Annotated in this window: 57 protein-coding genes and 1 pseudogene (1 of these 58 running past the window's edge); 34 read left to right on the top strand and 24 right to left on the bottom strand. The window is 67.1% G+C overall.

Annotation, left to right across the window (positions count from 1 at the left end):
- Positions 1-217: the 3' portion of a VOC family protein gene (locus DMB37_RS01355; protein ID WP_135231065.1), read on the top strand. The gene continues 170 nt to the left of window position 1, outside the view; only the last 217 of its 387 coding nucleotides appear in the window; its start codon lies off the left edge, out of view; the stop codon is at positions 215-217.
- On the opposite strand, the pseudogene DMB37_RS01350 reads toward DMB37_RS01355, so the two are convergent.
- Positions 205-1,013, bottom strand: a pseudogene (locus tag DMB37_RS01350) (HugZ family protein). The gene DMB37_RS01355 and the pseudogene DMB37_RS01350 sit on opposite strands and share 13 nt — an antisense overlap.
- A gap of 146 nt (positions 1,014-1,159) precedes the next feature.
- Here DMB37_RS01350 and DMB37_RS01345 point away from each other — a divergent pair.
- Positions 1,160-2,251 (top strand): hypothetical protein, encoded by a 1,092-nt coding sequence (locus DMB37_RS01345; protein ID WP_206055153.1) that lies wholly within the window; start codon positions 1,160-1,162, stop codon positions 2,249-2,251.
- 358 nt (positions 2,252-2,609) lie between these two features.
- Positions 2,610-2,819 (top strand): hypothetical protein, encoded by a 210-nt coding sequence (locus DMB37_RS40900; protein WP_206055424.1) that lies wholly within the window; start codon positions 2,610-2,612, stop codon positions 2,817-2,819.
- Positions 2,820-2,918: 99 nt separating this feature from the next.
- Here DMB37_RS40900 and DMB37_RS01335 read toward each other — a convergent pair whose 3' ends face one another.
- From DMB37_RS01335 to DMB37_RS01315, 5 genes are all read right to left on the bottom strand, one after another.
- Positions 2,919-4,178: an alpha/beta hydrolase gene (locus DMB37_RS01335; protein ID WP_135231064.1), complete on the bottom strand. Its 1,260-nt coding sequence runs from the start codon at positions 4,176-4,178 to the stop codon at positions 2,919-2,921.
- Positions 4,179-4,255: 77 nt separating this feature from the next.
- The gene (locus DMB37_RS01330) at positions 4,256-5,260 is read right to left on the bottom strand and encodes an SMP-30/gluconolactonase/LRE family protein (RefSeq protein ID WP_240772186.1); all 1,005 of its coding nucleotides are present in this window, start codon (positions 5,258-5,260) and stop codon (positions 4,256-4,258) included.
- A 419-nt stretch (positions 5,261-5,679) separates the two neighbouring features.
- Entirely contained in the window at positions 5,680-6,396 is a 717-nt protein-coding gene (locus tag DMB37_RS01325; RefSeq protein ID WP_135231063.1) for a metal-dependent hydrolase, read from the bottom strand.
- Between the two features lie 455 nt (positions 6,397-6,851).
- On the bottom strand, positions 6,852-8,000 hold the full coding sequence (locus DMB37_RS01320; RefSeq protein ID WP_135231062.1) for an epoxide hydrolase family protein: 1,149 nt from the start codon (positions 7,998-8,000) through the stop codon (positions 6,852-6,854).
- 12 nt (positions 8,001-8,012) lie between these two features.
- Complete coding sequence (locus tag DMB37_RS01315; protein ID WP_240772469.1) at positions 8,013-10,244, bottom strand: serine/threonine-protein kinase; 2,232 nt, start codon at positions 10,242-10,244, stop codon at positions 8,013-8,015.
- Positions 10,245-10,451: 207 nt separating this feature from the next.
- Between DMB37_RS01315 and DMB37_RS01310 the strand changes: the two genes are divergently transcribed.
- From DMB37_RS01310 to DMB37_RS01295, 4 genes are all read left to right on the top strand, one after another.
- The gene (locus tag DMB37_RS01310; RefSeq protein WP_135231060.1) at positions 10,452-10,916 is read left to right on the top strand and encodes an SRPBCC domain-containing protein; all 465 of its coding nucleotides are present in this window, start codon (positions 10,452-10,454) and stop codon (positions 10,914-10,916) included.
- A complete protein-coding gene (locus DMB37_RS01305) occupies positions 10,913-11,251 on the top strand; it encodes a metalloregulator ArsR/SmtB family transcription factor (protein ID WP_135237264.1) in 339 nt (112 codons plus the stop codon). Before DMB37_RS01310 ends, DMB37_RS01305 begins: the two co-directional genes overlap by 4 nt.
- Positions 11,252-11,266: 15 nt before the next feature.
- Positions 11,267-11,710 carry an SRPBCC domain-containing protein gene (locus DMB37_RS01300; protein WP_135231059.1) on the top strand — a complete coding sequence of 148 codons (444 nt, stop codon included), beginning with the start codon at positions 11,267-11,269 and terminating at the stop codon, positions 11,708-11,710.
- Between the two features lie 316 nt (positions 11,711-12,026).
- Complete coding sequence (locus tag DMB37_RS01295; protein WP_135231058.1) at positions 12,027-12,530, top strand: DinB family protein; 504 nt, start codon at positions 12,027-12,029, stop codon at positions 12,528-12,530.
- Positions 12,531-12,976: 446 nt separating this feature from the next.
- Here the strand turns inward: DMB37_RS01295 and DMB37_RS40340 are convergent, their stop codons facing one another.
- Positions 12,977-13,117, bottom strand: a complete 141-nt coding sequence (locus DMB37_RS40340; RefSeq protein ID WP_167768673.1) for a hypothetical protein — start codon at positions 13,115-13,117, stop codon at positions 12,977-12,979.
- Between the two features lie 214 nt (positions 13,118-13,331).
- On the opposite strand from DMB37_RS40340, the gene DMB37_RS01290 reads away from it, so the two are divergent.
- The gene (locus DMB37_RS01290) at positions 13,332-13,958 is read left to right on the top strand and encodes a YitT family protein (RefSeq protein WP_135231057.1); all 627 of its coding nucleotides are present in this window, start codon (positions 13,332-13,334) and stop codon (positions 13,956-13,958) included.
- Between the two features lie 181 nt (positions 13,959-14,139).
- On the opposite strand, the gene DMB37_RS01285 is transcribed toward DMB37_RS01290, so the two are convergent.
- Together DMB37_RS01285 and DMB37_RS01280 are read right to left on the bottom strand one after the other, a co-directional pair.
- Complete coding sequence (locus DMB37_RS01285; RefSeq protein WP_135231056.1) at positions 14,140-14,577, bottom strand: hypothetical protein; 438 nt, start codon at positions 14,575-14,577, stop codon at positions 14,140-14,142.
- Positions 14,574-15,227, bottom strand: a complete 654-nt coding sequence (locus DMB37_RS01280; protein ID WP_135231055.1) for a hypothetical protein — start codon at positions 15,225-15,227, stop codon at positions 14,574-14,576. The genes DMB37_RS01285 and DMB37_RS01280 overlap by 4 nt, the downstream gene beginning before the upstream one ends.
- Before the next feature lie 110 nt (positions 15,228-15,337).
- Between DMB37_RS01280 and DMB37_RS01275 the strand changes: the two genes are divergently transcribed.
- The 3 genes from DMB37_RS01275 (at position 15,338) to DMB37_RS01265 (ending at position 17,514) form a co-directional block, all read left to right on the top strand.
- Positions 15,338-16,225 carry an SGNH/GDSL hydrolase family protein gene (locus DMB37_RS01275; RefSeq protein ID WP_135231054.1) on the top strand — a complete coding sequence of 296 codons (888 nt, stop codon included), beginning with the start codon at positions 15,338-15,340 and terminating at the stop codon, positions 16,223-16,225.
- Positions 16,226-16,375: 150 nt separating this feature from the next.
- A complete protein-coding gene (locus tag DMB37_RS01270) occupies positions 16,376-16,762 on the top strand; it encodes a hypothetical protein (RefSeq protein WP_135231053.1) in 387 nt (128 codons plus the stop codon).
- A gap of 125 nt (positions 16,763-16,887) precedes the next feature.
- Complete coding sequence (locus tag DMB37_RS01265) at positions 16,888-17,514, top strand: histidine phosphatase family protein (protein ID WP_135231052.1); 627 nt, start codon at positions 16,888-16,890, stop codon at positions 17,512-17,514.
- Here the strand turns inward: DMB37_RS01265 and DMB37_RS01260 are convergent.
- Complete coding sequence (locus DMB37_RS01260; RefSeq protein WP_135231051.1) at positions 17,507-19,714, bottom strand: molybdopterin oxidoreductase family protein; 2,208 nt, start codon at positions 19,712-19,714, stop codon at positions 17,507-17,509. The genes DMB37_RS01265 and DMB37_RS01260 overlap by 8 nt on opposite strands.
- A gap of 903 nt (positions 19,715-20,617) precedes the next feature.
- Between DMB37_RS01260 and DMB37_RS01255 the strand changes: the two genes are divergently transcribed.
- Together DMB37_RS01255 and fabG are read left to right on the top strand one after the other, a co-directional pair.
- The gene (locus tag DMB37_RS01255) at positions 20,618-21,241 is read left to right on the top strand and encodes an HAD family hydrolase (RefSeq protein WP_167768672.1); all 624 of its coding nucleotides are present in this window, start codon (positions 20,618-20,620) and stop codon (positions 21,239-21,241) included.
- Between the two features lie 116 nt (positions 21,242-21,357).
- Positions 21,358-22,110: a 3-oxoacyl-ACP reductase FabG gene (gene fabG, locus DMB37_RS01250; protein ID WP_135231050.1), complete on the top strand. Its 753-nt coding sequence runs from the start codon at positions 21,358-21,360 to the stop codon at positions 22,108-22,110.
- Positions 22,111-22,205: 95 nt separating this feature from the next.
- Here fabG and DMB37_RS01245 read toward each other — a convergent pair whose 3' ends face one another.
- Complete coding sequence (locus tag DMB37_RS01245; RefSeq protein WP_135231049.1) at positions 22,206-22,925, bottom strand: SDR family NAD(P)-dependent oxidoreductase; 720 nt, start codon at positions 22,923-22,925, stop codon at positions 22,206-22,208.
- 100 nt (positions 22,926-23,025) lie between these two features.
- Between DMB37_RS01245 and DMB37_RS01240 the strand changes: the two genes are divergently transcribed.
- Positions 23,026-23,874: a helix-turn-helix transcriptional regulator gene (locus tag DMB37_RS01240; RefSeq protein WP_135231048.1), complete on the top strand. Its 849-nt coding sequence runs from the start codon at positions 23,026-23,028 to the stop codon at positions 23,872-23,874.
- Between the two features lie 94 nt (positions 23,875-23,968).
- Here DMB37_RS01240 and DMB37_RS01235 read toward each other — a convergent pair whose 3' ends face one another.
- Genes DMB37_RS01235 through DMB37_RS01225 form a run of 3 tightly spaced genes read right to left on the bottom strand, consistent with a single transcriptional unit; the run spans position 23,969 to position 27,330 of the window.
- A complete protein-coding gene (locus tag DMB37_RS01235) occupies positions 23,969-25,738 on the bottom strand; it encodes an oleate hydratase (protein WP_135231047.1) in 1,770 nt (589 codons plus the stop codon).
- A gap of 48 nt (positions 25,739-25,786) precedes the next feature.
- The gene (locus DMB37_RS01230) at positions 25,787-26,638 is read right to left on the bottom strand and encodes a 3-hydroxyacyl-CoA dehydrogenase (protein WP_135231046.1); all 852 of its coding nucleotides are present in this window, start codon (positions 26,636-26,638) and stop codon (positions 25,787-25,789) included.
- A gap of 47 nt (positions 26,639-26,685) precedes the next feature.
- Positions 26,686-27,330, bottom strand: coding sequence for a TetR/AcrR family transcriptional regulator (locus tag DMB37_RS01225; protein WP_240772185.1), 645 nt, complete (start codon positions 27,328-27,330; stop codon positions 26,686-26,688).
- A 619-nt stretch (positions 27,331-27,949) separates the two neighbouring features.
- Between DMB37_RS01225 and DMB37_RS01220 the strand changes: the two genes are divergently transcribed.
- Complete coding sequence (locus DMB37_RS01220; protein WP_135231045.1) at positions 27,950-28,831, top strand: hypothetical protein; 882 nt, start codon at positions 27,950-27,952, stop codon at positions 28,829-28,831.
- Positions 28,824-30,599: a GMC oxidoreductase gene (locus DMB37_RS01215; protein ID WP_135231044.1), complete on the top strand. Its 1,776-nt coding sequence runs from the start codon at positions 28,824-28,826 to the stop codon at positions 30,597-30,599. Before DMB37_RS01220 ends, DMB37_RS01215 begins: the two co-directional genes overlap by 8 nt.
- A gap of 113 nt (positions 30,600-30,712) precedes the next feature.
- Here the strand turns inward: DMB37_RS01215 and DMB37_RS01210 are convergent, their stop codons facing one another.
- Positions 30,713-32,995 (bottom strand): excinuclease ABC subunit UvrA, encoded by a 2,283-nt coding sequence (locus DMB37_RS01210; protein WP_135231043.1) that lies wholly within the window; start codon positions 32,993-32,995, stop codon positions 30,713-30,715.
- Positions 32,996-33,087: 92 nt separating this feature from the next.
- On the opposite strand from DMB37_RS01210, the gene DMB37_RS01205 reads away from it, so the two are divergent.
- From DMB37_RS01205 to DMB37_RS01185, 5 genes are all read left to right on the top strand, one after another.
- Complete coding sequence (locus DMB37_RS01205) at positions 33,088-33,684, top strand: bifunctional 2-polyprenyl-6-hydroxyphenol methylase/3-demethylubiquinol 3-O-methyltransferase UbiG (RefSeq protein ID WP_135231042.1); 597 nt, start codon at positions 33,088-33,090, stop codon at positions 33,682-33,684.
- A 28-nt stretch (positions 33,685-33,712) separates the two neighbouring features.
- Complete coding sequence (locus DMB37_RS01200) at positions 33,713-34,000, top strand: hypothetical protein (protein ID WP_135231041.1); 288 nt, start codon at positions 33,713-33,715, stop codon at positions 33,998-34,000.
- The gene (locus DMB37_RS01195) at positions 33,997-34,404 is read left to right on the top strand and encodes a hypothetical protein (protein ID WP_135231040.1); all 408 of its coding nucleotides are present in this window, start codon (positions 33,997-33,999) and stop codon (positions 34,402-34,404) included. The genes DMB37_RS01200 and DMB37_RS01195 overlap by 4 nt, the downstream gene beginning before the upstream one ends.
- Before the next feature lie 398 nt (positions 34,405-34,802).
- Positions 34,803-35,504, top strand: a complete 702-nt coding sequence (locus DMB37_RS01190) for an alpha/beta hydrolase (protein WP_135231039.1) — start codon at positions 34,803-34,805, stop codon at positions 35,502-35,504.
- 60 nt (positions 35,505-35,564) lie between these two features.
- Positions 35,565-35,780 carry a hypothetical protein gene (locus DMB37_RS01185; RefSeq protein WP_135231038.1) on the top strand — a complete coding sequence of 72 codons (216 nt, stop codon included), beginning with the start codon at positions 35,565-35,567 and terminating at the stop codon, positions 35,778-35,780.
- A 249-nt stretch (positions 35,781-36,029) separates the two neighbouring features.
- Here DMB37_RS01185 and DMB37_RS01180 read toward each other — a convergent pair whose 3' ends face one another.
- A complete protein-coding gene (locus DMB37_RS01180; protein WP_135231037.1) occupies positions 36,030-36,998 on the bottom strand; it encodes an NADP-dependent oxidoreductase in 969 nt (322 codons plus the stop codon).
- Between the two features lie 57 nt (positions 36,999-37,055).
- On the bottom strand, positions 37,056-37,796 hold the full coding sequence (locus tag DMB37_RS01175) for an SDR family oxidoreductase (RefSeq protein ID WP_135231036.1): 741 nt from the start codon (positions 37,794-37,796) through the stop codon (positions 37,056-37,058).
- A gap of 101 nt (positions 37,797-37,897) precedes the next feature.
- Here DMB37_RS01175 and DMB37_RS01170 point away from each other — a divergent pair, with 101 nt between their 5' ends.
- Positions 37,898-38,290, top strand: a complete 393-nt coding sequence (locus tag DMB37_RS01170; RefSeq protein WP_240772184.1) for a helix-turn-helix domain-containing protein — start codon at positions 37,898-37,900, stop codon at positions 38,288-38,290.
- 60 nt (positions 38,291-38,350) lie between these two features.
- On the opposite strand, the gene DMB37_RS01165 is transcribed toward DMB37_RS01170, so the two are convergent.
- A complete protein-coding gene (locus DMB37_RS01165; protein ID WP_135231035.1) occupies positions 38,351-39,235 on the bottom strand; it encodes an LLM class F420-dependent oxidoreductase in 885 nt (294 codons plus the stop codon).
- A 144-nt stretch (positions 39,236-39,379) separates the two neighbouring features.
- On the opposite strand from DMB37_RS01165, the gene DMB37_RS01160 reads away from it, so the two are divergent.
- The 3 genes from DMB37_RS01160 to DMB37_RS01150 all read left to right on the top strand — a co-directional run bounded on the left by DMB37_RS01160 (position 39,380) and on the right by DMB37_RS01150 (position 41,451).
- Positions 39,380-39,688: a nuclear transport factor 2 family protein gene (locus DMB37_RS01160; protein WP_135231034.1), complete on the top strand. Its 309-nt coding sequence runs from the start codon at positions 39,380-39,382 to the stop codon at positions 39,686-39,688.
- A gap of 114 nt (positions 39,689-39,802) precedes the next feature.
- The gene (locus DMB37_RS01155) at positions 39,803-40,945 is read left to right on the top strand and encodes an alkaline phosphatase family protein (RefSeq protein WP_206055152.1); all 1,143 of its coding nucleotides are present in this window, start codon (positions 39,803-39,805) and stop codon (positions 40,943-40,945) included.
- A gap of 182 nt (positions 40,946-41,127) precedes the next feature.
- Entirely contained in the window at positions 41,128-41,451 is a 324-nt protein-coding gene (locus DMB37_RS01150; protein ID WP_107656676.1) for a hypothetical protein, read from the top strand.
- 40 nt (positions 41,452-41,491) lie between these two features.
- Here DMB37_RS01150 and DMB37_RS01145 read toward each other — a convergent pair whose 3' ends face one another.
- The gene (locus tag DMB37_RS01145) at positions 41,492-41,914 is read right to left on the bottom strand and encodes an MmcQ/YjbR family DNA-binding protein (protein ID WP_135231032.1); all 423 of its coding nucleotides are present in this window, start codon (positions 41,912-41,914) and stop codon (positions 41,492-41,494) included.
- Between the two features lie 190 nt (positions 41,915-42,104).
- Here DMB37_RS01145 and DMB37_RS01140 point away from each other — a divergent pair, with 190 nt between their 5' ends.
- From DMB37_RS01140 to DMB37_RS01130, 3 genes are all read left to right on the top strand, one after another.
- Positions 42,105-43,337, top strand: coding sequence for a transcriptional regulator (locus DMB37_RS01140; RefSeq protein WP_135231031.1), 1,233 nt, complete (start codon positions 42,105-42,107; stop codon positions 43,335-43,337).
- A 99-nt stretch (positions 43,338-43,436) separates the two neighbouring features.
- Complete coding sequence (locus tag DMB37_RS01135) at positions 43,437-44,954, top strand: aldehyde dehydrogenase family protein (protein WP_135231030.1); 1,518 nt, start codon at positions 43,437-43,439, stop codon at positions 44,952-44,954.
- Positions 44,954-45,343 (top strand): DUF779 domain-containing protein, encoded by a 390-nt coding sequence (locus DMB37_RS01130; protein WP_107656672.1) that lies wholly within the window; start codon positions 44,954-44,956, stop codon positions 45,341-45,343. The genes DMB37_RS01135 and DMB37_RS01130 overlap by 1 nt, the downstream gene beginning before the upstream one ends.
- A gap of 160 nt (positions 45,344-45,503) precedes the next feature.
- Here the strand turns inward: DMB37_RS01130 and DMB37_RS01125 are convergent, their stop codons facing one another.
- On the bottom strand, positions 45,504-47,057 hold the full coding sequence (locus DMB37_RS01125; RefSeq protein WP_135231029.1) for a succinic semialdehyde dehydrogenase: 1,554 nt from the start codon (positions 47,055-47,057) through the stop codon (positions 45,504-45,506).
- 230 nt (positions 47,058-47,287) lie between these two features.
- Here DMB37_RS01125 and DMB37_RS01120 point away from each other — a divergent pair, with 230 nt between their 5' ends.
- From DMB37_RS01120 to DMB37_RS01105, 4 genes are read left to right on the top strand one after another with little or no spacing between them, the layout of a single operon-like run.
- A complete protein-coding gene (locus DMB37_RS01120; RefSeq protein WP_135231028.1) occupies positions 47,288-49,645 on the top strand; it encodes a nitrate- and nitrite sensing domain-containing protein in 2,358 nt (785 codons plus the stop codon).
- A gap of 2 nt (positions 49,646-49,647) precedes the next feature.
- Positions 49,648-50,073 carry a roadblock/LC7 domain-containing protein gene (locus DMB37_RS01115; protein ID WP_107656670.1) on the top strand — a complete coding sequence of 142 codons (426 nt, stop codon included), beginning with the start codon at positions 49,648-49,650 and terminating at the stop codon, positions 50,071-50,073.
- Positions 50,070-50,444, top strand: a complete 375-nt coding sequence (locus DMB37_RS01110) for a DUF742 domain-containing protein (protein WP_107656669.1) — start codon at positions 50,070-50,072, stop codon at positions 50,442-50,444. The genes DMB37_RS01115 and DMB37_RS01110 overlap by 4 nt, the downstream gene beginning before the upstream one ends.
- On the top strand, positions 50,425-51,024 hold the full coding sequence (locus tag DMB37_RS01105; protein ID WP_107656668.1) for an ATP/GTP-binding protein: 600 nt from the start codon (positions 50,425-50,427) through the stop codon (positions 51,022-51,024). The genes DMB37_RS01110 and DMB37_RS01105 overlap by 20 nt, the downstream gene beginning before the upstream one ends.
- A gap of 50 nt (positions 51,025-51,074) precedes the next feature.
- Here DMB37_RS01105 and DMB37_RS01100 read toward each other — a convergent pair whose 3' ends face one another.
- Both DMB37_RS01100 and DMB37_RS01095 read right to left on the bottom strand, forming a co-directional pair.
- Positions 51,075-51,572, bottom strand: a complete 498-nt coding sequence (locus DMB37_RS01100) for a hypothetical protein (RefSeq protein ID WP_135231027.1) — start codon at positions 51,570-51,572, stop codon at positions 51,075-51,077.
- A gap of 31 nt (positions 51,573-51,603) precedes the next feature.
- The gene (locus DMB37_RS01095) at positions 51,604-52,005 is read right to left on the bottom strand and encodes an NUDIX domain-containing protein (protein ID WP_135231026.1); all 402 of its coding nucleotides are present in this window, start codon (positions 52,003-52,005) and stop codon (positions 51,604-51,606) included.
- A gap of 189 nt (positions 52,006-52,194) precedes the next feature.
- Here DMB37_RS01095 and DMB37_RS01090 point away from each other — a divergent pair, with 189 nt between their 5' ends.
- The gene (locus tag DMB37_RS01090; RefSeq protein WP_135231025.1) at positions 52,195-52,560 is read left to right on the top strand and encodes a VOC family protein; all 366 of its coding nucleotides are present in this window, start codon (positions 52,195-52,197) and stop codon (positions 52,558-52,560) included.
- A gap of 72 nt (positions 52,561-52,632) precedes the next feature.
- Here DMB37_RS01090 and DMB37_RS01085 read toward each other — a convergent pair whose 3' ends face one another.
- Together DMB37_RS01085 and DMB37_RS01080 are read right to left on the bottom strand one after the other, a co-directional pair.
- On the bottom strand, positions 52,633-53,460 hold the full coding sequence (locus DMB37_RS01085) for an ABC transporter permease (RefSeq protein WP_240772182.1): 828 nt from the start codon (positions 53,458-53,460) through the stop codon (positions 52,633-52,635).
- On the bottom strand, positions 53,460-54,419 hold the full coding sequence (locus DMB37_RS01080) for an ATP-binding cassette domain-containing protein (protein WP_135231024.1): 960 nt from the start codon (positions 54,417-54,419) through the stop codon (positions 53,460-53,462). The genes DMB37_RS01085 and DMB37_RS01080 overlap by 1 nt, the downstream gene beginning before the upstream one ends.
- 102 nt (positions 54,420-54,521) lie before the next feature.
- Here DMB37_RS01080 and DMB37_RS01075 point away from each other — a divergent pair, with 102 nt between their 5' ends.
- Positions 54,522-55,295, top strand: coding sequence for a TetR/AcrR family transcriptional regulator (locus DMB37_RS01075; protein WP_135231023.1), 774 nt, complete (start codon positions 54,522-54,524; stop codon positions 55,293-55,295).
- Positions 55,296-55,439 lie beyond the last annotated feature (144 nt).

Here is a 55,439-nt window from a genome sequence, read left to right as displayed (position 1 = left end):
GTTCTCGTTCCCCGAACCCCCGGACCGCGCAAGCTGGCCGGAGGCCGCGGGACTGCGCCATCTGGCGTTCGCAGTCCGCAACGTCGCCGCGACGCTCGACGAGCTGGCCGCCAAAGGGGTCCGCACCGAGGAACTGCGCGTCGACGAGGTCACCGGACAACGGATGGCGTTCTTCTTCGACCCCGACGACCTGCCCCTGGAACTCTACGAAGTCTGATTCATCCCGCGCGACCGCTTCGCCAATTCCACGGTCGCCGCCCGCAATTCATCGATCGAATCGATCGGCGCCACATAACCGACCCGAGTCCGGGCCACGCCGCGCGGCGTCACCACCCGCAGGTCCAGCCCGTACCGGTCGGCCCGTTCACAGCTGGCCTCGGTCGCGTCCGGATACCCGCCAACGCCTGCGCCATCGCCAGCAACGCCGGCGCGTGATCATCGTTGAGGTGCGCGATAGCACCCGCCGCAACCGGCACGATCGGATCCGGCGTCGTCGCGGCATACTGCTCCGCGGTCGCGGAGTCCATCCGCCCGTACCCGCCGACCCACCGCACCCGTCGCACGCGCAGCACCCACACCGAGAAATCGCTGTAGTCGATGTAATACTTCGCTGCGGGCACCGCCGCCAGATGCGCCGCCCGCGCCGCGTCGGCCTCCGCACCCACCGGCCGCTCCACCACACCGGCCAGCGTGATCCTGGTCCCCGCCAGCGGATCCGCAGGCATATCGGGCGCAACGATCGCGAGACTCGCCCGCGGATCCCCCGCCAGGTTGCGCCCGTGCTCGGCCATCTTGGACACACACAGCACCGGCTGGCCGTCCAGCAGCCCGTACGTCACGAACGACGCCCACGGCGTGCCGTCCTCGCTCAGACTCGCCAGCGTCGCCATATTCGTCGAAGCGGCAACCGTTCTCGCCTCCTCGGCGGCGGACGGCCGGGCCGGATTCGCCACCGGCGCCGTCGGCTGCGGAATCGAGGGAGCGTCGCCGGGGTCACCGTGGTCGAGGGTCATGTCGTCCATCCTCTCCTGCCCGCCCGATCCGCAATACAACGGGTGCGGGGCTTTTTCCAGCGTGCCATGCCGGATCGGCTTGCGTAGTGCGGTCAATGGATTGGATTGACCGCGCGAATCACGCCCGGATAGACCAGACTTGCCGGGTGACCCGATACGCATTCGACGCCGACCACAACGTGATCGTCGCCATCTGGGCGACCGGCCGTGGTGACCTCGCCCAAGCTGTTGCCACCCTGCCGCAGACGGTAACCCATGATCAGGCAACAAATCTGGCGTCGAACCTGACCACGCTGTCGCGGTTCCACTGGCGCGCCTACACCCACCCGGCCAGCGCAGCGGGCGACCCCGACATCCCCAACAGCGAAGCCTGGCGCCGCGCCGAGGAACGCCGGAACTTCAAAGAGGTCGAAGTGGGGATCCGCACCCCCAACCTGCCCTCCGCGGAGGGGCTCGTCGTCTCCTACAGCGGCGTCGTCGAATCCGCGCACCGCGTCGGACGCACCCTCTACGAGATCGACGACCTCACCCTGCGCGACACCATCGTCGCCGAGGTGAGCGCCGAGCAAGCCGCCATCGAATCCGCCGAGCGCGGCGACCTGTCCGGCCGGGCCCGCCAAGCCGTCGAACTGTCCCGCCCTGACGTCTCTCCCGCTCAGGTGCAAGCCGCCGACGACCTGTTACGCGCCGACCCGCTCGGCTCCATCGAACTGTTCACCGAACTCGACCCCGCCTCCGCCTCCGTCGCCGCCGCGCACTGGCTGCTCGCCGCCGCCGAGGTCGCCGGGGAGATGGCCGGCGTGCCGTGCACCGACGTCGTGGTGGAAGCCGACGACATCGAGGCCCTCCAGGTCGAGACGCCCACCCTGGTGCTCGAACGGCTCGACGCGGGGGAGAGCCCCACCGAAGTCGTCGTCGACCTCATCGCCGAAGCGATGGCCGTGCACGAAGGGCGCGTGCCCGCGCCGTGGGCCGTCGTCGGACGCGTCGCCGAAATCGAGGAGCAGGCCCGCAAATTCGAGGTCGACGCCGACACCAGGGAAGCCATGCTCGCCGGCTTCCGCATCAGCCGCCTCGATCCGTCCCGCCCCGCTCTCGACCTCCTCGAAGACCTCCTCGACGGTATCCGCGGCTGCCTGCTCCTCTACGCAGCCCACACCGATGACCCGGACGTGGAAACCCTCTTCACCGCCGACGTCCGCCTAGAAGCGGACGCAGACCCCGAACACCTGCTCTGACGGCAGCTCCACGCCGAAGATGGCCGCCCGATGCCCAGTTCGACACCGGTAGTCCTTCGGCCCGCCCGAAAGACGGCCGACCGGTCCGCCGCTCGACATCGCGGACCCTCGGCCGCTACAGAGACCATTCCTCGAACGGCACACGCTGCACTAGACCATCTACCCGCCGTTCAACTTGCGATCGGCGCCACACCCCGTGCGCGCTCTGGACCGCACGCCGTTCGCACGGCCCGGCAGCACACCCATTCGCGATCCGCAGGCACATTCTGGTGGCGCGGTCGACCTCCGCATGCTCGGTGCGTAACAGGTTGGCCGTCAGCGCGATTGAGCCTATACAGGGCGACGAGGGGACTACGCGATGGACGAACGGCAACGGTGGGGCGGACGGCTGCGGTTGGTGCGTCCACTGCTCGGTACGGCGGCGGCACTGGCGTTGGTCGTCGGGGGCGCGACGGCATTCACCTACCACGCCGAACCCGGCCCCGCGCCGCAGTGGTCGGTGAACAACACCCCGTATACGGTGCCGCTGCCAACGAACCATCAGCCGGACAACGGCATCGACGGATGAGATCGCTGGACTGACACAGCCCTCTGTTCCGGCCGCGACAGCACAGCTTCCCCTGCTCCAGCTAGCCCCTTTAGCTGGAAGAGGCCGGCACCCTTCGGCCTACTCGGCGGCTTCGTCGAGGGCGACAGCGGTTTCGGGATCGGTGCTCAACCACCGCCGCAACCTCTCGTACACCGCATGATGGTTCAGCAGCGAGAAGTGATTGGCAGCGGGCACGTGCAAGCCATTGGCATCCTCGAAACCGATGCGACGAGCCCGGTTCCGCCCCGCGGCACTTGGAGTGAGGACCAGCCCGTCACCGATGATCCGCCCCAGCGGGTGGCGTGGACTGCGGGTGACACAGGCGGTGACGAAGTAGTGATCGGCACCCGCGAGCAGCGGCACCTCCCGGATCGCCCGGCGCGTCAGATCATCGGTATCCGCGTCACGCCAATCCTCGTCCACCAAAGACCCCTGCCGCAGATCACGGATACCCGCACTACGACGCCGCAGCAGATGGCCGAACGGACGAGTCTCGGGCACCCGGACCAACGCGGCAGACGCGTAATGCACGAACTGCTCGAGCGGAGCCCCCAGATGCGGCGACCCGAGACACACCAGATGCCGGACCTTACCCACCCACGCCTTCCCGGACTCGCCCGCATCGAAGCACGCGCCACGGGCAATCAACCCACCCATCGAATGCCCGACCAACGACAGCTGCTCGATCTCCACCGGCCAGTGCGCCACCAGCCGCTCCAGCAAGTCACTCAACTGGCGCGCATTCTCGGAAATGTGCAAGCCGCTGTTGTACCGGATCTGCACCGTGCTGTAGCCGAGATCCTGCTCGATCCCTTCGGCATAGCTCGTGCGCCCGCCGAGCCGCCACGCATGCTCGGTCTCCACCAGACCGTGCAGAAACACCACCACCCGCGAACTGGGCTGCGCGACATGATTCCCGATCTGCTCGGGCGACACCGGATCACCGTCCACGCGCAATGTCATCGGCCCGGCGAGGATGGGCCGAGCCTGCTCCAGATCGTCGCCGATCAAACCCTGTAGCGCACCGAGGAAGCCCGCGCCGAACACGGTCCGTGACGGCACCGCGGCCCCGGGTAGATCCACGGTCCGCTCGGCCAACCGACCGGCGGCAACGGCAGTTCCGCTGACAATCCGATACACCCCGTCGGTGATCGCGTCGTGCACGACCTCCACGGGTGCCGCGGCCGGACCGACCCCGAACCGCACGGCCGCGAAAACCCGCCCGGCGATCGCCCGGTGCACCGACGCGATGCCGTCCACCGCGCCACCGAGCTCGTCGCCCGCCAATCGAGCGAGGGCCCTGACCTCGGCCTTCCGCTGATGGGTCTGCTCACTCATGAGTTCAGTGTACAAGCGTTCACTGAAACCGTCTCGTCGACGGAAGTTCTTGGTGCATCCGCCTGTTCGTAAGGTGATCAGGCAGTGGGTACCCGGGTGACCCCTATCGCCGACTCCGTGAGACTGCCCAGATACAACGCACCGTCCCGCTCCACCACCCCGGTGACCATCGAGAAGTTGGTACCCTCGGTCTGCAAGTCGTGCACGACATTCCCGTCGAAGTCGACCGCCATTACCCAGACCGTCTTCGCAGGCTTCGGCTGCACCCACTCGGGCAGCAACCAAACGACCCGCCGCAGCAAGCCGGGCAGCGGAAGCAGCCGGTCCAGCAACGGGTTCCGCGCGGCAGGCAGCGTGATCCAGACGAGCCCGTCGCTACCGAGGCTCATATTGTCCGGAAACCCGGGAAGGTTCTCCACGAGAAAGTCCCTGGTGCCTGCCTTCGGCCCGGTGAGCCAGTAGCGCGACACCCGATAGCCACCGGTCTCCGCGACGACCACACACGAGCGATCGGGGGCAAGCACCACCCCATTGGCGAAATACAGGTTGTCGAGCAGGGTCTCGACCTTGCCGGACGGATCGCGACGGAACAGCCTGCCGGTCCCGGAGTGCTCGAGCATGTCACCCATGTACTCGGTCAGCGAGAAACGGCTCGTCGACGACGAGAAAAAGATGGTGCCGTCCGCGTCGCGAACCACGTTGCTGGCGAAGGGGAGTGGTGCGCCGTCGATCTCATCCACCAGCACCTGCGGCGTGCCGTCCGGGGTGAGCTCCAGCAGGCCGCGCTCGAAGTCGCAGATCAACAGCGTGCCATCGGGATCGGCGTGCAGGCCGAGCGGGCGACCGCCGGTGTTCGTGAGCTCACGCACGTCCCCGCTGGACGGGTCGACGCTGAGAATTGCCCCGCCATCGATGCCGACGATGAGTCGGCCGTCCGGCCCGAGCACGACGTCTTCGGGCCCGGGGCCTGGCAGTTCGAGGCGACTGAGCTCGGGAAGCGGTGGCGCACTGCGGGTTCGGCGCGCTCGCGGGGGAGCGGGCGGCGGTGTCCAGCGTTGCGGGTGCAGAGTCGAGGTGGGCACGTCTCAGCGTAACGCCGGTTACGAGCTCATCGTTGGAATGGCGGGGTAGGAGAGCAGGTCAGGCCGCGTCTCGGGGAATGGGTAAGGGGCGATCGGCACGAATGTGCAGTGCCGACAGTGCTTTTGGACGTGAAGTGGGCGGCCCGCACTGCAAACAGGCAAACAACATGTTGTTACGTAGATATGCGCATCTAACTATGTAATCTCAACCCAATTCACGTCACGTCCCGCCGTCCTCCCGTCCTAAAGACTGCATGGACAGCAGGGGTCTCGTATCAGGGGAGGGGGAGTCCTCCGCAGAATCCTTGATCAACGGCACATGGCCGTGGCGTTCGTGAGTAGGGGCCACCGTCATGCGCCGTTGATCGTGAAGAGGCGCCTGGACCGAGCTGCTGGAACCAGCCCGCCGGCACGGAGAGCTACGGCTGATGCGTAATCGAGTACCAGAGCACCGCGAGCGTCCCGAGCACGAACAACGGTGACAGCACCCAGGTCTCGACCTTGTTGCCGGTGCGGTCGATGATCGGCACCCGAGTACGGAGCTTGAACGGCCAGAACAGCCGGCAGCCGCGGTCGGTCAGGCAGTCGCCCAGCAGGTGCACCAGCGCGCCGAGGCCGACGGAGAACGGCAGCCACACCGGCTTGTCCGAGATCCAATGATCCATCGCGAAGGTTCCCGCGACCGCGAGCACCACGATGGTGCCCCACGCCTCGACCCCGTCGCCCGGCGGGCAGAGATGCAAGGCCCGCACCGCCAGCGCAAGGAGGAAGAACACGAGCCCGAGCGTGAACCATCGTCCGATCCAGTGCTCGCCGGCCCATGTCCCATAGGAGACCGCGGCGACGAAGGCGAAGGAGTGGGTGGCGTGCCGGTGTCCGCCGGAGATCCACGAGATCAACTTGCAGAGGTTGTAGGAGATGGGGCCGAGCACATGCGCGATCGTTCCGTTCGGGTGATCCGCGTCCGGCAACAGCGCGGCACCCGCCGTCAGAAACACACCGAGCAACAGGTCGACGGGGCCGAGATGCCCTGACACATCCTGGATTGTCGGGTAGGTCAAGATCGCGACCGGCAGCGCCGTTGCCGCCGCCGACCAGGCCAAAGCGCCACTGGTCGCGTGAGAATGTCCAAGCACCGGGTGAAGGTTAGTTCACCTCAGCATCGTTCAGCGAATGCCGGTTCAGTGATCTTGTGCGGGGGGCGAATTGGGGGATGGGCAACCCAGCAGAATTGGGATCGTTTGTGTCGCAGGCTCGGTCGGCTGATGAGGCAGACGTCGTCGGTGGCGGGGCGTACCGTGCGTGTGACGGCAATGGCGGGGGAGCGGACGGAAAGCGCAGGGCGAGTTGGGGTTCAACGGGGGAGCTGAGGCTCAGAGCAGCGAGCCTGGCTCGAGGCTGCGTGTCGGAGCCGGTGAGAGGAGTCCTTCGATGCCATCATCTAGCTAGTAGTAGGCAGTAAAAACATTGCGCTACTTAGACATGCGTATATATGAATATAAACGCTATCCCGTTGTCTCGACCCGCAAGACCCCCCTGTACAACAACAGCACAGACAGGGGAGGGGTGCAGCAGGTTCCCGCTGGAGGTGTCAGCGAACGAGCCGAAAGAACGCCCGAATATCCTCGACAAAAAGCTCCGGCTGCTCGAACGCCGCGAAATGCCCACCGCGCTCCGGCTCACTCCAGTACCGGATATCGGTGAAACGTTTTGCCGCCCAACGCCTGGACGGCCGCTGCAACTCCTTCGGAAACACCGAGCATCCGGTCGGCACGTCCACCGTGCTCGTCACTTCCCCGGAGATCCACTCGTCGACCTGCGCGATGCTCTCCCAATACAGCCGCGCGGCCGACGCGCCGGTGCCCGGAAGCCAGTACATCATCAGATTGTCGAGCAGCTCGTCCTTGGTGAGCGCGTTCTCCGGATGCCCGTCGCAGTCGGTCCACGCCCAGAACTTCTCGATGATCCAGGCACACAGTGCCGCAGGGGAGTCCACGAGTCCGTACCCGGCCGTCTGCGGCCGGGTGGCGTGCATCCGCGAGTACCCGGATTCCCATCGACCCGCTTCCTCGAGCGTGCGCAGCGCGTCCCGTTCCCGGTCGGTGAGGTCGTCGAAGGTGGCCGGATCGGGCGGTGCCAGCGGCGGCAGGAGGTGTATCCCGGCCACATGGTCGGGGTCGAGCTGGGCAAGCCGCGTCGACACGCTCGTGCCCCAATCGCTGCCCGCCGCACCATAACGCCGGTACCCGAGCAGTGCCATCAGCACGGCCCAGGCTGCCGCGATCCGATCGATGCCCCACCCGGGTTCGCTCGGCCGGTCGCTGAACCCGTAGCCGGGCAGCGAGGGGCACACCAGGTGGAAGGCGTCGGCCGGATCGCCGCCGTGTGCGGCCGGATCGGTGAGCGGACCGATCACCTTGCCGAACTCGACGATCGAGCCCGGCCAGCCGTGCGTGAGCAGCAACGGAAGCGCGCCCGGCTCCGGCGATCTGACGTGCAGGAAGTGGATCCCGAGCCCATCGATCTCGGTGCGCACGTTCGGCCACGAGTTCAAGCGCGCCTCGGTGGCCCGCCAGTCGTACTCGTTCGCCCAGTACGCGCACAAGTCCTGCACGTACGCCAGGGGCACCCCTTGCGACCAGTCCTGGACGGTCTCGCGCTCCGGCCACCTGGTGGCCCGCAGCCTGGCCTGTAGGACGGCGAGCTCCTGGTCGGGTACCTGAATACGGAAGGGCTGCAAGGTTCTGTCCTGTCACGGTCGGGCGTGCGGGTCGACGATGCGGTCGAGCGCGTGCAGATCGGAATCGAGGGTATAGAACACGCGCAGTGTGCCGACGAAGGCGAACAGCCCACCGACGCAGAGCCCCACGATCGAGGCGAGCACCGTCTGCTGCTGGGTCGGATGGAGGAACGCCACACCTGCGGCGACGCCGAATAGCGGAACCGAGGCGGCGATGCCGAGATAGATCCGGCTGCGCCGTGCCAGCCGACGCAACTGGCCTGATTCCGACGGTGAGCTGTGCCCCGCGGCGACCAATCCCGGGTAGTACCAGCGCAGTACGAAGAAGGTCACCGGGAAATAGGTATAGACGACCGCGACCGCGGCCGCGACGAAGTGAGAGGCGATCAAGTTGAACAGCAGCCCGGCGGACAGGTCCGCGATGTCGTGCAACTTGGCGAGGAACACCAGCAACGCGAGCGCCCACCCCGTGAACGAGACGGCGGCGATGCGATCGCTACAGGCAAGGGTGTCCGCTCGCGCCTTGGCCAGGGTTTGCTCGTCGTAGTGTTTGCCGTGCCGCAGCCCGTAGGGGACCAGGAAAACGAGCCGGCACCAGTACAGCAGGATCGCGACGCCCACCGGATAACCGACCGCCCCCGCGATCAACCCCAACCTGGTGAGTTGCGCCTGCCCATCGACGCCGAGCTCCATGTCGAGCAGTTTCGTGTTGTGCGCCGACAGATAGAGGACGCCGAGCAGCTGCCCGAGCGCGCTCGACAGGGTCACCACGGGCATCGGCCGCATGCGCAACCGTCCGCGCAGACTGCGCGACGGTGGGTCGACGAGATCGCGGGCGGTCCGGTCCAGGGTGAGTTCGAGGTGCTGGGCGAGATCGGCGCCGCTGGCGTAGCGATCATCGCGGTCGGGGGACAGGCAGGTCAGCAGTGCGTGGCGCAGGATCTGCGGGCAGTCCGGTGGCGCGGTGGCCGCCAGGCGCTCGTCGATCGGCTGACGACGCAGCTCGATCATCCTGGTGAGCGAGGTGTCGGATTCGGCGAGACCGAGCTCGTCGGTGAACGGCAGCCGCCCGGTGAGCAGTTCCCACAGCACCACCGCGAGGGCATACAGGTCGCTGCGGGTATCGAGGTCGGCGGCCGTGGTGGGGATGGTGGGATGGCAGGCCTCGAGCTGTTCGGGGGACATGTAGGCCAGTGAGCCGCCGAAGTAGGCGACCGGGCTCGCTCCTGGAATGTGGGTGCTGAAGCTGATATTGAAGTCGGCGAGCTTGGGGTGTCCGTCGGCGGTGAGCAGGACGTTGGCCGGTTTGATGTCGCGGTGCAGGACGCCTGCGCGATCGGCGTAGTCCAGGGCGGTGGCGAGCCGGCTGCCCAGCCAGGCCACGGTTTCGGACCAGCTCAGCTTGGCCAGGTCGGCGCGGGTGAGCGAGGGTTGCGGGGTCAGTACCCCGCCGGCGGTGACCGCGGCGTCGACCGCGTCGAGCAGCAGTTGGCCGGTGCGCTGCGCGGGCGGGGTACTGCGGGCCAGGCGCAGCACACCGAGCAGGGTGCCGCCGGGCACGTACTGCATGTACATCAGCTTGAGGTGTTGTTCCTCGATTTGGCGCTGGTCGAAGACGCGCACGATGTGCTCGTGGTCCAGTTGGGCGAGGGTCTGTGGTTCGCTGCCGCGGTCACGCGAAACCTTCACTGCGACAAGCCGTTGCATGGACCGCTGCCGTGCGAGGAACACGCGGGCGAACGCGCCTTGGCCGAGGGCGATCAGCAGGTCGAAGTCGTCGATGGTGGCGCCGGGGGCGATGGTGTCGAGGGCGTTGCTGGTCGTCGCGTCGGAGAGCAGCGTGGTGCGGAAGTTCTCGGCGGAGTGGCTGCCGAAGTCGAGCTGGGTGGCCAGCTGCGCCATCTGGGCGGCGAAGTCTTGCTCGTATTCGGTGAGGTCGAGTTCGTCGTCGCCGCGGCGGCTGCGTGCGGTGATCTCCTCGTAGATGAGGTCCGGTGGTAGGGGGGCAGCGTCGAGTTCGGGGAACTGTGCCCGGTACTCGGCGAGGCGTTTGCCGGTGCGGGTCTCGCGCCAGCGGTGCTGCAGGTCTACCTTGATCAGCTCGATGAGGGCCGAGCGTCGTAGCCCGCTCTCGGCTGGTAGATGCGCAGCGAGGTCCGGTGGTTCGTCGGCGTCCTCCCAGGCGCTGTCGAACTCGGCAACCAGTCGCGTCAACGCGGTTTGCGTTGCCGCCACTCGGTCCATCTCCATGTGGCCCACCCGATCAAATGGCTTCCCGAGCCCCCACCCGAGGATAAACGATCACCTGCGCCGGGGCCGCTGAATTATTCGTGACCGCAGGTTTTGGGGGCACGGATGGCGGCGGCCATCATGTGCAACAAAGTGTTGCGCTTAGCGAGACCGTCGATTAACGTCATGCGCAACAAAGTGTTGCGAATCGAAGGAGTCGACATGGAGTACGGACAGATCGAGCGGACGATGTACGTCGAGGCCACACCGGAGGTGGTCTACGAGGTCATCAGCAGCCCTACGCATCTCGCGGAGTGGTGGCCCGACGAGGTGGCCCTGGAGCCGGTTCCCGGGGCGGTCGGCGAACTCGTCTTTGGGGAGCGCGGTACTCCGGACGTGCAGATCGTCCCGATCACGGTCGTCGACGCGCAGCCGCACCGGCTGTTCTCCTTCCGCTGGACCCACCCGGCCGAGGAACCCGCGGGCGTCGGCAATTCCCTGTTCGTCACCTTCGAACTCGCGCCCGCCGGCGACGGCACCTCGGTGCGGATGACCGAAACGGGTTTCCGCGAGATGGGGTGGGAGATCGCCGCGCTCGAAAAGGAGTACAGCGAGCACATCAAGGGGTGGGACTGGTACCTGCCGAGGCTCGTCCAGTGCGCGGAGCGGCTGGTCGCGCGGCGATGAGCGGCGTGGTCGACGATGAGCTGTGGTCCGCGATAGGGGACCCGACCCGGCGCCGCATGCTCGATCTACTCCTCACCGACGGTGCGGGGACCGCCACCAGCCTCAGTGACCGACTACCGGTCACCAGGCAGGCCGTCGCCAGACATCTGGGCGTACTGGACCGGGTCGGGTTGGTACACGGCACACCCGAGGGCCGGGAACGGCGCTACCGGGTCGACGACGCACAACTGGCCCGTGCGGTCGCGCAACTCAATGCCGTCGGATCTACCTGGGACGCCCGGTTGCAGCGCATCAAGCGCATCGCCGAGGCCATTCAACGCAGCAAACAGCAGTAATCGAGAGGGATCGACATGGTGGATATTCTGCACAGGGTCGGGGTCGAGTCGGCGTCGGTGGACGACGTCTATGCGGCCTTGACCTCGATCGAGGGCCTGGCCGGCTGGTGGGCGAGTGACACGACGGGGGATACCAAACCCGGGGGAGTCATCCGGTTCCGGTTCACCGCAGGTGGATTCGACATGAAGGTCATCGACCTGCAGCCCGGCGAGCGGGTGCTCTGGGAGGTGGTCGACGGGCCCGAGGAGTGGATCGGCACCGAAGTGGTGTGGGATCTGAAGGAAGAGGAAGGGTTCACGATCATCCTTTTCCAGCATCGGGGCTGGAAGGAACCGGGTGAGTTCATGCACCACTGCAGCACCAAGTGGGCGATCTACCTGATGAGTTTGAAGCAGTTGGTCGAAACCGGAACGGGTGCGCCCGACCCGCATGACGTGCAGATCAGCAACTGGCACTAGGGGATAGCGGGGGACCCGTCCAGGTCGATGGGTCCCCGTACCTCTCGCTTCGATCGCTCCGGAAAGCTCGCCCGGAATAGATATCTACGGCATACTGACCAAGGCAGCAGACCTTCTGACAGGTCGGGGCCGCGGCGCCGATAGCGGCCCGCATCGCCCACGCTCGGTTCGCAATCCTCGCGGCGAGCGCCTTTCTTTCCCGGTTGTCCCGGACACCGGACTCTTCGTCTCTCTTTCGAGATCGATCGATGCTGCCTTGTGTGAATCAGCCCGCCGACACCGGGCTCAACCATGCCATGAAACGGAGCGAAAGCTTATGAGTACCTTCGGAATTACCGACGGCAGCGAGCGAGCGGTCGTCGAGAACCTGCTCGACCGCAACCGCGCAGCGCTCATCGAGACCGTACGCGGACTGTCCGAGGAGGATGCCCGGCGTCGACTCGTCGCGTCGTTGACGACGCCGATCTCGTTGATCAAGCACGCCGCGGCCGCGGAACGGATCTGGTTCCAACGGTTCTGGGCGGAGCTCGACGAATCCGAGTGCGACGGGTACTCGGGCCGTGACGAGGGCACCTTCGCGGTCGCCGACGGCGAAACGCTGGCGGACGTTATCGCCGAGTATGAGCGCGCTAGCCAACGGTCCCGGGAGATCGCGGCCCGGTTCGAGCTCGATGACACCAAGGACAATCCTCGGGAGGGGAAGGTCAGCATGCGCTGGACGCTGCTCCTGATGATCCAGGAGTTCGCCAGGCATGCTGGGCATGGCGACATACTGCGTGAGCAGATCGAGAAGGGTATACCGGAGCGCCCCAACTCCTGAACGTCGGAGCTCCGGGCTTATCCATAACAGCCGGGGAGCGGGCTAGGGTCGATCACATCTGAGGTAGATGTCGGTTAGTTGACATAATGTTGATTATCGGCACAGAAACGGTGCGGATAAACGGTGGCTGTGCCGTGGCAATGTCGTTGGTATGTGCGAGGTTTCGTTGTCGCTTGCGTCAGTCCGCCCGGACTCCTCCGGACTCCCGTTCGATGCGGCCGGGTGTTGCGCGGGTTGACTCGTGTCGATCTCCCCTTGGTCCAAGTTCTCGCCGATGTAAATATTCCTGTCTGTGCCCGTTTTGAGCGGAATGTATTGAGCGGGTTCCGGATTGGGTACTTGCGACCTCTCCCCTAGGTCCACCGCCCTACCGACGAATCGTCACTGTGACGTTTTGAACGTAGGGCGGTGGACCTATGAAATCTGTTGGAGGTCAGCTCTTCCGGTCAAATTCCGTTGCCGATACCGTAGTAGCCGCCGAGCAGGCGTCGACGCCGCTCGCTGTCCACGTCGGTGTCGGAAATGGTCGACCTGGTCGTCTCGGCATCCTTGTCCGGCTTGTCGCTGTTGTTGCGGAAGATGCTCATGACGTTCCTTCGCCTCGCTGACTTCGTTGTCTACCAGTGTGGTTCGGTCGCGCCTTGTGGCGCATCGGTCGCAGGGATCGTCCGCCTACGCCGCAGCGGGTACTTTTCGCGGTGGTGATCTCAGGGTTCGGGTCCACCTGGCATGCCACCTGTGGGGCCAGATGTTGTCGACTGGCTCTGTTTTCAGATACCAGTGGTCGGTCATGCTGATCCGGTGTTGATTCGCCGGTTGGTTGCGCTGTATGTCGGGTTGTGGTTGTACGGGTTCTCGATGGCTGTGATGGTGCGGGCCGGGCTCGGGTTGGATCCGTGGGATGTGTTCCATCAGGGTGTGGCGCACCATGTCCCGATCAGTTTCGGTGCGGTGACGGCGCTAACCGGAATTGTGGTGCTGCTGGCCTGGATTCCGTTGCGGCAGCGGCCCGGTCTGGGGACGGTGAGCAACGTGGTGGTCATCGCGGTGTCGGTCGATGTCGGGCTGTGGTTGCTGCCCGCTTGGGAGGCGCTGCCGGCGCAGGCGGGTGCGATGGGTGCCGCGGTGGTGCTGAATGCGATTGCGACGGTGTTGTATATCGGTGCCGGGATGGGTCCTGGCCCGCGTGATGGACTGATGACTGGACTGGTGCGCCGGACCGGTGTGTCGGTGTGGGTGGTGCGGACCGTCATCGAGGTGACGGTGCTGTCGACCGGCTGGCTGCTCGGCGGCAGTATCGGGGTCGGCACGCTCGTCTACGCGTTCGGTATCGGTCCGCTGATCCAGCTGATGATCCCGACAGCGAATCGGTACTTGCCCGGCTTTCACACGAAGCCGGCGGATGAGCCCGTCATCGTCCCCGCGTGAACTTCACGATCATGGGGACTTGGTTGTGCCGGCTCCTCGCGAAATGCTGTCACCATGTCCGCATGATCTTGTGCTGGGTTGTGCCTCGAGGTGATGGCCGACTCCCCCGTCGTCCCGGCTGCTGATGGGAACCCTGCCGTAAAACGTCACTGTGACGTTAGTCGGGGTGTGTGCGGGGTCCCTATAGTTCGGTAGATTCCGCGAGTTTCGCTGGTTCGGCGGGATTCGCCGGACGCCACCAGCGCCATGCGCGCCCCATCATCACCAAGACGATCACGATGACGGTATGCAGCGCCCACAACGCCAACCACGGTCGCAGGAATCCGATCTCGTTGTATTGGCCGCGCTCGCCGACGCAGTACAGCGAGTAGTTGGTGCTGCGTCCTTCGGAGTCGTGGAAGGTGTCGGAGACGACGATCGGTTCTGGGTACGGTGCGTCGCAGAACAGTGGTGTGGTCAGCTTCGCTTCGCCGGGCCAGATGGCGATCGGGAGCAGGCAGCCGAGGATGCCGGTGAAACAGAGGATCGCGGCCAGTGTCGCCAGGATTCCCGGGGACCGTCGCGGGGCGGCGTCGCAGAGATGCTCGTCGGTCCGGTCGGATCGGTACTCTTCGCTCATAGCTGCTGCATCCGTAGAAATGTTCCGGCACGGTCGAATTGGGCGACCATCGTGGTGCGCGGTGAGGTGACGTGGACGCTCATGAGAAGGTCGGCGTCGACGCGGCTGATCACGATCGACGAGACGTAGCCGTTCTCCACACCGGTCTGGGTGCGGGCGGTGTCGACGACTTCCTCGAGCCTGAGTAGTCCGGAAACGTCTCGGACGTCGAATGTTTCACTGTCCAGGTCGACGAAGGCCGATACGTGTACCGGTGTGGGGCCGTGCAGGGTCCCGTTGGCGAAGGTGTAGTCGTCCTGTTGATCGGGTCGGCCGGGCACGCGGATACGCACATGGATGGCGCTGTCCTGGATAGCGAAATTGCGGTTCTCCGCGAGGAGGCGGTTGACCTGTGGTGATCGGGCCTGCACGGTGAGGCTGTGTGACTCCGGTGCGGTGAGCAGGATGACGCTCGTGTGGATGTCGGTGGTGCCCAGGCGTTGCCGCAGGGTGTCCATGGCGGCGGCGGGCAGGGCGGAGACGAGTCCGCCGCCGCGGGCCTGGATGGTCTTTTCGAAGTCGGCGCGGTCGACCGCGCCGATGCAGCCGGTGGTGACGGTGATCAGGAGCGCTCCGAGTGCGGCCACGAGGCAGGAGCGACGGTGTGGCATGGGCTGGATCGTATAGTGCTGGGGTGTCGGGAGATCGGTGTCGGTGTGGATGCTAGGTTCACCAGCACTGGGCGCTCGTCCAGTTGGGTCGGGCTGGCTGGTGTGGAGGCATGGTGCGCAAGACGTCGCGAGTGGTGATCGCGTGTGCGGCAATGGGTGTGGTGTTGCCGGTGGGTGGTGCTCCGGTGGCGTCGGCGGCGCCTGGGTTCAGCGAGTATGTCGCGCTGGGTGATTCGTGGGCGGCGGATGCGTCGCTGACCCAGGCGACGGGCGAATTCGCGCCGCTGGGGTGTGCGCAGAGCCGGGGTAGCTATGCCAAGCAGGTGGCGGCCGCGTTGGCGGTCCCGGTGTTCCGGGATGCGACGTGTGGTGGGGCGATGACGGTGAACATGACCGCGCCGCAGCAGGTCCCGTTCGGGGTCAATCCCCCGCAGTTCGATCGGCTCAGCCCCTCGACCGATCTGGTGACCCTCGAAATCGGCGGCAACGATGCCAAATTGGCGGTGACGGTGCAGCAGTGCCTGACCGCCGACCCGGCCGTATCGCCGTGCCTGAACACATTCGTCACCGGCGGCGTCGACCAGATGTCGGTGAACATCGCCGCGGCGGAACGGAGGGTGACCGCGTCGATCGACGGGATCCGCCAGCGCGCACCCCGGGCACGCATCCTGCTGCTGGACTACTTCGAAGGAGTCAGCACCGGCCCCGGCTGCTTCCCCGCCGTGCCGATCTCCGACGCCGACGCGGATTGGTTGGGGCGCAAGCTCATCGAGTTGAACGCGATGCTGGCACGCGTGGCTCAGGCAACCGGGGTCGAGCTGGTCGACACCTACCGCACCAGCTCCGGTCACGACGGCTGTCAGCCGCCCGGTACCCGGTGGGTCGAAGGTCTGGTCCCGTGGTCGAGCAACCCGCCGGGCCCAGCGGTGCCGTTCCATCCCAACCAACTCGGTGCCGACCATCAGGCGCGCAGCGTGCTGGCGGTGCTGGGAAGGTAGTCCCGAAGTCGCTCGGCTGCGTATTCGCTGCGGTGCACAGGACACGCGTCGTACTCAAGTGGGCGACGGTCCGGGAGCAGTCGCGCAACGTTCGAGCAGTCGCTGATTGTCGCGAGGACAGCGGTGATCGGTGACCGTAAAGTTCGGCGCATGGCGTTCCAACTCGAATTGCGACCGACTCCACCGTTGCAGTTGACTCCGGAATGCCTGGTGCACACCGGGATCGCGCGTCTGTTCGTGACCGGCATGCTCGTGCAGGGTTCCGGCGCTCCACCCGAACAGTTCGGTTTCTTCATCCCCACCGCGACACCGTTGCCCGTGACCGCCACCGAACCGCAACTGCTGGCCGAGGCGCACCTGATGACCGGCATCGCTACATCTACCTCGGGCAACTTCCCGTTCGGTGTCGAGCACGTTCAGGCCGCGTATCTGCCGGACCCGCGTGGCGGCACCGATCGCTGGTTGTATCTGAGTGGGGCCGCACACGTCGGGCGCGAGATCCGCCTCGGGTACCGAGTTACCGTGGTGTCGATGTGACCGCTGATCACCTGTGTCGAGGTGTATAGCAGATGCCCGCTATGTAGACCTGCGCGCTTGCGAAGGCCGCACACCTCATGAATGATGCGCCGGTCTCATTGCGGCGCATGGAAGGAAACATCTTGATGCGGACCTTGTATGTCGTCGCGCATCCGGAGTCGACTCATCACGTCGACGGGCTTGTCGGCGGCTGGTACGACTCACCACTCACCCCGGCGGGGTTGCGTGCCGCGACGAAGATCGCGGAGGCACTGCGCGGTGCCATCCCCGAGCAGGACGCGATCGAGGTGTACTCCTCGGATCTGCAACGGGCCGCGCGGACAGCCGACATCATCGGCGAGCAGTTGCGTGTCCGCCCGGTCCTCGATGCCCGGTGGCGGGAGAAGTCCTACGGTGCCGCTGAAGGCAAACCGCAGGAATGGTTGCGGCAGCGGTTCGTCACCCCGCCTGCTGTCGGCGAGCGGCTGCGCCACGACGAGGGCATTGCAGGGTCGGAGACCATGTATGGGTTCGGTGCGCGTGTCTATGCGGCGATGGACGCGGTCCTGTTGAGCGACTGCGCACATCAGGTCGTTGTGACGCACGGCGGCGCGATCACCTTCGCGGTGGCGGCGTGGACGAAGTTGCCGATCGAGTCGCTCGCTTACGCACGGTTCAACGGTCCGTCCGGCAGCATCACCGAACTCCGGGAGGACGACTACTTCCACAACCGTCAGGTCGTCCGGCTCGGCGACACCCGGCACCTCAGCTAGCGGGCGCCGCTGTCGTGGCATTCTGATCGACGGAAGGTTCGGCGGCCGCGCGGGTGACCGTCACCCACGTGTTGTTGACCGCGGCGTTGCCGGAGAAGGTGTCGGTGCGGGACGGGTCGTGCAAAAGGTTGACGTTCGCGCCGGGCAACGCGGCCGCCACCGACCAGCCGACACCGGGCTCTTGGTGCCCCCACCCGTGCGGGATGGCGATGGTGCCCGCGCGGATGTCGTCGCTGACTTCCAGGGGCACCACGATCGCACCGATCGCTGAGGTCACCGTGACGGGTTCACCATCGGTGAGCCCGCGGGCGGCGGCGTCGGCAGAGTGCATCAGCGCGGTGCAGCGGTCCCGTCCTTTCACCATGGCCGGGACGTTGTGCAGCCAGGAGTTGTTGCTGCGCAGGTGCCTGCGGCCGATCAACTTGAGGTCGTAGCCGTCGGCCGGCGTGGTGATCGCCTTTCCGGTCCGGGCGTCGTCGAGCACGGTGCGCGCGGCGGCGAGGAAATCCTCGGGCGCCAGATGCACCTTGCGGTCCTTCGTGCCGAGCAGCGCGCGCAATCGGGGCTGCAACGGGCCAAGGTCGATACCACCGGCGGAGGCACGCGCCTTGGCGACCGACAGCCCTTTGCGTCCGCGTCGCAGCATCCCGTACGGACCGGCAGCCACCCCGGCCGTGGCCAACCGCACGGGACTGAACTGCTCGAACAGCGTGTTGAGCGCGCGCGTGGTGAAGCGCCGGGCCGGTATCGGAACCAGTTCGGTGATCAGTCGCGCCAGGATCTGCCAGTCCTCGAGTCCGTCGGCGGGTGGGTCGAAGACGCGGGCGTCGTAGCGCAGGTTGTTGCGCACACTGAACACCGGGAACAGGATGTTGACGTCCTCGCGTTCGAGCGGGGAGATCGGCGGCAGGATGATGTCGGCATGTCGCGTGGTTTCGTTCACGTACATGTCCACGGCCACATAGAAATCCAGCGAATCCAGGGCCTCACCGAGTCTGCCGCGCTGCGGTGTGGACAGTGCCGGGTTGCCCGCGTAGGTGATCATGGCTCGGATCCGCCCGTCACCTTCGGTGAGGATCTCGTCCGCGAGAACCGCCACCGGCAGTTCGGTGCGGAACGACTTGTAGGTGCCGGAACGGTCCGTCCACGCTCCGTAACCCATCGGCAGATATTTCGCGAACCGGGCCGCGTCGATCGGTGGTGTCGCGAACATCTGCCCACCGACCCGGTCCAGGTTCCCGGTCACCGCGTTGATCGTGTTCACCAGCCAGTGGGTGAGTGTGCCTGTCACCTGCTGGCACACGCCGATCCGCGCGTACAGCACCGCCGACGACGCGGCGGCATGCTCACGGGCGAGGCTCCGGATGGTGTCGGCGTCGACGCCGGCGTGCGGCGCCATCTGCTCCGGCGTCGCCTCGGCGACCAGGGTGCGCAAGTGCTCCCAGCCGGTGCACTGCGCACCGATCGCGTCTTCGTCACACAGGTTTTCGGCGATCAACACGTGCAGCATCGCCAGCAGCAGATACACATCACCGCCCGGGCTCACCGCGACATGCTGATCCGCCAGCCGTGCGGTCTCGGTGCGCCGCGGATCGATGACCACGACCTTCCCGCCGCGGCCCCGCACGTCCTTGATGCGCTGCTTGGCGTTGGGCATGGTGGTGATCGACCCGTTCGATACCGCCGGATTCGCGCCGAGGATTACCAGCCGGTCGGTGCGATCGATATCGATGACCGGCATCAGCACATTCGACCCGAACATCCGCCACGCCACGAACTCCTGCGGGAACTGATCGATCGACGACGCCGAGAAGAAGTTCCGGGTCAGCAGCACCGCGCGCAGCAACGCCCCATAGATCACCGACGAACTGTGTGCCGCCGGATTTCCCAGGTACATGCCGATCGCGCTCGGCCCATACGTGCTGCGCACCGCCCGCAAGCGCTGCCCGATCTCACGGAACGCCTCATCCCAGCCGATCGGCTCGAACCGATCACCGACTCGGCGCACCGGTGTGCGCAACCGATCCGGATCGTGGTGCAGCCCGCCCATCGCCGTGGCCTTCGGGCAGATGTAGCCCTGCGACAGCACGTCCGCCGGATTACCCTCGATCCGCGTCACCTGGGGACCCTCGACGGTAACCAGGATTCCGCAGTGCGCCTCGCACAGCGTGCACTGCCGGGCAATGGTCGTAGCACTCATAGTGTTTCGCCTTCTGCCGGTTCGCTTGCCACAGGCTACCAAGCAAACCGTAGGTACCACTATGTTCGCGGTGCATTGAGCTGGGTTGCGCGGACCCCGACTGCCGTCGAGAAGTTGGCGGTCCACGTCGGCGTGTACTGGCTCGCGGGCACCGGCGCGTCGGCCGACGAGCACGCGCCCGGAGCGCGTATCTGCTCGGCGCCGACGCTCCGAAGAGGACGTGCTCTGGCAGTGCTGCTGGCCCGGCCTTCCTGCTGCGGCCGGACACCCCACCGCCCCGGCGATTCATGACGCGCTCAGCCTCGGGGAGGACCTGGTTCGGCAGAGTCTGCACGACTACACCTGCGGCCGCGTAGGCGCGGGCGCGCGAGGTCCGTCCGGAAAACGCACCGTCGCAGGCCCATTCGGCACTCGGATTGCGCGTGATGCAGACATGCACGCACTGCATTGCGTCGAACCGAACAGCCTTGGCGCGCTTGATAATTCATCGTCTGCACCAGGGGTTCCACGTGAATCAGCCTGACCGCGAACCTTTGCGCGACGGGACAGGACTCATTCGAATGGGTGTCCGCCGGGCGGTGCGACGGTGGTCGGCCCGAGTGCTGGGCAACGCCGAACACTCGGGCCGACCGGAGGTCTGCTCCCCCATCCGAAGCCCTATCAGCAGACGGGTTCCTCGTCGGCTTGTTTCGCCTCGAGGCCGACGGTGCCCTAGTCGAAGGCCGTCTGGCTGTTGATGTAGTTCTCGGGCACGGGGAACCTGATTCGTCGCTGGCATTGCGGGGTGTACCGCCCAGCCGACGCCAGGTGCCCACGCGACGCCGAACAGCGAGACCGCGGTGCGATCCTTCGGCGATGACAGGTCCCCGCCGGACGAATCACCCCGGCCGATAAGGTCGGGTAGTGACGTGGACGGTGGGCTTCGACCTGGATATGACGCTGATCGACTCGCGACCGGGCGTCAGCCGGGCGATCGACACCCTCGCGGCGGAGTTCGACCTCCCGATCCGCGGCACCGATTTCGCCGACCGGCTCGGGCCTCCGCTGGCTACCTTGCTCGTCGAGGTGGGTGCGCCGGAGGAGCTGGTTCCCGCGCTGGTCACCCGCTACCGGGAGCTGTATCCCAGCATCGTGTCCAGCATCCCCGCGATGCCGGGCGCCGACGCCGCGCTGGCCGCGATCGAGGCCCGCGGCGGGCGGGTGCTCGTCGTCACCGGCAAGCACGAACCCTTGGCCCGGTTGCACATCGACGAACTCGGCTGGCGGATCGACCATCTCGCCGGCGACCTCTGGTCCGCGGGCAAAGCCTCGGTGCTGACCCAGCAGCGCGCGAGCATTTTCGTCGGCGACCACATCGGCGACATGCGCGGCGCGCAAGCGGCGGGCGTTCGCGCTGTCGGCGTCCCCACCGGCCCGTGCGACGCCGCGGAACTGCGTGCCGCGGGTGCGGACGTGATCCTCACCGACCTCACCGAATTCCCGCAGTGGCTCGCCGCGGAACTCGGTCCGATCGCCGACGCGGGCTAGCCGAACCAGCGTGGCGCGCAGGGTATTCCGGACACTTGCACCGGCGGTTTCCCGCTCGCTAGCCTGCACACCAGTCGCCCACCCCCGGCGCGCATTCCGAGAGGAGTAACGAACCAATGGACCGTTTCACCGACAGGATCGCCGTGGTGACGGGTGCGGCACAGGGCATCGGCGCGGCGACCGCGCTGCGGCTGGCCATCGAGGGCGCCGCTGTCGCGGTGCTGGATCGCAACACCCCCGACGACACCCTCGAACAGATCACCCGCGCGGGCGGCACCGCACGCGGCTACGTCTGCGATGTCACCGACCGCGACTCCGTGCAGTCGGTGTTCGACCGGATCGCCACCGACCTCGGCGACCCGCACATTCTGGTGAACAACGCGGGCATCACCCGCGACGACCTGTTCTTCCGCCTCGCCGAGGACGACTGGAACGCCGTGCTCGCGGTCAACCTGACCGGCGTCTACCACTGCACCCAGGTCGCGCAGAAGTACATGGTCGCCCAGCGTTACGGCAAGATCGTGTCGCTGTCGAGCCGCTCGGCCCTGGGCAACCGCGGCCAAGCCAACTACGCCGCCGCCAAAGCAGGCATCCAAGGCCTCACCGCCACCCTCGCCCTGGAACTCGGCCCCTACAACATCAACGTCAACGCCGTCGCCCCCGGCTACATCGCCACCGCGATGACCGCCGCCACCGCCGACCGCGTCGGCATGACCCCCGAAGACCACCAGCAATCCGTCGCCGAACGCACCCCACTCGGCCGCGTCGGCCAGCCCGAGGAAGTCGCCGCCGTCATCGCCTTCCTCGCCAGCGACGAAGCCTCCTACGTCAGCGGCCAAACCCTCTACGTCAACGGCGGAGCACGCTGACCAACGGGACCGCAGGGCGGCGCCACTCGCACAATGGCGCCCGCATGGCCCGTTCGGCAGCATCGCGCGGTGCGACCGGGACATGAGGGCGCGGTTCACCACGGGATCGGACCGTGCCGGTCGAAGTAACCGCCGGTGGGTCCCTCGGGCCCGAGCGTGGCCAGCGTGACGATGGCGTCGGTACCTTCGGTGAGCGTCTGATGCCCGGCATGACCGTTGAAATCGGTTGCGGTGTAACCGGGATCGGCGGCGTTGACCCGCATCCCCGGTAGTGCTCGCGCGTACTGCGAGGTGATCATGTTCAGCGCCGACTTGGACGAGGTGTAGGGCAAGTTCAGCAGGGTCGATTCGAGCCTGGCCGGATCGGAGGTGACGGTCAGCGAACCCATCCCGCTCGACACCATCACGATGCGCGGCTGCCTCGCCGCCCGCAGCAACGGCAGGAACGCGTGGGTCACCTCGACGGGTGCGAACACGTTGGTCTCGAAGACCGCACGGAAATCCTCGGCCCGCGTGTCCTCCGGAGCATGGAACGCACCGGAAATACCCGCGTTGTTGATCAGCACATCCAACGCCGAGGTCCGCGCACCCACCGCCTCCACCGCGGCCGCGATCGACGCCGCCGAGGTCACGTCGAGCGGCACGAAATCGACAGTCAACCCGGCCTCGGCGAGCTCGACTGCCGCCCGCTTACCGCGCTCGGCATCGCGCGCACCCAGAAACACCTGCCAGCCCAATTCGCCGAGCCTGCGGACGGTCTCGCGACCCAGCCCCTTGTTCGCTCCGGTCACCAGAGCCGTTGTCGTTGCGTTCATGCACTCAGCCTCGGTGCCCACACCCCACCCCACCAGGGCCGAATTGTCCTGGGACCAGCGGTACCACCCCGCGCCGTGCCCCCTGCGGAATGATCGAGGGATGGACCGCTCCGAACTCGCCGCGCTGCTGCGCCAGGCCCGCACCCGGATACAGCCGCGCGATGTCGGCCTGCCCGCGGGCACGCGCCGCCAGGTACCCGGACTGCGCCGTGAAGAGGTCGCCCAGCTCGCCGGCGTCAGCGTCGACTACGTGGTCCGGCTCGAACAAGGCCGCGGGCCACACCCCTCGACCGCCGTGCTCACCGCCCTGTCCCGGGCCCTGCGACTCGACGACAACGACCGTGACCTGCTGTTCCGCCTCGCCGGATCCGCGCCACCGCAGGCAGGCCGGATCGCCCAGGTCGTAAGACCGAGCGTCCTGCGCCTGCTGGACCGGATGGTGGACCTGCCGACACTGGTCATGTCGGCCAAAGGCGATGTGCTGGCCTGGAATCCGATGGCCGCCGCACTCCTGGGCGACTTCTCCGCCGTGCCGCCCGCCCGCCGCAACATCATCCGGGAATGCTTCCTCGGCACCGAGCCCGGCCGCGTCCGCTTCACCCCCGAGGAACTGCACTCGGTCGGCGCCTACGGTGTCGGCACCCTGCGCAGCGCCAAGGCCCGCTACCCCGACGACCCCGACCTGGACCGCCTGATCACCGAATTACGCACCCACAGCAGCGAGTTCGAACAACTCTGGCACGAACGCCCCTCGGTCCAATGGCGCAGCGCCACCAAAACCATCGACCACCCCGAACTCGGCACCCTGGTCCTGGAGTGCGACACCCTGCTCGTCCCCGACGCCGACCAAACCGTCGTCGTCTACTCCGCCGCCCCCCACACCCCCGCCGCCTCCGCGCTGGACCTGCTCCGCATCACCGGCACCCAGCAATTCACCGACCACACCTGAGTGCCCGTGGCCAGTGCACCTGGCCGATCAGGAGGGGATTCAGCGCTGAAAGGAGGCCCGGCCCACTGGACCGAGCCTCCCGAGGCGGAGCGAACTACTTCTTGTCCGCGACCAACCCGTACTCCTCGAGCATGACCCCGATCTCGGTCGACTCCAGCTTCTTCATCAACTTCCTCCGCAGCACGTCCGGCCCCGGGATATGCAGCTCGTCCCCGTCGCGTAGCCGGCTCGTCGCGGCCAGCAGTTTGCGCACGTCGTAGGTCGAGTTGTAGACCTCCGGCACGCCGCGCTCGATACCGAGCAGCTGATACGACGCCTCCATCGCGGTGCGCACCGAGTATTCGGTGGTGAAGATGCAATCGCGGGTCGTCTCGGCGAACTGGCCGATGAACGCGAAGTTCACCGAGCCCTCCGGGACCACGTCCGGGCGGTCACCGGCTTGGCGCGGCATGAAGAACGCCGTCACGTACGGCATCATCACCGGCACGCATTTGGCCGAATTCGCGGCCAGCTCACCGATTTCGGCTTCCGGCACACCCATGTGGTAGAGCCATTCCTGGGTGATCTCCTCGCCGGTGCATTCGCTCATCGGCTTCTTGACGTAATCGCCGGGCACATCCACGAACAGCGAGTAGACCCAGACGACGATCTGATCCTTGGGCTGCTGCTTGAAATGCGGCTGCCGGTTCACCGTCCAGCTCATCAACCAGCTCGAGTCCTTCACCGTGACGATGCCGCCGGTGACGACCTTCCCGCTGAACGGATCACGCTTACAGATCTTCTGGATATACCTGGGGATGCGCTCGTCGAGCGTGGTGACCGTCGCCGACTCCCATTTGGTCTCCGGAATATGCCCACCGAATACATCGGGATGCCCGAACGAGGGATCTTTGGCCGCGATCCGCCGCCACAGATCCCACGCCGGTGCCGGACCGTCGAGCAGTTTCGCCGGGGTGTGATGGTCGCCGTCATTCGAGTTCTCGGTGAGCGAGCCGATCGTGGTGAACAACAGATCGTTCTCGCCCAACTCGACACTGCCCTCGGTGCCCTCCGAGACCCAGTGGATCTTGGTGGCCTGCTTGCGTTCCCGGGTCAGATGGAAGTCGATATCGGTGATCTCGGTATCGAACCGGAACGTCACGCCCTGATCGAGCAGCCACCGATACAGCGGCAACACCAGCGACTCGTACTGGTTGTATTTGGTGAACTTCAACGCCGAGAAATCGGGCAGACCGCCGATGTGGTGGATGAAGCGATGCAGATACAACTTCATCTCCAGCGCGCTGTGCCACTCCTCGAAGGCGAACATCGTGCGCCAGTACAGCCAGAAGTTGCTCTGCAGGAAGTCCTCGCCGAAGACCTCGTCGATGCGCTTGTTCTCCATCTCCTCCGGCGCGGCGAGGAACACCTTGATCATGTCCTTCTGCGCCTTGTTGCTCAGCGTGAACAGGCCGTCGGTGTGCGCGTCCTGGCCGCGCTTCTCGGTGGCCCGCTGCAACGAGGAGTTGGGGTCGTCCTTGTTCAGCCAATAGAACTCGTCCAGCACGCTGGCCCCGTCGATCTCCATCGAGGGCACCGACCGGAACAGATCCCACAGGCATTCGAAATGGTTCTCCATCTCGCGGCCACCGCGGATCACGAAACCCTTCTTCGGCTCCTTGATGCCGTCGAGCGCGCCACCGGGCAGCTTCAACCGCTCGAACACGGTGATCTTGTCACCCGACATCTGACCGTCCCGGATGAGGAATGCCGCACCCGACAGCGAGGCCAGCCCCGCCCCGACGAACCACGCCGTCTTGTCCTGCACACCCTCGGGCTTGCGTGGTCGGGCAAAGGCCTCGTAATTGCCGCTGCTGTAGTACATGTGACCCCTCTCCTGAAAATGGTTCGGAATTACCTGCCGCGCAAGCGTTCAGGAGTACTTGTAGAAGCCCTCACCGCTGGACTTGCCGAGCTTGCCCTTGTCGATGTAGTTGTCCTTGAGCCACGCCGCGAGCTTCTTCCCGTCGTCGTCGCTGTTGACCAGGATGTTGTAGGGGGTGTTGAGGCCGATGACGTCGATCATCTGGAACGGGCCGAACGGGGCGCCGGTGGCGATACGCCAGGTCTTGTCGACCGCTTCGGGATCGGCATAGCCGCCCGCACTCAGCGCCATCGCGGAGTTCAACAGCGGCACCAGCAGCGAGTTGACCACGTAACCGGCCTTCTCCTTGTGCAACTCGATCGGCACCATGCCGATCGCCTCGGCGAACTCGGCCACCGCACGGAACACCTCCGGATCGGTGTCCTTGGTGCCCATCACCTCGGCGGTGTTGTAGCGCCACACGTCGTTGGCGAAATGCAGTGCGAGGAACCGATCGGGACGCCCGGTGGACTCCTTGAGATCGCTGGGCAGCAGGGTGGAGGAGTTGGTGGCGAAAATGGTGCGGTGCGGGGCCAGTTCGCTGAGCTTCTGGTAGGTCTCCTGCTTGATCTTCACCACTTCGGGCACCGCCTCGATGACCAGGTCGGCGTCCTTGACGGCCTCGGCCAGATCAGCGGTCAGCACAATGGAGTCCGCGGCCTTTTCGGCTTTGCCGTCACCGGCGCCGTCGACCTCGTCGCGGTAGATCGACACCAGCTTGGCGAAACGCTCATTCGCCGCCTTCAGCGCGTCGTCGTTGATGTCATAGGCCGTGACCTCGAATCCACTGAACGCGGTCTGGAATGCGATCTGTGAACCGAGGACCCCGGTGCCGAGAACGGTCACCTTACGGATGCTCATGGTGTTCTCCTTCCTGCCGGGGGCGAGGTTCGCCCCTCGACGTCCACTCACTCGACCGAGGCGAAGTAACCCGCCACGATCTGGGCTATCTGGCCATGCAGGTCACCGGTCGCGTCGCGGCCGGGATGCGCGCCGGTCGACGGCCGGGCCAGGATGAGGTGCAGCACAGCGAATACGCTGCGTCCCGCCAGCAATGCACGGGCGAACAGATCCTTCGCCTCGGCCTCGCGAGCTGTCACACCCGCGGTGAGCCGTTCGGCGATCATCGCCTCCAGCCGGGCGACCAAGGCGAGGCCCTCGGCGCGGTACTGCTCGGTGGGTGCGCCGAACAGCAACTCGCGCTGATACGCCACCGTGTTCTCCACGCGGCGGTCCGCGGCTTCCAGAATGGGGCGCACCATGGCCAGCACCGCGCGCACCGGATCGGCTTCCGAGCGCGACTCCTGTTCGCCCAGCTCGAGTGCTGTGCGGAACTCCTCGTTGTAGACCATCAGCAGCAGCTCGCCCTTGGACGAGGCGTACCGGAACAACGTGCCCGCCGCCACGTCCGCGCGATCGGAGATCTGCTGAGTGGTGACACTGTCGAAACCACGCTCGGCGAACAGTGCGGCCGCGGCCTCGAAAATGCGCGACTGCTTGTCGCGCATATTGCGCACCCGGCGGCCGGTGGCTGCCGCTTCCGGCGTGGTCATCACCGCAACACCTCCAATAATGAGTGGACTCATTTCTGAGCGTACTCCTAGTTATCCAGCGGTCAACCCCTGGACTCCTGCCGAGGTACCCACTCGCCCACCGTTCACCGCTTAGCGCGCGTAAGGAAATCGCACACCCGCGCCCGGCCGCGGCGTTGCCCTCCCCGCGCATCGCCACTGTGTGCGATCGGCGACCGAACGCGCCGCTCACGCGGCAGTGCGTCGCCGTGCCGGCCCCCGGAAGCCGCGCCGCAGTCTGTGCGCACAACGGGACGCCTCGCACAGCGCCCGGCCCGCAGCGCGGTGGCCGCGCCGATGCCTGGGCCGCACCCATCACCGGCGATGGCGTAGACCTATGCCACCCCCTTGGACCGGGCTGCTGTTGCATCAACGCGGCATGCGTGAATTGCCGTGTCGCGCAAGATTTCGCTGCCGCTTTCAGGCGCGGCCCGCCACCTGAATACGCAGTGCGCATACTAGAACCCTTGGGGCCGTTCACAATTGGAAGCCGACGTGCGTTGTGCAATGCGACGATTATCGAGCAGTCCGCCCAGCAGGGCACCGCGACGCCGATACCGTGAAACAAGGCCATTCCGGACTCCGATCACAGGGGGTCACGATGTCGAACGAGGATCGTGCTCTCACGGGTGTCGATCGCCGGGACTTCCTGACGCGGATGGCCTGGTTCATGGCCTGCGCGGGCGCAGGAGCACTGGCGTCAGGCGCCCTCACACCCCCGGTGGCGCGGGCGAGCCCGTTCGCCGCCGTCGACGCCGTGGTACTCGATACCCTGCGCGGAGTTTGCGTGATGGTGTTCCCGGGGCCCGACGAATGGTCCCGCGTGCAGGGCACGCCGCGGCCAGGGCCGGGTCCGATCGAGGTCGGGGGCGGTGAGTTCATGCGCGACCTGTTCGACAACTATTTGGCCGCGGGCGATCAGCTGACCAGACCGCTGGCCCTGGGTTTCGCCCAATCCTTCGATGAGCTCGGCATACCGGCACCCCAACTGCTCGGCGTCACTCCCGAGCAAGGTTGGCGGATCGATCAGGCGCTGGGCTACCGCTACTCCGATCGCGTGCTGCCGCTGTCGGTTCTGCTGACGCTGGCGCTGAACTTCGGTGCACTGCTCGTCGCACCCACCACCCTGGCCGGTCCGCTGGGATCCCCGTTCGCCCGGCTGAGCCTGCACGACAAATGCCGCGTCCTCGAACTGCTCGAACGCCCGATCCCGGCCCTGGTCTCGATCGTCGACCGCGCACTGCCCGGACCGATGCGCGGCACGGGCACCGGATTCCTGCGCTTCGCCGGCGGGCTCATCCTCGAAGCCGCGGCCTTCAGCGTCTACTCCGAAATGGAGATGTTCGACCCGGTCACGCGCACCGTGACCGCGCGGCCACCGGCGTGGGAGATCACCGGGTACCGCCCGGACGGGCTGGTCGAGGGCCATCCCGAACTGATCGGCTATTACCAAGGGCGCAGGGAGGTACCGGCGGATGCGTGATGTCATCGTGATCGGCGCGGGCGGCGGCGGCCCGGTGATCGCCGCCGAGCTGGCCGGGCGTGGACTGGATGTGCTGCTGCTGGAAGGCGGTCCACGCCACGCCGCACCCCGGTCGCAGTGGTCGCACGCGGAGAACGACGCCAACAATCCCAACGATGGTTTTCTGCGCTTCGGTCCGCAGGATCGCCGGAAACCCGGGTGGTTTCGGGAGTGGGCGTCGAACCTCTACGCCTGGCAGCTGTCCGGAGTCGGCGGCACCACCGTCCATTATTTCGGCAACTGCCCCCGCCCGTATCCCGGTGTCTTCCGAGGCTATTCAGGTCCGGACGCCGCAGCTTACGATCGTGAGCACGAATTTCCCTTCAGCTACGCCGAATTCGTGCCCTACCTGGAGTGGGTCGAGGCGACCCTGCCGGTGCAGACCGCGGCCATGGGCACCAAGGAAGCACTCACCTTCCGCGGCTGCGAAAACGCCGGACTCTCCGTACAGACCTCACGCAACACCACCGGCATCGCCTTCCGGCCACAACAGAACGCGATCCTCCAGCCAGGCGGCAACGCCGGCCGCACCGACCGCGCCGAGCTGCTCACCTACCCCGCCGCGACCGGCTGCACATTCTGCGGCCACTGCTTCCAAGGCTGCTACGAACCGATCCACGCGCCCCGCAACCTGGTCGCCAAACGCTCCACCGACAACAGCTACATACCGCTCGGTCTCGCCGCGGACGCGGTACGCCCCGGCGGCAAACCGGTCGAGCTGATCGCGGATTCCTTCGCCACCTCGATCAACTCCCGGCAACGCGGCAACGACGTGGTGGCGACCGGGGTCACCTGGCGCAACAACACCACCGGCGAACAGTTCACCGAAGACGCCACGACGGTGGTGCTGGCCGGCGGCGCGACCGAGAGCCCACGGTTGTGGTTCAACAGCGGCCTGCCCAACCCCAACGACTGGGTGGGCCGCGGCCACACCGACCACTTCCTCGACTGGGTCGTCGGCGCCTTCGACGAATACACCGGCAACTCCAAAGGCGCCAACTCCGCCGCCCGCATCGAGTTCCCCGGCCACGGCGGCATCGAGAACGTCGGCCTGACCCCCGCCATCCAGGCCTTCTCGATGTGCCTGTCCGACAGCGGAGTTCGCGGGGTCTACGACAACGGCCGCGGCCCGGCCGGCCCCTGGGACGGGCGCGCGGGCCGCCTGGTCGGCAACGAACTGCTCGACCTGCTCGCCGGCGGCATCGACCACCTGCTGAACTTCCTGGTCATCACCGACGACCACGTCGAACCCGGCAACCGGATCACCCCCTCGCTGTTCCCCGCCGACGAGAACGGCGCCCCCGCCAAGATCGACGTCGCACGCCGGCAACGCAAACCCCAAACCCTCGCCAACCGAGAGTTCATGGCCTGGCGAGCCGCCGAGATCATGCGCGCCGCCGGCGCCAAACAGGTCTACCGCATGGACTGGGCGCCCCTGCTTCTGCACGTGCACTCCTCGATGCGCATGGGCACCTCCGCCGCGAACTCGGTCCTCGACGCCAACGCCGAGGCCCGCTGGGTCAAACGCCTGTTCATCGCCGACAACTCCGCCCTCCCCAACGCCCTCGGCGGCCCCAACCCCACCCTGTCCACCCAAGCGCTCGCCACCCGCACCGCGGAGAAACTGTTCCAGCTCTACTTCGGCGGCGATCCCTGGGTCGACAAGGAAGCACCCATCGTCACCACCGACCCCCGCATCACCACCCGCCTGGCACAACTGGACCTGTAACCGCCATGGTGTCCCGCCAGTAGCGCGGTTTCATGATCAACGGGACACAGCGGCGGGCTCTTCTCGCACGTTGCCGCCACCATGTCCCGTTGATCATGGACCTCACCGGCGCGCTACGCCTCCTTGTACTTCCGGAGGTACTGCCCCGTCAGCGAGGTCGGATGGTTCAAGAGTTCGGCGGGGGTGCCGGTGAACACCACTTCACCACCCGCCTTGCCGCCGTCGGGACCCAGGTCGATCACCCAGTCCGAGTGCGCCACCACATCGAGGTTGTGTTCGATCACCACCACCGTGTTGCCGCGGTCCACCAGACCATCGAGCAGTGCGAGCAAGGTGTCCACGTCGGACATGTGCAGGCCCGTGGTGGGTTCGTCGAGCACGTAGACCGAGCCGGTGTTCTGCAGCTGGGTGGCGAGTTTGATCCGCTGACGTTCACCACCGGACAAGGTGCTCATGGCCTGGCCGAGACTCAGGTAGTCCAGCCCGACCTCGTTCATGGTGCGCAACTTGGCATTCAGTGCCTTCTCCGAGAAGAACACCAGCGCCTCTTCCGCGGTCAGCTCCAGCACGTCGGCGATCGACTTGCCGCGCAAGGTCAGTGCGAGCACGTCGTCGGAGAAGCGGCGGCCGTCGCAGGCGTCGCAGTGGGTGGTGACCGGATCCATGTAGGCGATCTCGGTGATGATCGCCCCGCGACCCTCACACTGCTTGCACGCTCCCGCGGAATTGAAGCTGAACAGCCCCGGCGACTCCCCGGTCGCCTTGGCGAACAGCTTGCGGATCGGATCCATCAAGCCCAGGTAGGTCGCGGGCGTCGACCGGGAGGAGGCGGCGATGGCCGACTGGTCGACGAAGATCGCCTCGGGGTGTTCGACCACGAACACATCCCGGATCAGGCTGCTCTTGCCGGAGCCGGCCACCCCGGTGATCGAGGTCAGGATGCCGGTCGGGATCCCGACGGTCACATCCTTGAGGTTGTGCAGATCGGCGTGCTCGATCAGCAACTCACCGGTGGCCGCCCGGAAGGTGTCCTTCACGCGGAACGGCCTGCGCAGCCCGGCGCCGGTCGGGGTGTCGGCGGCCCGCAGTTCGGCGAAGCTGCCCTCGAACACCACCTGCCCGCCGTGCAGGCCCGCGCGCGGCCCGACATCGACGACGTGGTCGGCGATCTGGATGACGTCGGGGTCGTGCTCGACCACCAGGACCGTGTTGCCCTTGTCCCGCAACGCCTTCAGCAGATCGTTCAACCGCCCGACGTCGCGCGGATGCAGCCCGACGCTCGGTTCGTCGAAGATGTAGGTCATCCCGATCAACGTGCTCGACAGATGCTTGATCATCTTCAGCCGCTGCCCCTCACCACCGGACAACGTCGAGGTCGGGCGATCCAGGCTCAGATAGCCCAGCCCGATGTCGGCGACCCGCTGCAGCGAGGTCCGGATCGCGGCGGCCAGCCCGACCGCGCCCGGATCGGTGATCTCGTCGAGCACCACCATCAGGTCGGTGATCTGCAAGCCGGCCCAGTCGGCGATATTGCGGCCGTTGATCTTCGTGGCCAGCGCCGCCGCATTGAGCCGGGCGCCGTGACAGGTCGGGCAGATCCCCTCGGTGAGGAACTGCCGCATCTGCTCACGGGTCTTCTCGCTCAACGTCGAGGTGTCGCGTTGCAGCCTGGTGCGGGTGAACTTGGTGGCGATGCCCTCGTAATTGGCCTTCCAGGTGCCCTTGGCGAAGGTCAGCTCCACCTTGCCGCCGGAGCCGTGCAACAGATCCTCGAACTCCTCGGCGGTGTAATCGGCGAGTTTCTTGTCCGGATCGAAGCGCCCAGAATTGCCGTAGAGCTGCCATTCCCCGCCGCCGACCCCGTAGCCGGGCAGCAGGATCGCACCCTCGTTGAGCGACTTGGTCCGATCCAGCAGCCGATCCGGATCCGCGCGCACCGTGATGCCGAGGCCGTCGCAGTCCGGGCACATACCCTGGGGCACGTTGAACGAGTAGTTGTAGACGAAACCCGCTGAGGGCGAACCGAATCGGGCGAACATCGCCCGCACCATCGAGAAGATGTCGGTCATCGTGCCCACCGTCGAGCGCGGGCCGCCACCGACGGGCTGCTGATCAATGATCACCGGCGCGGTCAGGTTCTCCATCGCCTCGGCGTGCGGGCGTTCGTAGCGGGGCAAGAAGTTCAGGATGAACGCGGGGAACGTGGCATAGAGCTGGCGCTGCGACTCCACCGCGATCGTGTCGAACACGATCGAGGACTTGCCGGACCCGGACACTCCGGTGAACACGGTGATCTTGTTCTTGGGGATTTCCAGCGACACGTCGCGCAGATTGTGCTCGCTGGCTCCCACGACCCGGATGACATCGGTGGAAACAGCGGATTCGGCAAAAGGCATACCGACACCTTGCCACCAGGTACCGACATTTTGCGCGGGTGATTGTGACGCAGATCACACTAGATTTTTACTGCGCCCCCTACCCTCGTGGCGTGCGTGACGATCCCTACTGGAACCACAACACCCACTACCACCGCTGGCTGCTGACGCAGATCCCCGCCGATGCCCGCACCGCGCTCGACATCGGTTGCGGCGACGGCCTTCTCGCCACCAAGATCGCTCGCCGCGGCCTGGCCGTGCACGGCGTCGATGTCGACCCCGCCATCCTCGCCACGGTGCCGGCCGCGCCGAACCTCACCGTCGCCAAGGCCGACTTCCTCGACCTCCCAGAGACTTTCGACTTCGTCACCGCCGTCGCGAGCCTGCATCACGTCCCGTTGCAGGACGGCCTCACCGCCCTGCAACGACTCGTCGCCCCCGGCGGCACCCTCGCCGTCGTCGGCCTCTGGAAGTTCGCCCTGCGCACCGACTTCCCGTATCTGGCGCTGCTGCCGGCCATCGTGGCCATCGACACCCTGCACCGGCCGAAACTGGCCGACCCCGACGCCGCGATGCGCGACCCGGACGAGACCTATCGCGAGATCCGCGCCGCCGCCACCGAAATCCTGCCCGGCGCCCGCATCCGCCGCCGCCCGCTGCTGCGCTACACCCTGCTCTGGCACAAACCCGCCCAGGTGACCCCTCGCTAGCGATACTCCGCCGCGATACAGTCGTGGTATGCCATCGTCTCGGGAGCCGAAAACGCGGAAGGTCACCGTCACGCTGCCCGAAGAACTCGTTGCGACGCTCGAGGGCTGGCGCGCGGGTGGCCGCATCGAGTCGGTGTCGGCGTTCGTGTCCGAGGCGGTCCAGGGCCGGATCAGCCGGGCGCAGTCGCTGGCCAAGCTCGAACAAGTCCTCGGTGGCCGCCCGCCCCTGGATCTGATCAACCGCGCCCGCGCCGTGCAGGGTCTACCGCCGTTATCCGAGGAGGAGGCTGGCAGTCCGCACGCCGGCGCCGCGTGATCTCCGCGGCCCTGGGCGGTGTCGTCTTCGACACCGCCGCCGTCATCGGGTTCGCCAACCAAGCCAACTACGCCCAGGCCGTCGTGTGGGCGACCGTGAACGCGGGCAACACCATCGTCGTGCCCGCCACCGTCCTCGGGGTGGCCCGCGCCCACATTCCCGCCGACCGGCTCGACATCCTCGCGGCGCTGCTCGAACTGCCACACACCATCGTCCCGGCCTTCGATCGCGCCGCCGCCGACCACCTCGGTGCCGCGCTCGCGGGCAGCTCCAACGCCGAAGCCCTGCTGCCTGCCGGTCACGCCACCCACGAGGCCATCGCCCGCGACTGGCCCTGTCTCACCGCACGCCCGAAAAAGCTGCGCCAGCTCGATTCCCGCGTCATCATCGACCCGCTGCCCTGACTGACCACCGCGACCGGGGCGCGGACCGCCTTCCAGCAAACATCCAGCCCGCGCCCGGCCGGCTCGGCGGCCATCGCGGAATTGTGTCGGGCACTCCCGCATTCCTGGTCCGTGAGCTATGACCTATGCCACTTCGCGAACGTCGGACGGACGCCATGCTCTCGATGGTTTCCCACTGGTGCCTTGAGCACTGATCGGTGCGTTCTTGCGTGATCACCGCTGGATAGACCACGGTCGGACGGGTGCCGTCGGGCTGCGATGGCACCCACATGCCGGGCCGACACAATGTCGGTTCGCCACCGGTGTCGCTGCCGACAGCGTTGTCGGGGCAGAGCTGAAGTCGCGGCGCCGACCGCGCATTCGGCCGCACCAGGCCACGACACGAAGGAGTCGCAGATATGGCTGAGCAACCCGCCATCGTTCTGGTTCACGGATTCTGGGGCGGTGCGGCCCACTGGGCCAAGGTCATCGTCGAACTGCACCGCCGCGGGTACGCCTCGCTGCACGCGGTGGAGAATCCGCTCACCTCGCTCGCCGAGGACGCCGAGCGGACGCGGAAAATGGTCGCGCAGATCCCGGGCCCGGTACTGCTGGTCGGGCATTCCTACGGCGGGGCGGTGATCACCGAGGCCGGCGACCTGCCGAACGTGGCCGGGTTGGTCTACCTCGCCGCGTTCGCTCCCGACGCGGGGGAAAGCCCCGGCCAGATCAGCCAGGAGCGACCTCCCGCGGCGTTCGACAATATCGCCGCCGATTCCGATGGCTACCTGTGGATCGCGCAGGACAAGTTCGGCGAGAGCTTCGCCCAAGACCTGCCCGAGGACGAAGCACTGGTCATGGCCGTCACCCAGAAAGCACCGCTGGGTTCGACTTTCGCCGACACGGTGTCCGCGCCGGCGTGGAAGCACAAGCCGTCCTGGTATCAGGTCTCCACCGCCGATCGGATGATCCACCCCGACAACGAACGTCGCATGGCGGCGCGAATGAATGCTCGCCAGATCCTCGAACTCGACGCCGGCCACGCCTCCCTGGCCTCCCAGCCCGGCCCGGTCACCGAGTTCATCGACGCCGCCGCCCGCGAGATCACCGCCCTGCGATAACAGGCCCCGCAGCACAGGCGGGTTGCAATGAAAGTTCACCCGAAGAGAGTGGGAATCGCCATGCGCACACTGTTCACCAGAACCACCATCGCCAGCGCTCTGATCGCCGGAGCCGTGATCACCGGTGCCGGAGCGGCCGGGGCCACCCCGGCGCCGCCCTCGCCCCAATGCTCGATCGTCAGCTATCCCCTGGTCCTGCTGATCGAGGCCACCGGCGGAGCCGCCAGTCCCCTACTGCCGCTGGCCAATTCCATCCAAGCCGCAGTCTGCCCATAGCCCGCGGACCGGCGACGGCCGGGCCCTGCGAGTGGACCATCGGCGTCGAAGACAGTCCCGCCCGCGTCGACGAACATCCCAGGTGGACGTGCCGGATCCGGACATGCCCCGCCGGGCTGCTCACCGGCGCGGGGCCGACGTCGGCCGGACCCTCGGTGCCGGCGGCCGATACCGCTGCGGCCAGTGCTGCGAGAGGCACTCGTTCGCGCGCCGCGTTGTGCACGAGGTTTTGCGATCGACGCTTCGGTATCAGAAGGTCAGCACGAGTCGCCCGAGCAACCCGCCTTGCCCGAGGCGCCGATGGGCGTCGGCGGCCTGATCGGCGGGATAGGTGCCGGACACGCGCAGCGCAAGGAGGTGGTCGCCGGCCAGGTCCGACAGGTGTTGGAGCTGGCCGGTGTGGTGGATGTGGTCGGTGATCACCGGGTGGGTGACCCTGATGCGCGTGTCGGCGAGGTCGAGTTCGGCGGTATCGCGCTGCCCGGGATTGCGCAGTACGGCGATCGTGCCGGTGCCGACGAGCGCGGGCAGCGCCTGCTGCTGAAGCAACGCGGCATCGAGGATGGCGTCGACCCCGCGCGGGCGCGCAGCCAGGACCGGGCGGGCGGGATCGGTGGTGTCGCGGTCGACAATGGTGTGCACGCCCAGCCTGCGCAGGGTGCCGATCTCCGCCGCGGCGGCATCGGCGATGACATGAAGTCCCCGCGTTCGCGCGAGCTGCACGGCGAAGCCGCCGACTCCGCCGGCCGCGCCGGTGACCCAGAGCGTTGCGCCCGCAGCCAAATTCAGCGAGTCGAGCGCACCGGTGGCGGTCAGGCCGTTGAGCGGCAAGGTGGCGGCTTCGACCGCACTGGCACCGATGGGGGCGGCCACCACCTGGTCGGCGTCGACAGTCACGTACTCGGCATAGGCGCCACCGGAGGCGCTGAACGGATCGACGATCGCGACGACACTGTCCCCGACCTGCACACGGGTATCGGCGCGAGATCCGACGGCGTCGACGACACCGGCGGCATCCATGCCGGGACGGCGCGGAACAGGGGTGTCGGGGCTGAAATAGGCGTCGTAGTCGCCCGCACGCACCATGAGGTCGTGCGGATTGACCGTGGCCGCGGCGACGCGGACGCGGATCTGGTTCGGCCCGACGCCGGGGACGGGCACCTCGACCGTGTGCAGAACCTCCGGCGGACCGTAGGTGTCGAAGACAATGGCTTTCATCAGGATGCTCCTGACAGGGCTCGGTTCCTTGTACGGCACAGGGGGGATTCGGCGCGCTCACCGGATCGTGGTGACTCCGCCATCGGCGATGAATTCCGCACCGGTGGAGTAGGCGGACTCGTCGGAGGCGAGATAGACCACCAGTGCCGCGATCTCCGCCGGCTCGGCGACCCGGCCGATCGGCCCGATCTGCGGGGCCAACACCTGTTGGGGCACATCGGCGATCATCGGTGTTCGCACGAGTCCGGGATGGATGGTGTTGGCGCGGATCCCGCGCGCGGCCATCTCGGCGGCCACGCTCTTGGTCAACCCGCGGACACCGAACTTCGACGCCGCGTACGCGGCGATTCCCGGACTGCCGACAAGCCCGGCCGTGGAGGAAGTGTTGATGATCGACGACGGCGCGGCACGCGTCAGCTCCTCGAGCGAGGCCTGGATCCCGAGCAGCGTTCCGGTGAGATTGACCGCCAGCACGCGAGTGAACTCGGGCTCGGTGAGCTCCTCGATCGACGCATGCAGCAGGATGCCGGCGTTGTTGACGAGCACATTCAGTGCGCCGAAGGCCGCGATCGTCGCCGAGACCGCCGCGTCCCACTCTGCTCGCGCAGTGACATCGAGGTGCACGAAACGTGCGTGATCGGCACCGAGTTCCCTGGCCAACGCCTGGCCCTCGTTGTCCTTCAGGTCGCCGATCACCACTTTGCCGCCGGCCGCGACGATCGCGCGGGCGTGCGCGGCGCCCAAGCCCTGTGCGCCGCCACTGATCAGCGCCACCTTTCCCGCAAGACGCTCGGTCATAGCATCCACCTCCTGGATATATGCACTTTTAGTGACTTTGTCACCATAAGTAACTAAGCTATGACCAGCAAGAACGCACCTACCAGTGGGTAAGGAACCTGATGGAAACGAATATGGTCTTCGATGGTGCGTCGACACCATCAGAGATGGACGTCACACAGGCAGGCACGCTCGCCCGCGAAGTATTCGTGGACATCGCCAGCAAATGGATGTTGCTCGTCATCAACGTGATCGGCGCGCGCACCGTGCGATTCGGTGTCCTGCTCAACGAGATCGATGGAATCAGCCAGAAGATGCTCACCCAGTCGTTGCGCAGCCTGCAACGAAACGGCATCGTCGAACGCACGGCTTATCCGACCATCCCGCCCCGCGTCGAATACCGCCTGACCCCCGCCGGGGTGAAGCTACGCGACATCGTCAACAACATCTGCGTCTGGACCTACGAGCACCTCGACGAGATCGAAGAAGCCCGGCGATCCCACCCCGCTCCGTAGGCACACCGGGGCCGCTGCCCGCAACCGCGCCGGGCAGCGTCACCGCCCGCTACGTCCGGTTCAGCGCAACAGCTCGATCACCGGCGCGAACTGCTCCATGCTGTGCTCGAGCACGGTGATGTAGCTGAAGCCATAGCGATCCCGGTGCGCGCGAACCCGCTCGGCGATCTCCTCGGGCGTACCGATCAACAACGTCGGCAACTCTTCGGGATGGTCAGCCACATCATCGGGCAACGCGGGACCGAACAACTCCAGCACCGCGGCGCGTTCCTCCGGCGGCACCACCCGCTGGATCAGGATGTTGAACTCCACGCTGTCGGCGCGCTGACCGAGCAGGCCCCGCACGTACTCGACCTTCTCGCCCATCTCGCCGATCCCGGCCAAGTGCAGCGGACCACCGTTCTCCGTCGCCGACGCGCCCGGGAACGCGATGATGTCGGCATGCTCGGCGGCCAGGCGCAGGAGCCGGTTACCCCAGCCCGCGAGCAGCAGCGGCGGCCCGGACGGCTGGGCGGGACGCGGCTGATATTCGGGGTCGGAGAACAGGGTGCGCAGCGTGGTGACCGTGCGGGCCAGGTGGTCGACGCGCTTGCCGCCGCTCTCGAAAGGGATACCCGCGGCCTCGAATTCGGCCTGCACATAGCCCGCGCCCAGGCCGATCTCCACCCGCCCGTCGGTCAACTGATCGGCACCGGCGATATCGCGGGCCAGCAGTACCGGATTGTAGAACGGGGCGTTGAGCACGAAGGTGTTCAACCGCACCCGTTCGGTCGCCTCGGCGGCCAGGATCATCGACGGGAACGGCGCGGGACACCCCAGATGATCGGCCACCCCGATCACGTCGTAACCCAGTTCCTCGGCCCTGCGGCACTTTTCGATCCAGTAACCCCGGGAGTCCGGCGCCACCATGTTGACACCGAACCGGAATGCACGCTGTGCGGTCACACCGTCCTGTCTACCAGCAGGCGGCGCGGGGCACCGCAAGCCCGGCCATCCCGGCGGCGGTCCCCGATCTGCCCTACAGTGGACGCCAGAGATTTGCTGCTCTCCCGCTGATGCTCCGCCACCTGATCCGAGAGGGGTAACCAGATGACTGAGCTAGATCCCGTGGTGCAGGAATTCGTGGACGCACTCAACGCCAACGACCAGGACCGGCTCTTCGCCGCGCTCACCGACGACGCGACCATGTCCGACGACGGCAAGGAACGCAATGTCCGGCAGTGGACCGACTCGGAAGTCTTCGGCAGCAACGGCCACATGCAGGTCGAGTCCATCGGCGACGGCGGCACCGAACTCGTCGCCGACTACACCAACTCCCGCTGGGGCTCCATGCGCACCAGCTGGCGCTTCACCGTCCGCGACGGCAAAGTAGCCCGCTTCGAGACCGGCCAAGCGTGACCGTGCGCCGAGATCCGCACCCTGTCTCGGGATCCGCACTGTGGTGGGGCTCCCGAGATGAGGTCCTCGGTGCGGCCTTGCCCGCGCGGTATCGATCTTGACATCCTGAACCTCGTGTTCGACGCGCCCCGTTACGGAACGGGCTCCCTGGCTGATGTGTTCCCTTCGCTGCTCGCCGGATTCGGCGTGCCCGGCGAGACCGATCGGCTCGGGCTGGGCATTACCGCAGACCGGGTGTGCGTGCTGCTCATCGACGGGCTCGGCGCGCACGCACTGGCGGCCAACCCCGCTGCGGCACCGTTCCTGTCGGGCCTGGCCTCGACCACGCTGACCGCCGGCTTCCCGAGCACCACCGCCACCAGTCTCAGCTCCCTCGGCGTCGGCGTGCCACCCGGCGAACACGGCATCGTCGGCTACCTGCTGCGGGTGCCCGGCCAGGACCGCCTCGTCAACGCGCTGCGCTGGCAGCTGCACGGCGACGGCCAACGAGTCGACCTGCTCCGCGAACTGGTGCCCGAGCAATTCCAGCCCACCGCAACGGTATTCGAACGCGCCGCGGCCCACGGGATCACCGTCACCCAGGTCGCACCGAACTACCAGAACGGTTCCGGACTGACCCGGGCGTCGCTGCGCGGCTGCGAGTTCCGCCCCAACTTCTCCATCGGCGACCTGATCGACGGCATCGGCACCGCGATCCGCGCGGGCAGCCGTTCCCTGGTCTACGCCTACCACGCCGATCTCGACACCACCGGGCACGTGCGCGGACCGTCCTCGGCGGCCTGGCTGCTCGAACTCGCCCACGTCGACCGCCTCGCCGCCGAGATCGCCGAACGGTTGCCGCCCGGGGCCGCGCTGCTCGTCACCGCCGACCACGGCATGGTCGAACTCGACGAACGCATCGACTTCGACAACCACACCGAACTACGCACCGGCGTACAGCAATTGGGTGGCGAACCCCGGGTACGCCATGTGTATACCGAGCCCGGCGCTACCCCCGACGTCGCCGCCGCCTGGCGCGACATCCTCGGCACCGACTTCGCCGTACTGTCGCGCGCCGAAGCCATCGACCGCGGCTGGTTCGGCCCCGTCGTCGCCCCGCACATCGCCGACCGCATCGGTGACCTCGTGGTCGCCGCCCGCGGCACCGGCGGCATCATCCGCAGCGGCGCCGAACCCATTCAATCGATCATGCTCGGCCACCACGGCTCCCTCACCCCCGCCGAACTCGGCGTCCCACTGCTCACGTTCCGCTGCTGAACGAGAGGTGATCCGGGACTGGTGTCGCGGCACCGCGATGACCAGGAACAGACGGCGCCCTGCCGAACCTGCCCCCACCGCGCGACCCGCCGAGCCCAGGCCGAGACACGCGGACGGTCCGTGGCTCTAGGCTGGACGCGATCACGCGGACGGCCGCGCGACGAAGCATCCAGGAGGAGCACATGAACGCCACGCTGTCACGGACCGGACGGACCGGCCTCGCGATCGCGGCGGTCGCGCTGATGCTCGCCGGCTGCACCGACGTCCAGCGCGCCCTCAACCGCGGCGGCGACACCCCGTGCAACGAGTACGTCAAGCAGAACCAGGACGAAAAGCGCATGACGATCACCAAATTCGTCAAGCAGCAGACCAACGACGAGCGCGAACCCGCGGGCACCGTCGTCGACGCGACCATGGTCTCGGTCGACCTGCTGTGCGGCGGCCAGCGCAACGCCGAAACCCCCATCAAGAACGCCGACGTCGCAGGCATTTTCATCAACAAGTGACCCGTTCCGGCAGTCGATGCAACGCCGCATCGACTGCCGATCAGGGGGCCGGGTGTGCGGCCAGCCAGTCGTTGGCACGTTTGCGCGATGCCCGCGACAACCACGCATCCTGAACGACCTCGGACAACTCCCGATAGGTCAGCTCACCGATTCGACTGCCGCGCACCAGCACCGACGGGTGACCGTCGAAATGCGCGGTAGTGAAGAACGGCGAACGCGGATCCTGCACCAGCGCCTGCTTATCCGACTCCGAGGGCACCCAGATCACGATCACATCGCTGTAGCGTTCCCCGGTCTCGGCATCGAACGCATCCGGACGTGGCGTGCGAAAGAACACGAAAGACTTACCGCCGACCTGATACACGGCGTTGCCACTCGGCCCGTCGACCCGTGTCACATACGGCATGGCCGACGCCAGTTCGTGCACGTCGGCGACCCGGGCCCGCCGCGAAACGGTAGCCATCCCAGCAGCATAGCGACGCACCCCGACACCGCCGCGAACGCCGGCCGCGCATACTGTTCGCGGCGAACGCACCCGCCACGCCGAGGCGACACGGCCCCAACCAATGGGGACCGTTCGGTTTGCCGTTAATCCCTCCCGTTCCGGTCGTGCGTACGCCAGAATGAGAGAGCGAATGTGAGCTCACACGACGATGGGGTTTCCCAAGGTGGCACAGTTCCGCACCCTGACCCAACAGCGGGCCGAACTGGAGAAGGAATGGGAGCGCTGGGCTACGGCTCCGAGTATCGCCACGCCCCCGCCCCGAACGACCTTGCTACGCACCGACGTCGCCCGCTCCTGGCAGCGTTCGCTGCACAGCGTCGACCCGTCGGTCACCGTCGCGCCCGGCCTCGACGACATCAGCGACACCTGGGCGCGCTCGCCACTGCGCACCCCGATCACCGAACTGTCGAGTGACCTGCGCGGCATCACCGAGGACGCGGGCTATCTGGCCGTGGTCACCGACGCCGACGGCACCATCATGTGGTCCTGCGGCGACCGCACCCTGCGCAGGCAGGCCGAGAACGTGAACTTCGCCCCCGGCGGCTGCTGGGACGAATCCCACATGGGCACCAACGGGCTCTCCCTCGCGCTGCACGACGACCGCGCCTGCTCGGTGTTCTCCGCCGAACATCTCGTCGCCGCCCTGCACGGCTGGGTCTGCTACTCCGCACCCATCCACGCCCCCGACGGCAGCCAGGTCGGTGTGCTCGACCTGTCCAGCTCCTGGGACCGCTCACATCCGGCCGTGATGACCTCGGTGCGGGCGCTGGTGACCGCCGTGGAAACCATGCTGCGCGTGGCCGAACCCGCGCCGACCCCGGGCGTGCGCCTCGAATGTCTTGGCACCGCACGGCTGATCCGCGACGGCCGCCCGGTCCCGCTGCCGCCGCGCCAGCTCGAGATCCTGGCGCTGCTCGCCCTCGAACCCGACGGCTTCACCCCCGAGCAACTGCACGCCGCCGTCTACGGCGACCGTGCGGTGTCCACGAGCACCCTCAAAGCCGATGTCTCGCACCTGCGCCGCGCCACCGGCGGCGAGATCACCAACCGCCGCTACCTGTTGACCGGGCCGGTCGCCTGCGATGCGGTGGACTTGCTGGCCGCCGTCGCCGCCGGGGACACCACCTCGGCGGTGTGGCTCTACCGCGGCCCGCTGCTGCCCGGCTCGGACACCCCCGGCGTGGTGCAGTGGCGCGCGTATCTCGATGTGGGCGTGCGCAATGCGGTGCTGGCCAGCGACCGCGCCGAACACGCGGTGGCCTTCGGCGAACGCGCACCCGGCGATATCGAGGTGCACGAGCACGCGCTGCGGCTGCTGCCCCTGGACGACGTGCGCCGCGCCGTGGTCGCTGCCCGGTTGCACACCGCGATGCACAGCTGAACCCCTCGTGCGCGAGGTTGACCTGCGCACACCAACCTCGTACCAACCTTCACCGGTCATAGTGGCCCTCTCAGAGTGATTCTGTGAGGAGCGAGTGTCATGATCTATGCCAGACCGGGGTCCGACTCCGGCATCGTCAGCTTCGCCACCCGCTACGACAACTTCATCGACGGCGACTGGGCCCCGCCCATCGAGGGCCGCTACTTCGACAACGCCTCCCCGGTGGACGGCGAAACATTCTGTGCGGTGGCCCGTTCCAGCGCGGCAGACATCGACCTGGCCCTCGAGGCCGCGCATGCCGCCGCCGGCCGGTGGGGCGCCACCTCGCCCGCCCAGCGGGCGACCATTCTCAACAAGATCGCCGACCGGATCGAGCGCAGCCTCGAACCCCTCGCCGTCGCCGAAACCTGGGACAACGGCAAACCGGTCCGCGAATCACTGGCCGCCGACCTACCGTTGGCCGTCGACCACTTCCGCTACTTCGCCGGCGCCATCCGCGCTCAGCAGGGCCGGGTGGCCGAGATCGACAGCGACACCGTCGCTTACCACTTCCACGAGCCGCTCGGCGTGGTCGGCCAGATCATCCCGTGGAACTTCCCGATCCTGATGGCCGCGTGGAAGATCGCACCCGCCTTGGCCGCGGGTAACTGCGTGGTGCTCAAGCCCGCCGAGCAGACCCCGGCCTCGATCCTGCTCGTCATCGAGCTCATCGCGGACCTGCTGCCGCCGGGAGTGCTCAACGTGGTCAACGGTTTCGGGTTCGAGGCCGGAAAGCCGTTGGCTTGCAGCCCGCGGGTGGCGCAGCTGGCCTTCACCGGCGAGACCACCACCGGGCGGCTGATCATGCAGTACGCCAGCGAGAACATCGTCCCGGTCAACCTCGAACTGGGTGGCAAGAGCCCCAATATCTTCCTGCCCGACATCATGGCCGCCGACGACGCGTTGCTGGACAAGGCGATCGAGGGTTTCGTGATGTTCGCGTTCAATCAGGGCGAGGTGTATGCCTGCCCGTCGCGCGCGCTGATCCACTCCTCGATCTACGACGAGTTCCTGGCCCGCTGTGTGGCCCGCACCGAGGCCATCATCGGCGGCGACCCGCTCGACGACACCACCATGATCGGCGCCCAGACCACCAATGAGCAGTGCGAAAAGATCCTGTCCTACATCGACATCGGCAGGGAGGAGGGCGCCCGCGTCCGCACCGGTGGAGAAGCACGCAAGGTCGACGGACTGCCCGGCGGCTGCTACATCCAGCCCACCGTCTTCGAGGGCGACAACACCATGCGGGTTTTCCGGGAGGAGATCTTCGGACCGGTGGTCGCGGTGACCCGGTTCGACACCGTCGAGGAAGCGGTGCGCATCGCCAACGACACCTTCTACGGTCTGAGCGCCGGCGTGTGGACCCGAGACGGCAGCACCGCCTACCGGATGGGCCGCGCCATCAAAGCGGGCCGGGTCTGGACCAACTGCTACAACACTCACCCGGCGCACGCCGCGTTCGGTGGCTACAAGAAATCCGGCATCGGCCGCGAGAACCACAAGATGATGTTGGACCACTATCAGCAGACCAAGAACCTACTGGTCAGCTACTCGCCGACGAAACTGGGGTTCTTCTGATGCAGCAATATCGAACCCATCGGATCGCCATCACCGAACGGGCCCGGACGGTGCTGCGGCAGTTGATCCAACACCACGGAGCCGTGCTGTTCCATCAATCCGACGACGACACCGCACCGATGTGTTTTCCGGTGCGCGAGTTCCGGATCTGCGGCGCCGACGTGCTGCTCGGTCACCTGCCCTGGCACACCGAATTCTGGATGAGCGCCGACCAATACGAGGTGTGGAAGCACACCCACCTGACCGTGGACGTGGTGGACGGGCGCGGCAGCGGCCTGTCGCTGGAGGCGCCCGACGGGGTGCGCTTCGTCATCCGGTCCCGGCTGCTCACCGATCAGGAAGCGGCCCTGTTGCCGCCGCCACGCACCGGCGCCGATCGGCTGACCTAGAGACCACCGGGATACTCCGAGCCCGCACCATCGAACCGGACGATCGCGCGGGGCGGGCCAACCTCCGCACTCGCCGCGCGCGGGCGGACCGGCGCTCCTCGGAGAAAACCGGCGGCGGCGTCCGCCGGGTGGGCGCACGACCACCCGGCGGACGTCGACATCAGCGACCGGGCAGGAACCGCAGGCTGCGCGCGACGGTCATCAGGAACCGCTGCCACTTGTCCTGCGAAACCAGCGGCGGCGCATCCAGATTCAGGAAACGGGTGACCACCACGGTCTGCGGTTCGGTGAACTTGAGCAGCCCGTCGGGGCCGTGCCTGCGCCCGACCCCGGAGATCCCCATGCCGCCCATCGGCGCGGCGGTGCTGCCCCACGCCGGGGCGTAGCCTTCGTCGACGCACACGGTGCCTGCGTGCAGTTGCGCGGCGATGCGCTCGCCCTCGGACTTGCTGGCCGCCCACACGCTGGCGTTGAGGCCGTATTCGGTGTCGTTGGCCAGGCGCACGGCCTCGTCGACGGTGTCGACCGGGTAGATCGAGACCAGCGGGCCGAAGGTCTCGTTGCGCCCGCACTCCATCTCGTCGGTCACCTCGGCGAGCACGGTCGGTTCGAAGAACAGCGGACCCAGATCCGGGCGGGCCTTACCGCCGGCGAGCACCTTCGCGCCCTTGGAGGTGGCGTCGGCGACGTGCTTGGTGACGGTCTCGAGCTGCGCCTCGGAGATCAGCGAGCCGATGTCGGCCGAATAGTCATAGGCCGCACCGAGTTTCGCGGCATTGACGGCGGCGACGAACTTCTCGGTGAACTCCTCGGCGATCGCGCGCTCGACATAGAGCCGTTCGATCGAGATACACAGCTGCCCGGCGTTGGAGAAGCACGCGCGCACCGCGGCCTTGGCGACCTTGTCCAGGTTCGCGCCCTTGGCCACGATCATCGGGTTCTTGCCGCCGAGTTCGGCGGAGAAGCCGATCAGCCTGCGCCCGCACTGCTCGGCCAGGGTGCGCCCGGTCGCCGAGGAGCCGGTGAACATCAGGTAGTCGCAGCCCTCGACGATGGCGGTGCCGACCACGGTGCCCGGGCCGGGCACCACCGCGAGCAGATCGCGCGGCAGGCCCGCGCGGTAGAGCAGCTCGGCGTTGGCCAGCGAGGAGAACGGGGTCTGGCTGTCGGGTTTGACCAGCACCGCGTTGCCCGCGATCAACGCCGGGATCGAGTCGCCGATCGAGAGCAGCATCGGATAGTTCCATGGCGCGACCACACCGACGACGCCCTTGGGCTGGGTGCGCACCGAGGTGCGGTTGAGCACCGGGAACGCACCCGGCACGCTGTGCGGGCTCAGCAGTTTCGCGGCGTTCTTGGCGAAATAGCGGGCCGCGAAGATCAGGCCCATGATCTCTTCCTGCGCCGCCCAGCGCGCCTTGCCGGTCTCGGCCTGCACCACGTCCATCAGGAACTCGCGGTGCTCCACGATCAGCGCCCGATACCGTTCCAGCACCGCGGCGCGGTCGGCGACCGAGCGTGCCGCCCAGCGGGCCTGCGCGGTCCTGGCCTTCTCGAACGCCGCGGCCACGTCCTCGGCGGTGCCCACCGGCACGCTGCCAAGCGGGTGACCGGTGAAGGTCTCGGCAATGGTCTTGCGCGAGCGGTCTTCCGGGCGCTCTATCGCGGCCAGCGCGCTCAGACGGTCGAAGACTGCGGCTTCGGGCGCGGGCATCGTTGCCTCCTACAGGTGTATATCGATGCGATCTTGTGTAACCGAGAGATACACACAATCTACGCCGGACCGGGCCTAGTCAGAAGTCATTGCCCTTCACATCGTGCCCGATCGTCGCCCATTCGGCCCGAAATGTCGCTTATTCGCGGTCGGCGCGGCAAAGTCAATTCCAGTCCCACTCACCGGGACACAACGGACAGGCGGTCCGTTTTGTGGTTTAGGTTGTCCCGATGTTCAGAGCGAGGCTCGGGGTTCGTACGCGGATCCTGGCAATCGCGCTCATTCCGAGCTTGACTCTGCTTGTAGTCGGCGTGGGCGCAGCGGGGTACCTGGTAGCCGAAGGGACGACGGCCCGAGAGTGGGCGGTGCAGAACCAGAAGGCGATCCCGCACACCAGGGAGTTGATGGAGGCGGTCCAGCAGGAACGCCGACTGGCCCTGGCCCAGCTCGCCGGTGACGACACCGTGCCGCCCGCACTGGCCGCCGCGCGGATCCGCCTCGACGGCGCGATGCGCGGGCTGATCGAGATCTCGGCCGGGCTGCGCGCGGTCGACGACTCCAAGATCGGCGACGACGTCGCGGGCTTCAACACCCTGCTCAGCCAGATGACCCAGGTGCGGATGGCCACCGACGCAGGCCAACTGCAACCCTCCGACGCCTACATGTTCTACAACCGGCTGCTCGACGTCATCTCCGTCGGCACCGAAATCGCCGAGCAGACCGCGCCCGACACCGAGATCGGCGTCGCGATCGCCGACGGCATGCGCTTCCTCAACGCCGCCGAGGCGATGGCCCGCAGCAACGCCCTGGGTGTCATGCTCGCCACCAACGACGGCCCCGCCGCCATCCCGATCGAAGAGTTCCTGCGCCAAGTCGGCTTCTACCACACCGAAATCGGGTACCTGGCCAGCGAACAAGGCGCCGCCAGCGCCCAGCACGACCGGCTGCAGAAGCTCACCGGAAGCAACGCCTGGCAGCAGCTGTCGCTGATGGAAACCGCACTCGCGCAACGCTCTCTGGCCGCGCAGGCCAACGCCGCGAACAGCTCGCCGAGCAGTTCGTCGAGCAGCAGCAGTTCCTCCAGCAGCAGCAAACAGCAGCCGCTGCCGATGACCACGACGGAGTGGCAGAACGCCGCCGCCGAAGTGAACCGCACCCTGATCGATGTCTGGATCTCGCAGAACAAGCACGCCCAGGAACTGGCCGAGGACAAGGCCAACACCTCCGCCGCCAACTCGCTCTACGCAGGCGGCGGCGTGCTGGTGGTCAGCATCGCGGCCTTCCTGATCGCGCTGGTGCTGGCCAACCGGATCATCCGCAGGCTCAAGCGGCTGCGCAGGCAGACCTTCGCCATGGCCGACGAACGACTGCCCGAGACCATGCGCAGGCTCAACGAGGGCGAAATCATCGACCCCGCAGCCGAAACGCCGGTCCTGGACTTCGGCCACGACGAGATCGGCCAGGTCGCCCGGGCGTTCCAGCACGCGCACGCCGCCGCCATCGGCGCCGCGGTCGCCGAGGCCCGCACCCGCGAGGGCGTCAAGGCGGTCTTCCTCAATATCGCCCACCGCAGCCAGATCGTGGTGCACCGCCAGCTCGAGATCCTCGACGAAGCCGAACGGCGCCAAGAGGATCCGGCGCTGCTCGACACCCTGTTCCGGCTCGACCACCTGGCCACCCGGGAACGCCGCAACGCCGAGAACCTCACCATCCTCGGCGGCGGCCAGCCAGGCAGGCAGTGGCGCAACCCGGTCCCGCTGATGGACCTGGTACGCAGCTCGGTCGGCGAAACCCTGGACTACGCACGGGTTCGGGTCTCGCGACTGCCCGAGGTGCACGTCGTCGGCACCGTCGTCGCCGACCTCATCCACCTGCTCGCCGAACTCGTCGACAACGCCACCGCCTTCTCCCCGCCGCAGTCGCGCGTCGAGGTCAGCGGCAACGTGGTCGGCAAGGGCGTGGTCACCGAGATCAGCGACCAGGGCATGGGCATGCCCGAGTCCGAACTCACCCGGCTCAACGACATGCTGCGCACCCCACCGGATTTCGGTGTCGCGGCCCTGTCGGCGGACTCGCGCCTCGGGCTGTTCGTGGTCGCCCAGCTCGCCGTGCGCCACGGTGTCACGGTGCGGCTCTCCGAATCCGATTACGGTGGCATCAAAGCGATCGTGCTCATCCCCTCGGTCCTGATCGTCACCGACTCGGTGCCCGCACAGACCCCGGCCGAGCTCACCGACCCCGGCCGGCGACGGCGCATGACGGCCCCGACGCCAGAACCCGTCGAATCCAGCCAGCCCGCAACGGGTGCGGTCGCGACACTGGCGATCGAATCCCCGCCGCCCTACGGCCCACGCCCACACCAGCCCCCCGTGCCGCGCCCCGACGGCGACGGACGCCCCGCCCTGCCCCGCCGGAGCAGGCAAACCAATCTGGCCCCGCAACTGGCCGAACCCGCGCCCGAGCAGCCCGCCGCCCCGGCGCCGCCCGCCCGGTCCGCCGAACAAGCACGCGATCTGATGTCCGCCATCGAGAACGGGACCAGGCAGGGCCGACGCTCCGCTGTGGTCTCGGACGAACAGGAAGGTTAGGAGTGTCCGCTTCTCCTACAGGTGATCTCAATTGGTTGCTCGACGATCTCGTCGACCGGCTGGCCGGGGTGCGCCACGCGGTGGTGCTGTCCACCGACGGACTGTTACTCGGCCGCTCCAGCGCGATGACCCGCGAAGACGCCGAACACTTCGGCGCGATGTCCTCGGCGCTCTACGGGCTCGCGCGCAGCGCGGGCAACCGATTCGACGGCGGCGGGGTCCGCCAGGCCGTCATCGAACTCGACCGGGCCGTGCTGTTCGTCACCTCCGCCGGTGACAACGCATGCCTTGCGCTGCAAGCGATCGAGTCCGCGAACCTGGGCATGGTGGCCTACGAAATGAACCTCACCGTGCAACGTGTCGGCACCTATCTGTCCACCACGCCACGGCGTGATCTCGTCGGACAGGGCGAGTCGAATCTGCCATGACGCACCCGCGTGAGCCCTGGTTCGACGAGGCGGCAGGCCCGCTGGTGCGCCCCTACGCGGTCACCCGCGGGCGCACCAGCGCGGCCGGCCCCGAACTGGACATGCTCACGTCGGTGGTCACCGACGAATCGGCGAGCCCGCTGCGCCGAATGGAACCCGAATACGCCGATATCCTTCGGCTGTGCCGTGTTTCGCAATCGGTGGCCGAAGTGTCGGCACAGTTGCGTTTACCGCTCGCGGTGACGAAGATCCTCGTCGGCGACCTCATCGGCGACGGGCAACTCATATTCCGTGCTCCCGTACCGACGGAAGCCGGGCCCGAAGACCTCAACATATTGCGAGCGGTACTGGATGGAATCCGAAAACTTTGACCCCAGCGGCACGCCGCACCTGGCCGCCTCGGTCAAGATCCTCGTCGCCGGCGGCTTCGGCGTCGGCAAGACGACCATGGTCTCGGCGATCAGCGAGGTCGCGCCGCTGCGCACCGAAGAGCTGATCACCGAGGTCAGCACCGGCGTCGACGATCTGTCCGGCGTGGAATCGAAGACAACGACCACGGTCGCCCTGGACTTCGGCAGGCTCACCATCGACCGAGACCTGGTGCTGTATCTGTTCGGCACGCCGGGACAGGACCGCTTCTGGTTCCTCTGGGACGAACTGGCCCGCGGCGCCCTCGGCGCGGTCGTGCTGGCCGACACCCGCCGCCTCGGCAATTCCTTTGCCGCCGTGGACTTCTTCGAACGGCGCAGGCTGCCGTTCATCGTCGGCGTCAACTGCTTCGACGGGGCACCGGTCTACACCATCGACGAGGTGCGCGACGCGCTCGATCTCGACCCGAGCACGCCGGTACTGCTGTGCGATGCCCGCGACCGCGGCTCGTGCAAGCTGGTCCTGATGACGTTGGTGGAGCACCTCATCGAGCGGGTGCAGCCGTCGGCGGTCACCACCTGAGCGCCCGCCCCGGCCGTCGGAGCTGCCGGGGCGCAAGCCTTTTCACCGGGTCACACCTGGCTCAGCCAGACGAAAAACAGCAGCACACCCAGGGTGCACAGCACCACCGTCACCGGTATCGGCCAGCGGGAGCCCGCCCGGCCGAGCACCGCGCGCGCCAGTCGCACCTGTAGCGCGCCGAGCATGGTCAGCAGCAGCAAACACACCGGCGGCAAGCCAAGACCCAGCAGCGCGTGCACGGCCCACGCACCGGCCAATGTGGGCCCGCCCCAGGAGTTCTCGTAGTCGTCGGAGGCCACCAGCGGGTACAGGACGCCGCGCACCATGGCGAGCACGGCCAGGAACGCCACGAACCAGGTCACCAATCCCAGTGCGCCACTGAGCACCCGGTGCACCGTGGCACGCACTGCCAAACGGTCACGCGGAGTGATGGGTTCGCCGAGCAGTCGCCGAGGAACGCGTAGTCGCGGGGCGACCGGGCCGACCGCTAGGGGAAGCGCCCACAGGGCGTACGCCGCCCCGCGCAGCCAGGCCGGGAACACACTCATATCGCCGACCGTAGCGGGTTGTGCCGGTGGCTCAGCGCAATCGGCCCGCATCCACCAGATCGTCGAACAGCAACTGATCCACCGGCGGCACCAGCGCCCGATCGGCGTAGCTGAACCACGCCATCTCCTCGATCTCGCTACTGGCGGCGAGGGTGCCGCGATAGTCGGCGGTGTAGCAGCTCATCCGCACCACCAGACGTTCCGCTGGTGCGTGCACCGCCTCGTAGGTGCCGACATGCGCGACTGTTTCGGGCAGCAGCGCGACGGTGAGTTCTTCCTCGATCTCGCGCACGAGCGTCTCCAGATCGGTCTCGGTGCCTTCGCGCTTGCCGCCGGGGATGTAGAACACATCCTTGCCGCGCGGGCGCGCACACAGGATCCGCCCGCCCTCGATCCGCACCCATGCGACTGTGTCGATCAGCTGCCCGTCCACCCCCGCACCCTAACCAGTGACGGACCGGGCACTCAGAGCGACACCGGCGAATTGCGTGCGGCACCGCGGCGGTCGGCAGCGCCGCGGTGCCGCGGCTGTGCACCCCCGGCGCCTGGGGCGGCAGTGTACTCCGTTTGGGGCGAGGAAATTCAGTGTCTCCTCCGGGGAGTGCGCCACTATGGTGAACCGATGACGTCGGTCAAACAGATCCAAGTCACTTTCGACTGCGCCGAACCCGAGCGCGTCGCCCGCTTCTGGTCGGAGGTGCTGGGCTACGAGCACCAAGGGACGGCAGCCGTCGATCCCACGGGAGTGGGCCCGCGCCTGTACTTCCAGCGCGTGCCCGAGGGCAAAGTGGTCAAGAACCGGGTGCACCTCGATGTGCGGGTCGGCACCGGGCTCGTAGGGGCGGAGCGCGTGGCCGCCCTGGAGGCCGAGTGCGCACGACTGATTCCGCTCGGCGCGGTACGCCTGCACCTGCTGGAGGCCGATGAGGACAACGAGTCCTGCCTGCTGATGCAGGACATCGAAGGCAACGAGTTCTGTCTGGACTGAATGGACCCCGAGTTCTGGCACGTCCGGTGCCCGGCAGTGACGAAACTGCCGGGCACCGAACGTCTTTCTAGGTCACCGGCTCAGCCGCTGGAAACGACGCACCGCCAGCGGCAGGAACACCGCCGTGAGAATCAGCGGCCACACCGCGCCCATCAGCAGCGCATGCTGCTCGATCCAGGAATCGCCACTACCCGACGGTGAACCGAACAGCTCACGCGTGGCCGCGACCGTCGAGGAGATCGGATTCCACGAGGCGATCACGCCCAGCCAGCTCGGCATCAGCTGCGGCGCAACGAAAATGCTCGAGATCATCGTCAGCGGGAAGGCGACTGCGAACAGCCCGCCCGCCGCCTCCGGATTCGGCACCATCAGACCCAGCCACACCCCGACCCAGATCAGTGCGAACCGCAACCACAGCAACAGCGCGAAAGCCGCCAGCCCACCGAGGATGCCGCCCTCGGGACGCCAGCCGATGACCAGCGCGGTGAGCATCAGGATCGTCAGCTCCGCGCACGCCACGATCAAATCGGTGACACCGCGCCCGGCCACCACCGCCGACGGCGCCATCGGCATCGAACGGAACCGATCGATGACCCCCTTCGTGGCGTCGTGCACCATCACCGTCGCGGTGTTGATGAACCCGAACGCCATCGTCATGACGAACATGCCCGGCATCAGGAAGTCCCGGTAGTCACCGCCGCCCGGCACCGTCATCGCACTGCCGAACACATACCCGTACAACAGCACCGACAGGATCGGGAAACCGAGCTGCCAGGCGATGTTCACCGGCATCCGCTGATAGTGGGTCAGCCCGCGCCGCACCACATTCCAGCTGTCCGCGACCGCCCAGTACGCCCGCGACCGCGACTTCGCCGGGGTGAGATCCATGGTTGTCATCATCAGGCCGCCGCCTCCGTGCTCGTGCGATGTCCGGTCAGGTGCAGGAACACGTCGTCGAGGCTGGGCCTGCGCAAGCCGATGTCCTCGACCGTGATTCGTTCGTCCTGCAAGGTGCGCGCCACCTCGGTGAGCGCACCGACGCGGTCGGCGACGGGTGCGTGCACCCGGCGCAGTACCTCGTCGATGTCGGGTTCGCCGTCACAGACCCGCGCCACCAGCTTGGCCACCGCGGGGAGGTCGACGGCGTCGGCCGCGATCACCTCGATGAGGTCGCCGCCGATCGTGTTCTTCAGCCCGTCCGGGGTGTTGTCGGCGATCGCGCGACCCTGATCGATCACGGTGATCCGGGACGCGAGCTTGTCCGCCTCCTCCAGGTATTGGGTGGTGAGCAGGACCGTGGTGCCGTCGGCGACCAACGCGCGCACCGACTCCCACACCTCGCCTCGGCTGCGTGGATCCAGCCCGGTCGTCGGCTCGTCGAGGAAAAGCACCTCCGGTGCCAGGATCATCGAAGCCGCCAGATCCAGTCGGCGTCGCATGCCGCCGCTGTAATCGCCGACTCCCTTGTCGGCCGCGTCGACGAGGCCGAACTGGGCCAGCAGTTCTTCGGCCCGTTGTCGGGCGCGCTTGCCGCCCAAATGGAAGAGCCTGCCGAACATCTCCAGGTTCTGCCGCCCGGTGAGCACCTCGTCCACCGCCGCGTACTGACCGGTGAGCCCGATGCGGGCGCGGACCGCACGCGGCTCCCGCGCCACATTCAACCCCGCCACGGTGGCGTGGCCCTCATCGAGCCGGATCAGCGTGGACAGGATGCGCACCGCCGTGGTCTTGCCCGCGCCGTTCGGCCCGAGTAGCCCGTGCACCGTGCCGCGGCGCACGGTCAGATCGAAACCGTCCAGGGCGCGTTTGTCCCCGTATCTCTTCCCCAGACCCTCGGCGAAGACCGCGTATTCGTTCACTCAAACCCTCCGATTCGTACCGCACCCGCGAAACTGGGTACGTTGTACCCGATTAAGAGTACAACGTACCCAGTTTCTTGCCAAGCGGCTATTGTTGCCACCATGACGAGCACGGAGACCAGCGGAAGCGGTGACCTCGCACGCACTCTCGATCTGCTGTGGGACTCCGGCCCGCGTCCGAGCCGCGGTCCGAAACCGGGTCTCACGCTCGATCGCATCGTGGAGGCCGCCATCGAGGTGGCCGACAGCGAAGGGCTCACGGCGGTCACCATGCGCCGGGTCGCCACCCAGCTCGGCACCGGCACCATGTCGCTGTACCGCTACCTGCCCGGCAAGGCCGAACTGCTCGACGTGATGCTCGACCGCGTGCAGCAACCCGCCGCCGAACCCGCCCCCGACGGCGGCTGGCGCGGCGCGCTGGAAGCGATGGCGCATCGCGGTCTCGCGCTGTTCCGGCGGCATCCGTGGCTGGTCGAGGTCAACCAGACGCGACCGGTGCTCGGACCCAGTGCGGTCGAGGGAATGGAGTTGTTCCTGACCGCGATTCGGCCGATGGGGCTGCCGGACCGGGAGCTGATCTCGGTGATCATCTTGATCGACGGCTACGTCGGGAGTGCCGCGCGCACCCAGTTGTTCGCGCAAGAAGCCGAGCGCAAGACAGGTCTGACCAATCAGGAATTCTGGGACGCGCAGGCTCCCCGGTTGGAAGTGGCCATGGCCAGTGGTCGCTATCCCATCATGAGTTCCCTCGATGACGACGCCTTCGACGCCACCTTCGACCACTTCGACTTCGGTCTGCAACGCATTCTCGATGGGCTCGAACACTATGTGGCGCAACGCAAGAAGGCGCAGCACGGGAAGGGCGGGGCGCGATAGTTGCGGGGTGCCGAGGTGTGGCACCGCCAGTCCCGCCTGCGTTGCTCGGCCAGTTGGACAGGTTGATACGCCGAATATCTCGGCCGTCGCATCGCCAGGCAGGCCGAATTCGCCTCGGTGGGCGCGAATGTGCCGGCCGTGTTG

Origin of the sequence: Nocardia sp. CS682, assembly GCF_004634405.1 — a bacterium.
GTDB classification, from domain to species: Bacteria; Actinomycetota; Actinomycetes; order Mycobacteriales; family Mycobacteriaceae; genus Nocardia; species Nocardia ninae.
The sequence above is the reverse complement of the archived record's forward strand: the minus strand, read 5'-3'. Positions and strand labels throughout refer to the sequence as shown.

Excerpts from the sequence above, each read along its gene's own strand:
- DMB37_RS40900 (WP_206055424.1), top strand. The coding sequence starts at position 2,610 with ATGGACGAACGGCAACGGTGGGGCGGACGGCTGCGGTTGGTGCGTCCA.
- DMB37_RS01335 (WP_135231064.1), bottom strand. The coding sequence starts at position 4,178 with ATGAGTGAGCAGACCCATCAGCGGAAGGCCGAGGTCAGGGCCCTCGCT.
- DMB37_RS01315 (WP_240772469.1), bottom strand. The coding sequence starts at position 10,244 with ATGGACCGAGTGGCGGCAACGCAAACCGCGTTGACGCGACTGGTTGCC.
- DMB37_RS01310 (WP_135231060.1), top strand. The coding sequence starts at position 10,452 with ATGGAGTACGGACAGATCGAGCGGACGATGTACGTCGAGGCCACACCG.
- DMB37_RS01305 (WP_135237264.1), top strand. The coding sequence starts at position 10,913 with ATGAGCGGCGTGGTCGACGATGAGCTGTGGTCCGCGATAGGGGACCCG.
- DMB37_RS01300 (WP_135231059.1), top strand. The coding sequence starts at position 11,267 with ATGGTGGATATTCTGCACAGGGTCGGGGTCGAGTCGGCGTCGGTGGAC.
- DMB37_RS01295 (WP_135231058.1), top strand. The coding sequence starts at position 12,027 with ATGAGTACCTTCGGAATTACCGACGGCAGCGAGCGAGCGGTCGTCGAG.
- DMB37_RS40340 (WP_167768673.1), bottom strand. The coding sequence starts at position 13,117 with ATGAGCATCTTCCGCAACAACAGCGACAAGCCGGACAAGGATGCCGAG.
- DMB37_RS01285 (WP_135231056.1), bottom strand. The coding sequence starts at position 14,577 with ATGAGCGAAGAGTACCGATCCGACCGGACCGACGAGCATCTCTGCGAC.
- DMB37_RS01280 (WP_135231055.1), bottom strand. The coding sequence starts at position 15,227 with ATGCCACACCGTCGCTCCTGCCTCGTGGCCGCACTCGGAGCGCTCCTG.
- DMB37_RS01275 (WP_135231054.1), top strand. The coding sequence starts at position 15,338 with ATGGTGCGCAAGACGTCGCGAGTGGTGATCGCGTGTGCGGCAATGGGT.
- DMB37_RS01270 (WP_135231053.1), top strand. The coding sequence starts at position 16,376 with ATGGCGTTCCAACTCGAATTGCGACCGACTCCACCGTTGCAGTTGACT.
- DMB37_RS01265 (WP_135231052.1), top strand. The coding sequence starts at position 16,888 with ATGCGGACCTTGTATGTCGTCGCGCATCCGGAGTCGACTCATCACGTC.
- DMB37_RS01260 (WP_135231051.1), bottom strand. The coding sequence starts at position 19,714 with ATGAGTGCTACGACCATTGCCCGGCAGTGCACGCTGTGCGAGGCGCAC.
- fabG (WP_135231050.1), top strand. The coding sequence starts at position 21,358 with ATGGACCGTTTCACCGACAGGATCGCCGTGGTGACGGGTGCGGCACAG.
- DMB37_RS01245 (WP_135231049.1), bottom strand. The coding sequence starts at position 22,925 with ATGAACGCAACGACAACGGCTCTGGTGACCGGAGCGAACAAGGGGCTG.
- DMB37_RS01240 (WP_135231048.1), top strand. The coding sequence starts at position 23,026 with ATGGACCGCTCCGAACTCGCCGCGCTGCTGCGCCAGGCCCGCACCCGG.
- DMB37_RS01235 (WP_135231047.1), bottom strand. The coding sequence starts at position 25,738 with ATGTACTACAGCAGCGGCAATTACGAGGCCTTTGCCCGACCACGCAAG.
- DMB37_RS01230 (WP_135231046.1), bottom strand. The coding sequence starts at position 26,638 with ATGAGCATCCGTAAGGTGACCGTTCTCGGCACCGGGGTCCTCGGTTCA.
- DMB37_RS01225 (WP_240772185.1), bottom strand. The coding sequence starts at position 27,330 with ATGACCACGCCGGAAGCGGCAGCCACCGGCCGCCGGGTGCGCAATATG.
- DMB37_RS01220 (WP_135231045.1), top strand. The coding sequence starts at position 27,950 with ATGTCGAACGAGGATCGTGCTCTCACGGGTGTCGATCGCCGGGACTTC.
- DMB37_RS01215 (WP_135231044.1), top strand. The coding sequence starts at position 28,824 with ATGCGTGATGTCATCGTGATCGGCGCGGGCGGCGGCGGCCCGGTGATC.
- DMB37_RS01210 (WP_135231043.1), bottom strand. The coding sequence starts at position 32,995 with ATGCCTTTTGCCGAATCCGCTGTTTCCACCGATGTCATCCGGGTCGTG.
- DMB37_RS01200 (WP_135231041.1), top strand. The coding sequence starts at position 33,713 with ATGCCATCGTCTCGGGAGCCGAAAACGCGGAAGGTCACCGTCACGCTG.
- DMB37_RS01190 (WP_135231039.1), top strand. The coding sequence starts at position 34,803 with ATGGCTGAGCAACCCGCCATCGTTCTGGTTCACGGATTCTGGGGCGGT.
- DMB37_RS01185 (WP_135231038.1), top strand. The coding sequence starts at position 35,565 with ATGCGCACACTGTTCACCAGAACCACCATCGCCAGCGCTCTGATCGCC.
- DMB37_RS01180 (WP_135231037.1), bottom strand. The coding sequence starts at position 36,998 with ATGAAAGCCATTGTCTTCGACACCTACGGTCCGCCGGAGGTTCTGCAC.
- DMB37_RS01175 (WP_135231036.1), bottom strand. The coding sequence starts at position 37,796 with ATGACCGAGCGTCTTGCGGGAAAGGTGGCGCTGATCAGTGGCGGCGCA.
- DMB37_RS01170 (WP_240772184.1), top strand. The coding sequence starts at position 37,898 with ATGGAAACGAATATGGTCTTCGATGGTGCGTCGACACCATCAGAGATG.
- DMB37_RS01160 (WP_135231034.1), top strand. The coding sequence starts at position 39,380 with ATGACTGAGCTAGATCCCGTGGTGCAGGAATTCGTGGACGCACTCAAC.
- DMB37_RS01150 (WP_107656676.1), top strand. The coding sequence starts at position 41,128 with ATGAACGCCACGCTGTCACGGACCGGACGGACCGGCCTCGCGATCGCG.
- DMB37_RS01145 (WP_135231032.1), bottom strand. The coding sequence starts at position 41,914 with ATGGCTACCGTTTCGCGGCGGGCCCGGGTCGCCGACGTGCACGAACTG.
- DMB37_RS01140 (WP_135231031.1), top strand. The coding sequence starts at position 42,105 with ATGGGGTTTCCCAAGGTGGCACAGTTCCGCACCCTGACCCAACAGCGG.
- DMB37_RS01135 (WP_135231030.1), top strand. The coding sequence starts at position 43,437 with ATGATCTATGCCAGACCGGGGTCCGACTCCGGCATCGTCAGCTTCGCC.
- DMB37_RS01130 (WP_107656672.1), top strand. The coding sequence starts at position 44,954 with ATGCAGCAATATCGAACCCATCGGATCGCCATCACCGAACGGGCCCGG.
- DMB37_RS01125 (WP_135231029.1), bottom strand. The coding sequence starts at position 47,057 with ATGCCCGCGCCCGAAGCCGCAGTCTTCGACCGTCTGAGCGCGCTGGCC.
- DMB37_RS01120 (WP_135231028.1), top strand. The coding sequence starts at position 47,288 with ATGTTCAGAGCGAGGCTCGGGGTTCGTACGCGGATCCTGGCAATCGCG.
- DMB37_RS01110 (WP_107656669.1), top strand. The coding sequence starts at position 50,070 with ATGACGCACCCGCGTGAGCCCTGGTTCGACGAGGCGGCAGGCCCGCTG.
- DMB37_RS01105 (WP_107656668.1), top strand. The coding sequence starts at position 50,425 with ATGGAATCCGAAAACTTTGACCCCAGCGGCACGCCGCACCTGGCCGCC.
- DMB37_RS01100 (WP_135231027.1), bottom strand. The coding sequence starts at position 51,572 with ATGAGTGTGTTCCCGGCCTGGCTGCGCGGGGCGGCGTACGCCCTGTGG.
- DMB37_RS01090 (WP_135231025.1), top strand. The coding sequence starts at position 52,195 with ATGACGTCGGTCAAACAGATCCAAGTCACTTTCGACTGCGCCGAACCC.
- DMB37_RS01085 (WP_240772182.1), bottom strand. The coding sequence starts at position 53,460 with ATGATGACAACCATGGATCTCACCCCGGCGAAGTCGCGGTCGCGGGCG.
- DMB37_RS01075 (WP_135231023.1), top strand. The coding sequence starts at position 54,522 with ATGACGAGCACGGAGACCAGCGGAAGCGGTGACCTCGCACGCACTCTC.